Genomic DNA, 48421 nt, shown 5'->3' with positions numbered 1-48421 from the left:
TTACCCCCCTTAATCCCCCCTTATAAAGGGGGGAAACAGGAAATTTATTTTCCTCCCCTTTATAAGGGGAGGTTAGGAGGGGTAAAAATAATGTGCAGCTTCATATTAAATTGGTATAAGTAGCTTATCTTATTTAAGTAACGTTTGATAGATTGCTTACGAATTACTATCTGATTTCTTTAAATTAAATAGAACGGCTGTTTAAAAATACATTGCTTATTTAATTGAATTAACAGGAATTAGAACTTGGAATGCAAGGGTGGTACATTGATCTTCCTCAATGTTTCTATTATGATTCCCCTGTTAGTCAATGCCCGCTGTAGTATTTATCCCAAGGGTAGCGACCGAGCTTCCTGGTACGGTTCCTGCACCTTTTCTCAACGGCAAGGGTTTGTGGGTATTCAACTGGAAAATGGTCATCGTTATGAGCTAAGACCGACAGGACAACCCAATAAGTATCGCGATCAAAATGGTCGTCCGGCTCATCGGGAAACAGTTGATGACCTTCAGCAAGCTTATCGCCTCGCCAATGAATCCATCTTTGTTACTTTTGATGGGGCTTCAAATGGACAGGGTTCAGGGAATACTGTTAACAGGGTTCCGGTTCGCCAGCCTGCTGCGGGTACTTCTGTCTCTCAGCTGCGCGATCTAGTGGGTGTCAGAGCAGGACAGGCAGAAAACACAATCAGACGACGAGGCTATCGGTTTGTCAAAAGCTCTCCTTCTGATGATTCCGCAAAACCAACTACTGCGTGACTATTCGCACGAAGCAAGGGCGCTATCAGTCGATTGTTTACGCAGGCAATTCGTTTGATTGTCAAAACTAATATATGCGCGATCGCACTCCCTATAAGTTCTGCTAAATCGCAGGCTGCGATCGCAATGACTAGCCTTTGACTAACGACCTTCTCTCACGCGAATTCTCTGACTGGGACAACGCCAACGCTGAGCATTATTTCTCCCGACATCAACACATCCCTGTTCTCGCATAGCATCATCAGAAATACCATTTGGCTTATTAAACCGCCAACGTCCTCGGTCATCGGGTCCTGACACTGCTTGTATAGAGCGTCTGTTTCTACTCCATCCTCGATCGTATGTATTATATCTGTCTCTATCATTCGTATATACTTTAATTCTTTGACTGGGACAACGCCAACGTTGGGCATTATTTCTCCCGACATCAACACATCCCTGTTCTCGCATAGCATCATCAGAGATACCACTTGGTTTATTAAACCGCCAACGTCCTTGCTCGTCCGGTCCTGATACTGCTCGTATAGAGCGTCGTTCTCTTTGAGAGATTAGTAAAGGATTTGCAATAGATTGCACGTTCTGTGCTGAAACAAGCAATTCAGGTGTTCCTAAATATCCGAAAGATGCAAATATTGGTAGGATAGCAAGAATTCGTTTGTAATACATTTTCATCGAAAAACCTCTGGAAGCGTGGAAACCAAAGCCCCCTCTCTTAATAGCGGGATGCTGACAGTTAACAAAGTGACGGTTGATATTTGAAATTTTTCCGTATAATGATATTACCATACACTCCCTAAAAAAATTCTTAAAAAATTCCTTAACCAGCAAGAATATTGAATGTTTTAAACTTGATGATTCCAGTTTTTGTCAACACAATCGCGCACGAGCTACTTATAAATGTTGGTATATGCTAAAGCTAATTCACTGTAATTCGCTTAACTGATTTATCTGCATTTAAAGGTGTTTGCTTGGCTATCAAAATGCTTCCGTTTGCTTCCATTGCCAAAGCTACAGAATATACACGAGTGTTCTCGGATAATTTGATGACAAGTTAGGTTAACTGATTTATCTGCACTTGAAGTAAATAGGAAAATATGAGACATTTAAAGCTATCTAAAAATTTGGAGCTTATTTTAATTTAGAGTAATCATAAAAACTTCTCGGATAAAATTTGTAGTTGTTGCTTTTTATCAAGTAGGGGTTGTAGATTTGATGGCTCAACCTCAACTCCAGTGGAGATGTTTTAGCCATGAAATTATTAACAAATTCAGTTTTAGCGATCGCCCTCCTGATAGCTTCGCTGAGTGTTTCCATAAAAGCTAAGGCGGATACCGTTAATGCCCGTTGCAGTGTGTATCCCAAAGGAGAGGATCGGGCTTCCTGGTATGGGTCTTGTACCTTCTCTCAACGACAAGGTTTTATAGGGATTAAATTGCAAAATGGCAGACGCTACGATTTGCGCCCTGTTAGAAATCGCCCCAATCAGTATCGGGATCAAAATAGTCGTTCTGCTTATCGAGAAATGGACGGAGATCGACAGATTTATCGCCTTGCCCGTGAGTCTGTTTATGTCACGTTTGATACTTCTGCAGGTAATTCAGGTAATCCAGAGAACAGCGGTGGCGCTCAACCCAGCGCTGGTACTCCCGTCTCTAGCTTACGAGATCTAGTCGGAGCCAGGGCAGGACAAGCAGAGAACGTCGTCACGCAACGAGGTTACCGCTTTGTTAAAAGCAATACTGGTGGTAATTCGGTCTACAGCCAATGGCTCGAAGGTCGCACCAACTACTGTGTCACGATCCGCACGATAGATGGGCGTTACCAGTCGATCGTCTACGCGGGTGGTTCATTTGATTGTCAAAACTAGTGCAATAGGGCGGAAGTAGAAAGGTAAATCTCAACTGCAAATTTACTTCCGGCAAAGTGCATCAGTAAGCTCTGGAACAAGTAATCCTATTTATTTTAATAAGGTGTAAAATCATGACTAATCAACGACCGACTGGCGTCACCATTCTTGCTGTATTGCAATTTCTGGGTGGCATTTTAAGCCTGTTATTCGGTGTATCTGGACTCTTCTTTGGAGGACTGATTGTTGCGGCAGGAGGCAGTCAACCAGCAGGCGAAGCTGCCACGATGGGTCCCATTTTACTGGGTGCTAGCATTGGCGCGTTAATTAGCGGCACTATCGGCTTGATTGCAGGGTTTGGTCTGTTTACGCTGAAGGGCTGGGGCTGGATGCTGGCGAGCGTGTTTTCCATTTTGAACATCCTTAACAACCTGGTTTCCCTTTTCCAAGGAGCGAATGTAGCTGGGGCCATTGTAGGTATCGTTATTTCCGGGCTCATTCTCTACTACCTGAATCAGAGTAATGTGAAGAGAGCGTTTGGTAAGGCTTAGGTGAATCATCATGGCTTACCAAAAGGGGCAACCGCAACAGTTTGTTGTTGCTGCAACAATAATTCTGATTGCCAGCCATTCTACCATCGCAACAGCCAATCCACTGGAAACAACACCGATTCAAGTTGGACAAACTAGTTTGATTGGGCAATGTCGTCGAACTACTACTGATTACACAGGTGTGTTTAAAGCAGCCGCAGATACGATGGGCACTCGTGTCGCTGCACTGAGAGCCGGGACAGTGGTGCGGCTGGCTGATAACGGGAATGGACGGGGTTGGATCAAAATTGATGCTCCCAGGGAAGGTTATCTGGAAGCGAAGTATTTGGCAGCGATCCCTTGCCCCGCTAGTTTAAATCAGCAACCGACTGTTCCGTCAAGTCCTCACCCATCACCATGAAACGCCTATATCGGCTGCTTTTACTTTTTGGCATGGCGATCGCCCTCACGGTGCTGCCCGCTCTGCCGCTCTGGAGTCAATCCTCAAAACCTGCGACAACTTCTGCAAAACCCGTCGCCGTCGCAACCAATAGTATCTACACAAAGGTGTCCTGCGACCAAGTGAGCACAGTTCCCGGTGAGAACAAGCAGGATGCTCCGCAGACTAACAGTCTGTTTGCTCCGGGAACTCAAGAAGGCAAAGACTACGAGTGTGGTTACCTGACCGTGCCAGAAGTTCACAGTCAGCCCCAGGGCAAGCAGATTCAAGTGGCGATTGCGATCGTCAAAAGTACCAACCCCCAGCCGAGTGAACCGTTGATTCTCTTTCAGGGCGGACCGGGTGGCTCCAGTCTGGACATCTTCCCCGCCTTGTTGTCATCCCCTACTGATCCGTCAGTGCAAAAATTGCGGGCACAGCGGGATTTGATTGCCTTTGAAAAGCGGGGAAATCGTTACTCCAAACCGCCATTAAACTGCCCAGAGTACCAGGAATTGGATTCTGAAGACACGCCCGAGGACAAAGCCAAGGAACTGGCGAGTCTCAAAGCCTGCCGCGATCGCCTCACCCGTGAAGGAGTGAATCTAGCCGCCTTTAACAGCGTGGAAAGTGCCTATGATGTGGCGGCTTTGGCGAAAGCATTGGGGTACAAGCGGGTCAACCTCTATGGCGTGTCCTACGGCACAGAACTGGTGCAGAATGTGATGCGGCAACATCCTAACATTATCCGCAGTGTAATTCTGGATGGGATTGTACCGGTCGAACCCAGTCTCGAATCGCAATATGGCGTGATTCTAAATCGACTGATTACCCAAGTGGATGCCGCCTGCGCTGCCGATCCCGACTGTAAAGCCCTCTATCCCGATGTCAAAGGTACCTTTATCGCCGCCCACGATCGCCTGAAGCAAACGCCAGGGTCTGTCAAATTTGTCACCACCAAGGGACAAATCAAGACCCTCAAGGTCACTGCCGATGACTTTACGTCTGTCCTGTTTCAGATGGCATACAGTAGCGGTGCGCCCTTTGTGCTGCCGGCCCTGATTGACCAGGCCAAGGAGGGTAACTTTACCTTGTTAGCACCGGTTCTCTACCTGGCGCTGCTGACAGGCGGGGGGACTACCCAGGGAACTTACTATTCTGTGAAATGTTCTGAAGATGTTCCCTATGCGGGTACTCTGGAGGTCAAAGGGCTGCCGACCTTCGCGCAGGATTGGGGCAGCAAGCAACTGAAATCAGAAGTTGATAAATGTAAAGTGTGGGCTGTTCCCGCCCTTGACCCATCTGCCCGCAAACCCATAATTAGCGATACTCCAGCATTACTGCTGAATGGTCACTTTGACCCGGTTACACCGCCAATTTTTGGTCAATCGGTCGCGAAAGGCTTGCGGAATCATTTATTCGTTGAGTTTCCCGCGAATGGGCATGGCGCGATCGGTACTCCCTGCGCCCACTCGCTCGTGGCAGAGTTTCTGGCAAATCCTAACCAAGCTCCAAACACCGCCTGTGTCAACGAGCAAAAGGTGCAGTTTATCACTGAGAAAAATACCCTGATTGCGCCGGGAACCCGCTGGCTCGGACAATCGTTCTTCGATTTAAGCTGGCAGGCGATTCTTCGGCGGGTGGTGCTGCTGTTGGTGTTGATCCTGTTTCCTGTTGTCTGGCTGGGGATGATGCTGGTGGCATGGCTGCACCGGAGAAGGAGTGGCAAACCTTCGGCTCCGGTTCCGGTTGGCGCACGCTGGGCATCCTGGCTGGGTGTGCTGCTGTCAGTCCTCAGTCTGGGCTGGATTCTAGCTCAGGGGTTGGCAATGGGCGCAACGCTGTTATCTGGACATGGCGACTATGGCTTTGAGCAGCTTTTAATAGGCATCGAGCGCAAATATGCCTGGATCTATTTCCTTCCCATTGGTATTGCCCTGCTGTCGATCGGGATGCTGGTTTTTGCCATCCTGTCCTGGAAGCAAACCTACTGGGGCAAAGCCCGTCGCTTTTACTACTCCTTCACCGCAGGGGTGGCGATCGTCTACACCCTGCTCCTGGCAGCGGCAGGACAATTAACCGTGTTTTTGTAAGGTGCGATCGTTTCAGTTGGAGCGCAACCCATGATTACCACTCTTCCGTCCACACCGATTCAAATTCGCGACCTGAGTAAAACCTATTCCAACGGTCACAAAGCTCTGAGTGGTGTGAATCTGGACATTCCGATGGGAATGTTTGGTTTGTTGGGACCCAATGGAGCTGGAAAGTCCAGCCTGATGCGAACGATCGGCACCCTCCAGGAAGCGGACTCAGGTACAATTCAATGGGGGAACATTAATGTACTGGAAGAGAAGATTCGGGTACGCCAGGTGTTGGGCTATCTGCCGCAGAACTTTGGGGTCTATCCAGACATTTCAGCCGAGAACCTGCTGAACCATTTTGCGGCTTTGAAAGGCATCACCAATGGCAAGGAACGGAAAGCGTTAGTCAACTATCTGCTCCAACAGGTGAATCTCTATGAAGCCCGCGATCGTGCTGTCAGTGGCTTTTCCGGTGGAATGCGGCAACGGTTTGGCATCGCTCAGGCACTCTTGGGCGATCCCCATCTGGTGATTGTGGATGAACCCACCGCTGGATTAGATCCTGCCGAACGGGTGCGCTTTCTCAACCTACTGAGTGAGATTTCCCAACGGGCTGCCATTATCCTTTCCACTCATATTGTGGACGATGTGAGTGAATTGTGTCCCCACATGGCAGTGCTAACAGAAGGTAGCATTCGCGTCACCGGACAGCCAATGGAGTTAATGCAGCAACTCTCCGGTAAGGTCTGGCGGATTCGATTAAATCGGGATGAACTCCCGATTTACGAGAAGAAGTTTCAGATACTGTCCACCCGCTTTTTTATGGGTGACATCATTGCGCGAATCTATAGCGAATCTGATCCTGGTGCAGGCTTTGAATCGGTGGAACCCAACCTGGAAGACGTTTACTTCTGTGTCATGAAAAGCGTGGTCGCGTTGCAACCCCGTGCCCTGACTGAACCTCCGTTGACTGTCAATCAACCCTAGATCCGCCAATGACTACCCATCCACCCATCCACCCATCTACCACATCCTCCTGGCGTTCGATCGGGGAAATCATTCGATTTGAACTTCAAGAAAGTCTTCGCACTCGTTTTTTACTCGGTGCCTTTGGGGTGTTTTTTGCCCTACAATTGATTGGAATTCATCTAAGCGGGACAGACTGGATCGAAAAGACTTTTTCCTCAGTAGGGACACCAGAACCAGGGGAGCTAATTCCCTACGTCACTTCTCCCCTGGCAATTATGCAGGCGATCGCGGGGTTGATGGGACTGCTGATGATTGTTGTGGCGGGTATTTTTGCCGATCGCGCCAGTAAGGATTTTGCCTACAACGTCGATGGTCTGATTTTTACGACCCCCATCAAAGAATGGCAGTATGTGACGGGACGGCTAATTGCCAGTTTTTTGATTAGCCTGATCGTTTCCCTCAGTTTGGGACTGGCACTGCTGATCGGACAGGCATTGCCCTGGATGGAACCGACCAAGATCGCGCCCTTCAACCTTTTGAGCTACATCCAGCCTTACCTGTATATCGTCCTTCCCAATCTGCTGATTTTTGGGTTATTCAGTTTTGCCCTGGGATCGATCGCCCATCGCACTCTACCTGGCTACCTAGCTGTGGTGGGCTTAATGTTTGCCTCCAGCCTGCTCCAGCAGTTGTTTCGGGCGTTGAAACTAAATGATTTCCTGGTGGCGTTGTCCGAGCCCTTCGGGAATCAGTCTATCAACTACACCGTTCAGTTCTGGACAAAGGTGCAACAAAATACTTTGAGTATTCCCTTTGCACCGATTATCTGGCTCTCACGCTTACTGTTTCTGGCCCTGAGTATCGCTTTTTTTGGGTGGGTCTGGCAGCGTTTCAGCTTCTCTGGGGCGACCACCCGCCCCCATTCTCCTCTGGAGCATTGGCTGGAGTGGGGGGAACGGCGGCTAGCGTTCTGGATATCCCGACGACATCCGGAGCCGGAATCAGGTAATCCTCAGGTGGGTGAACTGACCCTCCAGCAACCGACGCTGCATCTTGCTCATGGCTATGGTGCCCAGTTACGTCATGTCTGGCGGATCGCCCTGCTGGAACTGCGTCGGCTGATCTGGAACCCCCTGGTTCTCTCTGTTTTGGTGATTAGTATTCTCCTCTCCGTTATTTTACAGTCCCTTTCCCTGAGTGAGTTTTATGGCACTCCGGTGTTGCCTGTGACGGGGCAGATGGTGCAGACAGCAACCCGCTCAATCCTGTTTCTGTCCCAGTTGCTGATTATTTTCCTGGCAGGGGATCTGGTCTGGCGAGAACGGGATGTAGCGGTGCAACCTCTGAGCGATCCACTTCCGGTTCGCAGTTGGGCGCTGATGCTGGGGAAACTGCTGGCCCTGGTGTTGATTCTGGCAGTCACACTGGTTGTATTGATGCTCGCCTGTATCGTTACGCAGACCCTGAATGGCTACACCAACTATGAGTTGGGAGTTTATGGCATTGGTCTGTTCACTATCACGCTGGTGGATTTGTTCCTCGTTTGCGCGATCGCCATGACGATTCAGGTTGTGGTGAATCAGAAGTTTCTGGGTTATTTCTTATCAGCGGCTTTCATCATTGGGTTAGGAGCGATCGAGAACTTTCCTTGGCTGAAGATCCCCCAGTTACTACTCTACGGAGAAATTCCTTCCTATAGCTACAGTCAGATCAACGGTTATGGGCGAATGCTGGAGCAGGTTCGCTGGTTCCAGGCGTACTGGTTGACGATCGCTATTCTCCTTCTCTGTGTGGCGACCCTGTTCTGGGTGCGGGGGCTAGACACTCAACCGCAAGTCCGCTGGCGCATTGCCCGTCAACGGTTCACCCGTCCGATGCAGATGGTGATTGGGCTGAGCGCGATTACGGCTCTCCTCCTGGGAGGTTGGATTTTCTACAACACCCAGATCCTCACGCCCCGGTATGCTGCTGCCCAGGTCGAAGCCCAGCAAATCGCCTACGAAAAAGCTTATCAGCCGCTTACCGAGGGACAACCGAAGATTACAGCGGTGCAGATTGCGGTCGATCTGTATCCTAAAGAACTGCGTGCGATTAGCTGGGGAAAACTCACCCTGGAAAACAGAACCCAGCGGGCGATCGATAGGATTCTGATCAATACCAGTTTCCCGATGCAGGTGAATCGGTTAACGGTGGATGGTAAGAATGCAACCTCCACGATGCCACTGGAAAAGTATCATGTGCGTGAGTTTGCCCTGACTGAGCCATTAGCACCGGGAAAAAGCTTGGAGGCAATCTTTAACCTGGCGATCGCGCCATTCGGTTTTACGGGAGAGAACCCAGGGCTACTCGACACCAGTTTGGTAGAAAATGGCACCTTTCTGAACCAACACAGCCTCCTGCCAACGATAGGATTTAATCAATCGTTCCGGTTGAGTGACAATCAGAAGCGCGAACAGGCAGGCTTACCGAAACTGGATCTGGAGGCAGAAAAGAAATCGCCCAGTCGCTTGCAATACGGTGCATTCAATCCCGATGCCGATCGCATCCAGTTTTCTGCCACCCTCAGCACAACTCCCGACCAGATTGCCCTCACTACGGGGAATTTAGTGCGGGAATGGCGAGAGGGCGACCGCCGCTACTTCCAATACCAAAGCCCAGTGCCAATCCTGTGTTTCTTTGCCGTGCTGTCGGGACGGTATGAGGTGCTGCGCGACGATTGGAATGGCATCCCGATCGAAGTTTACTATCAGAAAGGGCATGACCACAACCTAACGCGAATTGTGCGGGGTGCGAAAGCATCGCTGGATTATGCCACCCGAAACTTTAAGACACCCTATCCCCACAACCGCCTGCGCCTGATCGAAATTCCCTACGGAGCATTTGGGCAGAGCTACCCCGGCAACATCTCTTTTGGTGAGAATGCTGGCTTCCTGGCGCGGGTGAATGACAAAGATTCGACCAGTGTAGACTACGCCTTTTTGATATCTGCTCACGAAACTGCCCACCAGTGGTGGGGGCATCAGGTGACTCCTGCACAGGCGATCGGAGCAAATATCATCTCCGAATCCTTGGCAGAATATACAGCTTTCCAGGTTGTTGCTAAACAGTATGGATCAGAAACGCTGCGGTTCGCCCTGCGGCAAAACCTAAAAACGTATCTGGGAAATCGCACCAAGTCAGACGTGCCGCTGGTAGAAGCTGGGGTACAGCACCTGATTTATCAAAAAGGTTCCTTGGCAATGTATGCCCTGCAAGACTACCTAGGTGAGGCTGTGGTGAATCGTGCCCTGGCAAAATTTTTGCAGGAAAAAACGAATGTCCCACCCTATCCCTCCGCTCAGGATTTGGTTGCCTATCTGCGGCAGGTCACGCCTGAAAAATACCAGTACTTGATCGCCGATCTCTTTGAAACGGTGACACTGTATGACAACAAAGCTGAAGCCGCTACATTGAAACCGCGTCCTGATGGAAAGTATGACGTAACTCTCAAACTAAGTTCCAGGAAGGTGCGATCGGATAGAAACGGTAACGAAACACCCGTAGCCATGAACGATGACATTGATGTAGGGGTGTTTAATGCAGCAGAAAAACTGATTTATCTGCAAAAACATCGCTTCTCTAGTGGTGAGACGGAACTCACAATCGCCGTTGATGAACGTCCCATCGAAGCAGGCATCGATCCATTGAATAAATTGATTGATGTTGTTTCAGATGACAATCTGGCAGTGGTTAAGGAAGCGGTTTAAGCGAATCGTGATGCATCCAGCATCGTCAGCAACCATAAATACACATTCAGTAGAAAGGAGAAACGTAAATGCAAGTTGAATTGATGTACCAGCACGCTTATACTCTGGGGCGAGTGCGACTGGTAGGGGGCGAAAAAGTCCGTGTAGAAGCGGCTTCGATGGTCGGAATGTCCAGTGGAGTGACCTTGGAAACGACAGCGACAGGGGGCTTTTTCAAATCCTTGGGACGGGCATTTCTGGGAGGCGAAAGCTTTTTCCAAAATATCTATACAGCGCCCAGTCAAGGCGGCGAGGTGTTGGTCGCGCCTTCCCTTCCCGGTGACTTAACTACGTTAGACGTTACTGAACCTATGCTGGTGCAATCGGGTGCTTACGTTGCTTCGGATATGAGCGTTGAAGTGGATTCCAAGTGGGGTGGTTCCAAGTCATTCTTTGGTGCTGGGGGTGGGCTGTTTATGTTGCGGGCACAGGGGCAGGGGCAGATGGTAGTATCCTCCTATGGCGCAATTCACGAGATTACCCTGGAAGCGGGACAGTCTTACACGCTAGATACGGGACATCTCGTAGCGCTCCCAGAGTCGATGTCATTCAAAATTCGTTCCATCGGTGGGATCAAAACCTTCCTGTTCAGTGGTGAGGGACTTGTGGCAGATCTCACAGGACCAGGCAAGTTTTTGGTGCAAACGCGATCGCAGGATCAATTTCTGTCCTGGCTCATCCCCAAACTGCCCCAACCCAGCAGTAGCAGTAGCTCATGAGCGCGATCGATGGCTGTTGATTAACTTATAGCAGTGGAATTGTTGTAATAATGCGCTATCAGTTACTGGGTTTTAAGCCTACTACGCTATTGGGTTTCGTCTAAGGGACTTCTAGTGAATGTCATTCACACTGCCACCACATAAACAGCGATCGCTCTGGTCTGGATATGTCTGCAAATAATCTCGTATCCAGATACAACCAGAGCGCAGTATCTGGTTAATATCCAACACCCGATCGAGTTGCCAGAGAATCACCACATTATCAAGACCAGCAGATGCCAGTAGTAGACCACGAGTATCCGTAGCAGGATGAAAAGCTATGAAGCCAGGTGACAATTATAACACTGTAACATATTCTACTTACAACATTAGATATTCTCTAAAGAATTCTCGATACAGTTCACAACTAATTACCCATTCTTGTTTTTGCAATCGAATGAGACCCATACTTTCTAATTTGTAAGTAGTTGATAAATCTATATGACTATCATGCTTAGCCATTATCATCGTTTTGAAAACATCTAATAATTGGGAATTTTGTTGTAGTTTATGTAATAAACGTTGCAAATGTTGAAGATAAATATTTTTTTGTATGCTTGCTGTTTGTAAAACATTCTCTAATTTGAATTGTTGGCAACAAATGTAATAAAGAGTAAGATTAATCAGTGCTGGATGACCCCCTATCAGCTTTATCAATTCCTGAACTCGATCTTTGTCTCTCCAATCAATTCCATACCGCTTTGCTAACTCAATGATTTGCTCATAAGTAAAATCTGACAATTTTAACGGTAATCCGATATTAAAAGGAGATTGATTAACGTCAAAATGGAAATAACTTTCTGTAGAATATACAATCAAAAAACGTAGTTTTTGCCATACTTGGTCTTGTTGCGCTTCTTCGTGCCACGAACGTAAAAGAGGTAGCAATTCCTTAGCTAAATTAGGATATTCAAAAATCCGCTGAACTTCCTGTAAAACTAACACTAAAGGAGTTTCTAAATTTGCAAGCAAATATTCTTTCAGGTAAAGAGTACAGCTGAGGTTACTGCCAATTTCCTCATCCCAATGTTGCTTGGCATCAAATTCTGTACCTAGTTGACGAGAAATACTTGCAGCTAACCATTGCATGAATAATTGAGGTTTTTGCAGAATATTAATATCAACTTGATTAATATTTAGTTTTACAGTTTTAAAACCTAATACTCTAGCACGATCTATAATCCGCAACATCAGAGAAGTTTTGCCCATTTCTCTACCACCCTGAATACGAATAACACATCCCGGTTGTATGATTTCTTGATATGCTAGTTCTTCAAGTGGGAGACGAGGGATATACAATTTGGAATCTAAGGGTAAAGGACCGCTAGGATATTTTAGACACTTAGTCAATTTTGACCGATTGTCATAGTTGGGGGAGCGATCCATAAGAGCAATTTCACTAGAAACTTCCCCCATGGTGGCAAACCTAGAAATAAGTTGAGACCGTGCCGTATTCACTGCCAATGTCTGAGGTTCTACAATTAATTCACTTTCTGGCAAGAAATCTACATCACCTACATTCTTGGAGAATGCTCTATTGAGCACATCTGCATCTTCTTCCCAACTTTCATCCAAACAATTGATATGATTTGAATCAAAGAGGGTGTAGTCCTCTTCACAAAGAGATAAATCAAAAGCACTGAAGCATATTCGCAAGGTGCGCGGATCTGTCCTCGAACTTAAAGACCATAAACGACTTAGGGTAGAGGTAGACACCCCCATGCGTTCTCCTAGTTCTGCTTGGGTAAAACGCTTTCCTCCCCTTTCTCTTCTCTCTTCTTCTAAAATTGCTCTCTGTAGTTTCTTTAATCCTGCATCAGTCAAAACGACTCCGCGTTTTCGTTTGGTAGACATATTACTATTTGTCATTTGTCCAGTAAAGTTTAAGTTTGTTATAAAAATTTGAAAATATTACATATCAGATTAATCCACATTTTATACCTCCAACTGTCACATACAAACAAAAGATTCATGGAGCACAATCAAGTTTGAAGTCATGACATCATTGACTTGGTACGCTCCCGGTGTTTAGCAGCGATCGGTCTTACCCCCCTACTCATTTTATAGTAACTTGGGCTAGTTTTTATTGCTGTTTTACACATAAATTGTTTGAGCTAAGCTGTTATTTACAAATTAGCATGATTTAATTTTTTACCGTGTTTTTGCAGATATTTATTATCAAAATTAAACGTTAAAACTTACGTTTTTTCAAAAAATTCATGACTAGAAATTTCAGACTAATCATACATATAAAATGTGAGAAACTCGTGAGAATTTTGTAACTTTTTTTGAACCAAACCTTGAAAAGATTAAGGTTTGGTTAATAAAAAAAGAACTTTTTGTTTGTACAGTGGGTTAGTCTTTACCTATGTCAGAACCATTTTTTGTCCCTGATTCCAACCATAAAGATTGTTTATAAGGCAATACGGTTCAGTTAAGGCTCAAAGTCGTGTAAATTAAGATTATTCCCAACTATGGAAATAAAGTGTGGTGCATCTCAAAGAATTCTCCGTGATGTCTCCAAATATACAAAGTGCGGAGATGTTCAAAGCAATAGAGATAGCCATCCCAGCAGAGGCAATCGAACAAGCGATAGCGTCAGCGCTAACTGCTGAAGCCGTATCGCTAAAACCAAAGTCGAAGAGAAGCGATTACGCTCGTTACCAGCACAACTGGTGGTTTGTTTGATCGTAGCAATGAGCCCTTTTTTTTAGTTGGTTGAATGTAGAGATACTAGATACATTGTTACCAGAACGGGTTCATCGTACCAACCCAAGAGTTGTGAAAAAGCCTGTATCAAAGTTTCGCTCGAAAAAAGTAAAACATAGAGGTACTGGAACACGAACTAATCCTCCTGTTTTTCTAATCGTCAACACTGCATAACCTTAACTGAACCGTATTGTTATAAGGTCATGAAGGCAGCGATCGCAAAAGTATCTTGTTGAGTGAATTCTTTAATAAAGGTTAAGTGTCTAGTCAACATGTTTACAGGACATCAGAAAGGCTTTATACTTAGGTGCGTTGTAAACATATCAACAACATATTGGAAAACCAATAAAGGCAGGTAAGTGAAATTAAATATAAGCCTTGCTTATGAGCAAACACAAATTTGTGTTTGTTGTGCCGAATGACTTATTTGGCTTATCTTTGCTTGTTATCTGATTTATCTGTCATTGCAAAAAGGATTGAATGAAAGCTTACAATGAGAACTGACCGAAATTAATCAGAAACAGACTTTGCGTCAAGCTTTAGATTTGAGAGAGACATTTGCTGGGAAAACAAATCAATCCATAAGTTTTTGTTGAATATTTAATTATGGTAATAGCAACCCCACTCGAAACCAAGCCGCTAAGTCCAGAAGAACTTAGAAAGATCGACGCTTACTGGCGTGCGTGTAACTATTTGGCAGTTGGCATGATTTATCTGCGAGACAATCCACTGCTAAGAAAACCCCTAAAGCCAGAGCAAGTGAAGCACCGTCTTCTCGGACACTGGGGTACCAGTCCTGGACTGAGCTTCATCTACATACATATGAATCGGCTGATTAAAAAGTATGACCTGAACGCGATTTACGTGACAGGTCCGGGTCACGGCGCTCCCGGTATTCTCGCTCCTGTTTACTTAGAAGGAACTTATTCGGAAATTTATCCAGATAAGAGCGAGGATGAGGAGGGGATGTGCAAGTTTTTCAAGCAGTTCTCCTACCCTGGTGGAATTGGTAGTCATTGTACCCCCGAAACACCAGGCTCGATTCATGAAGGTGGCGAACTGGGTTATAGCGTTTCTCACGCTTACGGAGCCGCTTACGATAATCCAGATTTAATTGTAACTTGTGTCGTTGGTGACGGGGAAGCGGAAACTGGAGCGCTAGCGACTGCTTGGCACTCCAATAAGTTTGTCAATCCTATCCGGGATGGCGCGGTGCTACCTATTTTGCATCTCAATGGTTACAAAATTGCCAATCCAACAATTCTAGCTCGTATTAGCCATGAAGAGCTAGAAGACTTATTTAAAGGTTATGGTTATACTCCTTACTTTGTAGAAGGAAATGACCCAGAACAGATGCACCAAAAAATGGCTGCTACCCTAGAACAGTGCATCCAGGAAATCCGTAACATCCAGCAAGAAGCTCGTAGCAGTGGCGTAGCAAAACGCCCCCGTTGGCCAATGATTGTCCTACGCACGCCAAAAGGTTGGACAGGTCCTGCGGAAGTCGATGGTCATAAAGTAGAAGGCTTTTGGCGGGCGCACCAAGTGCCTATGGGTGAAATGCACTCCAACCCACAGCACCTACAGTTGCTAGAACAGTGGATGAAAAGCTACCAACCCGAAGAGTTGTTTGATGAAAACGGTCGCTTGATTCCCGAACTCAAAGAGTTGGCTCCTACAGGTAATCGTCGCATGAGCGCTAATCCCTCTGCCAACGGTGGTATCTTGCGTAAGAACTTACGTTTGCCTGACTTCCGAGATTATGCTGTTCAAGTGAATGAACCAGGGAAACTTGAAGCCGAAAACACCAAGCCCCTGGGCTACTTCCTGCGCGACATCATCCGCCAGAACCCAAATAATTTCCGCATCTTTGGTCCGGATGAAACGGCTTCTAATCGGTTAAGTGCTGTTTACGAAGCGAGCAAGAAGGTGTGGATGGCAGATATTCTTCCTGAAGATGAAGATGGTACGGAACTGACCACTGACGGTACGGTGATGGAAATGCTGAGCGAGCACACCTTGTTAGGTTGGCTCGAAGGCTATCTTCTTACAGGTCGCCACGGTTTCTTCCATACTTACGAAGCTTTCTCTCACGTCATTGACTCAATGTTCAACCAGCACGCTAAATGGTTGGATATCTGCAAGAACCATGTTCCTTGGCGGGTGCCAGTAGCTTCCGAGAACATTTTGCTTTCCTCAACTGTTTGGCGACAAGACCACAACGGTTTTTCTCACCAAGACCCAGGGTTCATCGATCTGGTCACAAATAAGAACGCCTCTGTGACTCGTATTTATCTACCACCTGATGTAAACTGTCTGCTATCTGTCGCAGACCATTGCTTGCGAAGCACAAACTACGTTAACGTGATTGTTGCAGACAAGCAAAAACATCTCCAGTATCTAAGCATAGATGAAGCCATTAAGCACTGTACGAAAGGTATTGGTATATGGGACTGGGCAAGCAATGATGACTGCGGTACAGAACCCGACCAACCAGACCTTGTCATGGCATGCTGTGGAGATGTGGCGACAATGGAATCTCTAGCGGCAACTGCAATTCTCCGACAGCATTTCCCCGAGCTAAAAGTTCGGTTTATTAACGTTGTCGATCTGTTTAAGTTGCAACCAGAGCACGAACATCCTCATGGTCTTTCAGACTGGGATTTTGATAGTCTTTTTACCAAAGACAAGCCAATCATTTTTAACTTCCACGGCTATCCATGGTTGATTCACAAACTGGCTTACCGTCGCACGAATCATCACAATCTCCACGTGCGCGGTTACAAAGAAAAAGGCAACATCAACACGCCACTCGAACTCGCAATCCAAAACCAAATCGATCGCTTCAATTTAGTGATTGATGCGATCGACCGAGTTCCCAAACTTGGTTCTGCAGGTGGTCATGTTAGGGAGCGCATGAAGAACGAGATCATTGAGAACAGGAACTACGCTTACGAGCATGGTATCGATAAGGACGAAATAACCCACTGGAAGTGGCCATACTAATCGAACTTGATTAGCCTCCTTGGAAAGTTTACCCCCCTTAATCCCCCCGATAGCCTTGGGGAAATCGGATTTCTAGTTCCCTCCCCTTTCTAAGGGGAGGGCTAGGGTGGGGTAAATTTCAATACTGCAAGGGCTGAGAATTTTAGCTTTGTTGGGTTGAGCGAAGCGCTCAACCCAACAAATGCTTCTAGAGCGTCGGTCAAGTAATAACAGTTGACAAAAATAAAATTATGTGCGTCTAGATGTTGGGTTTCGTTCCTCAACCCAACCTACGTGTTTTGGAATTTATGTCTCATCCCTTGTAGCTCTGGATGTTGGGTTTCGTTCCTCAACCCAACCTACGTGTTTTGGAATTTATGTCTCAGCCCTTGTAGTATTGGGGTAAATTTGACGTTAAAGCTTCGACTTATCAGCGACTACAGATTTGTGCGTACACCATAGTATAGTAAATCGATAGTGAGGCAATGATGAAATCATCTACAAAAAAGCCAGTAGAAAAAACCATCGTGCAAGTTGAAGACGATCGCACGGGCTTAAGTATAGAAACGCTCAAACGAGCACTTGCAGATAATCTTTTCTACTTGCAAGGTAAATTTCCTGGCATTGCTACGACCAATGATTACTACATGGCTTTAGCTTATACAGTGCGCGATCGCCTCCTCTATCGTTGGCTGAACACCGTCCAAACCTATGTGAAAAAAAACGTCAAAGTTGTTTGTTACCTGTCAGCAGAATTTCTTTTAGGACCACACCTCAGTAACAACTTAGTTAATTTAGGGCTTTACGATCGAGTCCGCCAAGCTGTTGAAGAATACGGTTTAGACTTTATAGCATTGCGCGAACAAGAAGAAGAACCAGGATTGGGAAATGGAGGATTGGGTCGTTTGGCTGCTTGCTACATGGATTCTCTTTCGACTTTAGAGATTCCAGCAATTGGCTACGGAATTCGCTACGAATTTGGGATCTTCGATCAGGAAATTCGGGATGGTTGGCAAGTTGAAATCACTGACAAATGGTTAAGCCCCGGTAATCCTTGGGAAATTCCTCGTCCAGAGGAGAATGTAGAGGTGAAGTTTGGTGGTTACACCCAAGCCTACTATGATGAACAAAATCGCTATCGAGTGCGTTGGATACCCAATCTAATTATTAAAGGTATTCCCTATGATACTCCTATCCTAGGATATCAAGTTAACACAACTAATATATTACGCCTGTGGAAAGCTGAAGCACCAGAATCCTTTGGATTTCAAGCGTTTAATGTCGGCGACTATTACGGTGCAGTTCATGAAAAAATGGTGGCGGAAAACATCACCAAAGTTCTTTATCCCAACGATGAAGCCATTCAGGGTAAGCAACTGCGCTTGCAGCAACAATACTTTTTCGTTTCTTGTTCCCTGCAAGACATGATCCGCCAGCACTTGCAAAAAGAGGAGAGCTTAGATAACTTCCACGAATCCTTTGCTGCTCAATTGAACGATACTCACCCGTCCATCGGTGTTGCTGAATTAATGCGGTTGTTGGTAGATGAGCATCAAATGGATTGGGACCAAGCTTGGCACATCACTCACAACACTTTTGCTTACACTAACCATACCTTGTTGCCTGAAGCTTTGGAAAAGTGGTCTTTAGGTTTATTTAGCAGCTTATTGCCCAGACATCTCGAAATTATTTATGAAATTAATCAACGCTTTCTTGATGAAGTTCGCCTGAAATATCCCGGTGATAACGCCCGATTAGCCCGGTTATCGCTGATTGATGAACGTGGTGAAAAGTATGTTCGTATGGCACATATAGCCAGTGTTGGTTCTCATGCAATTAATGGCGTTGCTGCTTTGCATACAGAGTTATTGAAGCAGGATGTGCTGCGTGATTTTTATGAATTATGGCCAGAAAAATTTAGCAACAAGACCAATGGTGTCACTCCCCGTCGTTGGATAGTCGTCAGCAATCCCAAACTTGCTGACCTTATTACCCGTAAAATCGGCACAAATTGGATTAAACATTTAGATGAACTTAAGCAACTAGAGGCTTTCGTTGACAATGGGGAATTCCGACAAGAATGGCAGCAAATCAAGCAAGGCATCAAGGGCGATTTGGCACAGTACATTCAGAAAAACCAGGGGGTTGAAATTCATCCCGAATCGCTTTTTGATATCCAGGTGAAGCGAATTCACGAGTACAAACGTCAGCATCTCAATGTGTTGCATATTATCACACTTTACAACCGACTCAAGCAAGATCCCAACATTGACATTACACCCCGTACATTTATATTTGGCGGTAAAGCGGCTCCTGGGTACTTTATGGCAAAGTTGATTATAAAACTAATCAACTCTGTTGCTGATGTCGTCAATCACGATCCCGATGTCAGAGATCGTCTCAAGGTAGTTTTCCTTCCAGATTACAACGTCAGATTTGGGCAGAGGGTTTATCCAGCTGCGGACTTGTCGGAGCAAATTTCCACTGCAGGCAAAGAAGCTTCTGGAACTGGTAACATGAAATTCTCCATGAATGGGGCGCTGACTATTGGGACCTTGGACGGTGCAAATATCGAAATCCGTGAGGAGGTAGGAGCGGAAAACTTCTTCTTATTTGGCTTGACAACGGAAGAAGTATATGCATTAAAATCCAGAGGTTACAATCCTTGGGATTATTACAACGGCAATCCTCAACTCAAAGCTGTCATCGATCTCATTAGCTCCGGATTTTTCTCTCATGGAGACACAAATTTATTTCGACCTTTTGTAGACTCCTTGTTGTATCATGACCCGTATCTGCTGTTTGCAGATTACCAGTCCTATGTGGATGCTCAAGAACAAGTCAGTCAGGCTTACCGCGATCGGGATAACTGGACGCGGATGTCCATTTTGAATGTAGCGCGGATGGGCAAGTTTTCTTCTGACCGTGCTATTCGAGAGTACTGTCAGGACATCTGGAATGCCAAACCAGTTCATGTGGAAATACAAGATTACGTACAACCAAAACCCAGTCTAAAAGAGAATTGACACCTGCCAAGTTTGTAGTTGCGATGTATGGGCTGTTCGCAAAGCGTGGCGTCAGCCATAGCGCAACTACAAACCAATTAATTTGTCAGTTGTTAGCCGAATATAATTCCTTCATCTTTATTTTTAACGGAGAAATCTATGAGTTTAAAACTATATCTACTGCGACATGGAGAAACAGTTTATAGCCGAACAGGTGGTTATTGTGGTGTAACAGATCCGGAGTTAACCCCAGAAGGGACTTTAATGGCTAAGTCCTTTGCCGAGGTATACTGCAACATACCTTGGAATGCCGTGTATGTCAGTCCCATGAAACGTACCATCGCCACAGCTAAGCCATTGTGCGATGCTATTGGCATGGAAATGCAACTGCGGGATGGGTTGAGAGAAATTAACTATGGCGAGTGGGAAGGTAAAACTGCGGACTATGTCAAAGAACATTTTGCAGATGACTACGTCCGTTGGTTAACAGAACCTGCTTGGAATCCCCCAACTGGTGGGGAAACATCTGTCCAAATTGCCAGTCGCGCTTCTTTGGTGATTTCAGAAATTGAAGAAAAGTATCCGACGGGCAATGTTTTGGTTGTGTCGCACAAAGCAACAATCCGAATTATTCTCTGTAGTTTGTTGGGCATCGATTTGGGACGGTATCGCGATCGCATCAATGCACTTGCTGCTTCTGTAAGTGTAGTTAAGTTTGATACTCATGGTCCTTTACTAGAAGTGTTAGGCGATCGCTACCATATGCCAGAACATTTGCGTGCTATGCCAGGGACTTGAACTCAAGCCCAATTTTTGTGAATGTATCTTGTCAGCAGAATTTCTTTAAAATTACTGGCAAAGCTAGATGATTGGTTTTCTTCTAATTGATTACAATATCGACAAAATGAAAGTTATTTTCAAGGAGGAGAAGTAATTACTTCTTTTTTTGCTTCCTAAATGATGTGGAACTAGGTATAGCGAACTCGTTGCTTTATCTAAAGTTCAAAATAATTAAAAATAGTAGTGTTGAGTGTTGATCTCAACACTATTGTAATCATGAAAACGTTCCTAGCAATCTTTTTTCTGTTGGCGTTGTGCAGATGATACACTCAAACGCAACATCTTAGATTAATCCCAATCCTAGACTGCTTAACAAGCCTAAAAGTCCTGTGGGAGGTGGGACTTCGGCTGGCTCAAGTGGTTCAGGTTGTTGAACTTCTCCGTCAATTATCACTATTGGTTGGGTAGGAGAAGGGGGAGTTAATCCTAAAAGGGTTCCCAGTAAACCACCACAGACTTGTTGTGACTCTTGGTCAGAGATTTCCAAAATTTCAGGATCGGAAATATTTTGAATAAGGATTCTGTTCGTAGATTTGTCCATTATGATACCTTGTCAATAGATTTGTTTTCAATTTCAATGCCACTAAAATGTTTGCCGATCGCAGGTTTTTCAGCAAGAGTTTTAGACATTTTAAATGGAAATTAGCCAAGTAATTTTTTCTTTTTTTGATTGCTTTATTGATATTCTTTTTTAATAAAATGGTATTTGCAAAGCAGGGAACTAAACAAATATGGAGATTTTAGCTGCGAATTCTCTCATATCAAGTTCGTATAATTGCCCATAATAAAAACTTCTCTGTGTCCCAGGGTAAGCTCATCTCAAACTCTATTGACAAGAGGCTTCTGAAGTCTCATTATGATGATGAGATAAACAACCAGCAAGAATCGTCAACTAACCCGTCAGGAGTCCCCCACGCTCATTTGGTACTCCAAATCAGTGGCGGGACGGCAGGCGCTTCAAGTCGGGGAACCCGCAGGGGCGCGCTGCCTCAGGAATGACGGGGCAAAGACGAGGTACATCCCCGACCCATGTTAACCGTTCCGGTTAACGCGGGAGAGGGGTGTCCGAGTCTTTGCCAATATGTTCTCTAGCCCAGCGCTCTACGACCTCGCTTGCGCTTATACCTTCTTTGTCACCTACCGCTTTAATGTAATCCCATGCAGTAGGGGTTAACCAAACTCCATGTATCTTTTTACGCTCCTCATAGAATAGAGGCTCGTTTCTCATTGCTTTTTTTCCAGACCTTTGACTTGACATAGTTAGCTCCATCGGTTAAGCTAATTATAGGATGTGATAATAATTTTGGAAATACAAACTTTGACAGCAATTTGTAAATTAGAGGTTGACGCGGTTAGTGCCACTGACATTGACAACTTAATGTTAATGTTTGCGGCCACCTGTAATTACGTAAATGCAAGTGTTAACCCAAAATACAAAAGTGCGACGCGGATACAGAAACTTATTTACAAGGACGCTAAAGAAAAATCAGGAATGCAAGCAAATCATGTCATCCAAGCTTGTATTCGTGTTGCGGGAAATCGTAAAGTTAACCGAGTAAAGGAATACAAGCCTGGAAGCGTACCGTTTGATGTTAGAACAATGTCCTTTAACTGGCATGACAATACTGTCAGTCTTACCTTGCTGGGTAAACGGGTAAAAGGTATTCCTCTCGCGATTAACAAATATACAAATTATTTGTTGTCTGATAGGGAGAATAAGGAGATTACTAGTGCTGTTTTGGTAAGAACTGGTAAGACATATTGTTTGCATATTCAGGTTGAGCACTCTGTATTACAGCCTGCTAAGTCTGACCAATATTTAGGCGTTGATTTGGGAAGGCGAGATATTGCTTATACCAGCGATGATGAATCTTGGTCGGGTAAGCAAATCGAAACTGTTCGAGCTAAGTATTCCAAGATTCGAGCAGAGTTGCAGCAGAAAGCCAGTAAAGGCACGCGGAGTTCTAGACGTAGATGTCGGGAACTTCAGAGACGGTTAGCTGGCAAAGAAAGAAGATACCAAAAGTGGTTAAATCATAATATCTCCAACGCTGTATTGCTAAATGCTAAACGCACTAATCGCCATGTTGTGCTTGAAGATTTGGAAGGAATCAGAGAGCGGTTAAATGAAAAACCCAACAAGCGAGAACAGCGTTTTTTAAGCAACTCTTGGTCTTTTTACCAGTTGAAACAATTCATCTGCTACAAAGCGAAGATATATGGCGTTTCAGTAATTTTGGTTGACCCTAGATATACGTCACAAACTTGTCACAACTGTTTGCACATCCATCCTGAAAAAGGAAAGTCTTACCGCAGTGGTAAAAACTTTCATTGCAAACACTGTGACTGGAAAGGTGATGCTGATGCGAATGGGGCGCGAGTCATCGCACTCCTAGGGGAGAATGTAAACCGCCCCTGTGGCTCGGAATTTATCAGCTGCCAGATACCCGTAGTTAGTGATTCCAGGGCTTCTGAAAGCCTACACATAACCGCAAGGGAAGTGTTGGTAGTTTACCATATAGCGAGTTTGAAAACACACCCTAGTGGTTTACATTGAGTAGCACGGTATCGAACAAAGCATTCATAACACTCCATTGGCTAAAGAGGATTTGCAAAACAACAGTGCAGAAAATGCCGATAACGATCGCAGGAGAATTTTGAATTGATATTGCCTGACCCCCTTTGAGTTTGGCAGCAATGGTACTCCCTAAGTTGCTGATACTCAATAAGTGTATAATTTTACTAGCCATAAGTGTTTGAATTGCTATTGTCCGCGCCAACGCAACTTCTCCTGTCGTCTGGCGTATCCATTCGTACATTCCAAAAATCAATATCCCGTTGAACACAGACACCATCAAAATCTGCCAGAACATCTGTTGGGATTGCAAGGGTTCGTTACGATGGCGTGCATCTAGAGACATCATCTGATTGGGGTTAGGTTCAAACGCCAAGGGGATAGCCATAGCGGTTGAGTTAACCAGGTTCAGCCACAGGATTTGTAGCGGTAAGAGAGGCAATTCTCGCGACACGAGGATGCTGAGTAAAACCGCTATACACTCACCACCATGAACAGGTAGGATAAAAGCGATCGCATAACGTAGATTCCGGTCAATTCTTCGTCCTTCTTGAACTGCGGCTTCCATAGAGGCAAAGTTGTCATCCATTAGGAGCATATCGGCAGTTTCTTTGGCAATATCCGTTCCCGCATCACCCATTGCAATGCCAATGTTCGCCTGTTTTAAAGATGCAACATCATTCACCTTATTCCCAGTTATTGCTACAATCTCACCCTCAGACTGCAACGCTTTTACAAGACGTAGCTTTTGAAGGGGAGTTACCCTGGCAAAGACTACTCCTGCTTGTGCTGCTTGTGCGAGTTGCCTTGCATTCATACGTGCTAGCTGTTGTCCCTCAAAGGCTAGCAATTGATTTTTGTTTTGCAGCCCCAGCTTTTTGGCAATTGCTACCGCCGTAACGATATGGTCTTTGGTAATCATCTTTACCTGGATTCCCGCAGAATGGCACGATTGAATGGTTGCAAACACTTCTTTTCGGAGTGGGTTAAATATGCCTTGCAGTCCTATAAAAATCAGATCTGATTCCAAATGTTCGCGAGCCAAGGAGTTATAGTGACCTCCCATCAACTTCTTAGCAAATGCCAGCACCTGCAACCCCTGTTTTGCGATCGTCTCGACTTCAAGTTCTACAAATGAGCGGTTGAGAGGAACGAGATTTCCGTCAGAATCCAACATATGCCGACAGCCGTTGAGAATGGCTTCCACCGAACCTTTTACATAAATCCTTTTTTCCGAAGAATCGGAAATCAAGGATGATATGTTTTTACGCTTGTCATTGATTTTTGTTCCATGTAAGGTTGCCATATATTGGAAGTCGGATTCAAAAGGAATCACATCCAGCTTGGGCATGACTTCTGTGAGGCTAGACTGACTTAAACCAGCTTTACGGGCAACAATAATTAATGCTCCTTCAGTGTTATCACCGACTACAACCCATTGATTTTGTCGGGGTTCTAGGTGGGAGTTATTGCACAGCAAACCCGCAATCAAGCATTCGCGCAAGGCAATGTTTATTTTAGGATTTTGCCGTTTGGAGTTAGCATCCCCTGACTCACTTGTTTTTCCCAAGCCAAAATTCAAAAATCGCCCGCCAAAATGAACGGGTTGACGATTGCCAACTTCCCAGATTGTCCCATTTGGACTGTAGCCCAAACCATCTACTGCGTACCTTTGCTCACCAGCCCAAATAAGTTGCACAGTCATCTGGTTTTCTGTTAGTGTTCCCGTGTCAGAACAGATGACGGTAGTACTACTCAGTGTTTCCACAGCAGGTGGTTTGTGGATAAGGACATTACGACGCGCCATTCGCGCCACCCCAATCGCTAGAGTGATGGTTAGTACCGCAGGCAATCCTTGAGGAATGGCACTCACTACCAGTGCTACTCCCACTTCAAACATCTCACTCCCAGAGAGTCCTTGTCCTAAACCCAAGACAAAGGTTAAGCTTGCTAGTAGCAACACAACATAAAGCAAAATTTGACTAAAGCATTCAAACTTCCAGATCAAAGGTGTACTCAAGCTAGTTTGTTGCTTCATGGAATGAGGTACTTTCCCCAATTCTGTTTTGTTTCCTGTGGCGACAACAATCCCCCTTCCTTGTCCGGAAATGACAAAGGTTCCTGCATAAGCCATGTTACAACACCCAGCTAAAGGAGTATTTTCGCTGAGAGAAATATTACTTTTTTTGACAAAATCTAATTCACCAGTTAGAGAAAACTCATTTATTTGTAAGTTGCCCGTACTTACAAGCCGCAAATCAGCCGGAACGCGATCGCCAGCCTTCAAGAGTACTAAGTCCCCCGGTATCAATTGCCGAGCGGGGATGCGAAATCTTTTTCCATCGCGTATTACATTTGCTTTTTTTGTTACCGCTTCTACAACAGCAGCAATTGACTTTTCTGCACTCGACTTCTGTAGATAAAAAATGACAGCATTGAGAACTGCCATACTCCAAATTGCGATCGCATATGTTCGGGAACCAAGTATAGCTTCGATAGCTCCTACTATTAGTAAAATATACAAAACAGGCTGATGAAATTGCAGTACAAACCCCAACCAAATGCTTTTACCTTGCCTGTTGGTTAGCTCATTCAGCCCAACCTCAGTTTGTCGGCGTTCAACTTCAGTAGATGTCAACCCCGTTTCTAGGTTTGTATCAAGGAAAAAAGCAACTTCTCTAAAATGAACGTGATGCCATTGAGTGCGAGAAGATTTATAAGTATTTGTAACTGATTTGTCTAGAGATATTGCCATACTCACCTCTTTAACAGTGACCAATGACCAAAATAAAAAATGATTCTTGCATTAACACAAGAATCAAGTGTGATGTTAGAGGAGTTAATTCTCTGTTGTTAGGTTATTCAAAAAAAGTTGAAAATTTAGGGAGAAATCGGGTAAAAATCGGGTAGAGTCAAAGCTGCTTGAGACGGTAACCCAGCCCGTGAACTGTCTCAATAAAGTCGTCGGGCGCACCAACTTCCCTGAGTTTTTGCCGCAAGCTTTTGATGTGGGACTTGACCGTTTCCTCACTTGGCGGATCTTCTAGCGACCAGACTCGTTCAATGATTCCCGGTCTACTTAACACTCGACGACCGCTAGAAACCAGTAGCTCCAAAATCGCATACTCCTTTGGAGTCAAATTCACAAACTGGTCTTCATAAGTGACTTCGTAGGTACTGGGACTGATACACAAGTTCCCCCAAAAAAGTTTTGCTCCGACTCTAGAACTTCCTCGCCGCAAAAGCGCTCGCACGCGAGCCATTAGTTCTCCCAGATCGAAGGGCTTAACCATGTAGTCATCCGCCCCAGCATCTAGCCCTGCAATTTTATCTGCTACGGTATCGCGAGCGGTAAGCATGAGAATGGGAATGGAACAGTTAAGCCCACCATCTGCGACAATTGCTTTAGCACCATCACGCAGTTGTTGACAGAACCCAATCCCATCTAGTTTCGGTAAAGTTATATCTAGCAGAATTAAGTCATAATTCAGGGTTTGAACATAGTTCAATGCTGTTTCGCCATCCTGTACCACGTCCACCACATACTGGCGGTTGGTTAGAGCCTCCGCCAGCATATCGGCAATTTGGACATCATCTTCAACTACCAAAATACGCATTATTTAGAATTTAAGATTTTGGATTTCGGATTTTAAATTTTAGCAGGCATATAACATTATGAAGTGGTCTTTTGAGGGAAAGTGGATTGCAGGTGGGTTTGGTCTCGCAATGGCAGTTATGGCTGTCATAAGTGGTGTTTCTTACCAAAATGCAACAAGTTTAGAGAAAAGCACAGATAAAGTTAAACAAAGCCATGAAGTTTTGGAAACTCTCATTGGGATTACTGCCACCTTAAATGATGCTGACTCAGGGCGACGCGGTTATATTTTGTTGGGAGATAAATCAGAGTTAAAGCGTTACTATCAGGCTACTCAAACAATCGAACTACAACTTAATAAATTGCAGACATTGTTAGGAAAAAACTCCAAGGAGTACGAACAGTTAGCAAAGCTAGAAGCCCTTTTGGAACAAAGAAGCGTTCTCGCTCGAAAGTCTATTGAACGATACCAAGAAGGCAATTATTTTACACCAAACCAGACCAATCTTGCCGCTCTTAGCAAACGCAATTTAACTGAAATTCAGCAAATTATTGACCAAATGCAGTTTGAGGAAAAACAAGCACTAGAAGTGTGGGTGCAAGAATTCCAGTCCACCATTCAATCCAGAATGCTGATTGAAATCTTAGGAACTTTTTTCACTTTTGCCATCCTATTTGGGGTCTATAGTCAACTCTATCGCCAAATGAAGAAGCGCCAGCAAGCAGAAAATCTTAAAAACAAGCTGGCTCAAGAAAAAGAACTAGGCGAGCTGAAGCTTCAGTTTTTCTCCATGGCTTCTCATGAATTTCGTACTCCGTTAAGCGTTATTTTAGGTTCGGCGCAACTTTTGGAAGAAAGCCTTCAGTTAATCGTTGAAAAGCAAAAACTCAAAAATCTTTATCGCATTCAATCTTCAGCTAAATTAATGACTCAACTGCTCTCAGATATTCTAACTTTAGCAAGAGCAGAAGCGGGAAAGGTCGAGTACAAACCCGAACTCGTGGAAATGCAAACTTTTTGTCTGAATTTAATTGAGGATATGCAAATTATGAGTCCTTCTCAATCTTTTATTAAATTTGACAAACAAGGAAGTTGCACTCACGCTAAAGTTGATGAAAAGTTGCTGTACTCTATTCTGAGTAATCTACTTTCCAACGCTATTAAGTATTCCCCCAAAAGTAAAGATGTTTATTTCACTTTGAAATGCGAACCAAAAGCTGTGACATTTCAAGTAAGGGATTTTGGTATTGGTATTCCAAAAGAAATTCAACAAGAATTGTACGAGCCTTTCAAGCGAGGCAATAATGTGAAGGGAATTCTTGGTACGGGATTGGGATTAGCTTTGGTGAAAAAGTGTCTGGATTTGCACCAGGGAGAAATTTTTGTTGAGAGTGAGGTGGGAGTGGGAACTCAGTTTACTGTGGTCATTCCACAAAATCAAATCAAAGTATAAGGTCTAGTTGAAATTGTGATTTATTTCAAAAGTGCCATAGCAATATGAAACCAGCTTCAACCGAAAGCAGTAACATTTGCGAATCAGTAACAATAGTTTTAAGCAACGCTTGGGTTTATGCGACAGTATACCCAGAGGAAATTGCAACTTTTGTCGGAATACTAATTTGCTTTATAGGTAAAATATGAAATTTTTTCATGAAAATTCTAAAAGCTTTGAAGATGAGTTATAGGTAATTGCACACTTACTGTAGTACCTGTTGTATCAGAGTGAATAAATAATTCTCCACCATGAGCATTAACGATGCGTTTAGTGATAGCCAGCCCTAGCCCAGTACCACTAGATTTTGTAGAGAAGAATGGCTGAGTTAGTTTTGATAAAACTTCTGGGGGAATTGGTTGACCACCATTGCAAACATTGATGCAAACTTGCTCTGGATTTGAAATGTCTACTTCCCATTTAATGGGATCTCCTGGGGAAACTGCTTCACAGGCATTACGGACAATATTAATAAAAACTTGTTTGAGTTTATCTTTGTCTCCCAAAATTTTGACAGGAACTGACACAGGCATAAATTCAATTTTTCGTGAAACGGCTTCTGGCATCTCGCTCATGTAATTTAGCAACTCACAAATGAATTGATCTACATCCAATTCACACAGTTGCAACACCTGGGGTTTGGCATAAAACAAAATTTCACTCAGCAGATTTTCTAATCGATTGGCTTCGCCGCTCGCTAATGATAATCGCTCTTGTGCGGCTTCAGTTAAAACAGTTTTTTGGAAATACTTCAATCCCATAATTATTGTAGTCAATGGGTTACGAATTTCATGCACAATCATTGCCGCAAATTCACCAATGGCTGCTAGTCGTTCCTGTTCTACAAGCTTGGCTTGTACTGCCCGTAATTCTAATGTGCGTTTTTGTACCTCAGCCTCTAGAATATAATTAAATTGACATTGTTGCTTGTACAAATGATAATTATCGATTGCTGTAGCGGCACGTTCAGCAAATAGTTCACCTAACTGAATTTCTTCCTGGCTAAACTCTCGTGGTTGCTGGTGAAAAGAGCAGATCGTACCAATTACTTCGCCTTCGGCAGTCCGCAATGGGATACCTAAATAAGCGCAATAACCTTCTGGAGCTTTGCCATACTCTGGGTGTTCGTTTGCATCTTCCACTACTAAAGAGCGACCAGTTTTTACAACAGTATTTGTTAATAAACCATGCAGTGAATAAACGTGTTCGCCCTTGCCCATATCAATGCTACTGGCTAGAACCCTTTCAAATCCTTCTTGACACAATGTTACTACTGACCAATCTACATTCAGTAACTCACTGACTCCACAAGCAACATTATGTAGATAGCTGTTTAGCTTCCCAGTTCGATAGTTCAAAGAAGATAACAGTGCGATCGCTCGTCGCTCGCGTTGCCACATTTGATTTTGTAAAGTTTTATTATCAATGGCTTGTATCATAAACAAGATTTTTTTTAAGATGAAATACTAATTGTTAATTTTTGCTGATAAATGTCTAATAATTTTGTCAACAGACTATCAGGTTTATAGATGCAATTTCTTAGATATTTATAATTTTTTAACTAATTATTCAATCAATAATTAGGTTAAAGCTTAAGTTAAAAGTGAGTTTCAGTAAGTTTGCATAATACAACCAGCTGCCGCTATCGTCACTCCCAAGCCAGTAAGATGCAATGGCTGTTGAGGGATCGCTTACCTATGAATCTGGGAGGAAACGACCATGACAGTTAATTATCAAGGAATAATCATGGATAACGAACATGAGAATACTGTCCTTCTCCATAACTTGGCAACTAAGATTTTAAACAAACGCTTAGAAGTTCAACAAGATAACAGTTTGTTAGTTGCAGTTAGTGGGATTGATGGCTCTGGTAAGGGTTATATTACAGAGAAACTTATAGCTGAGGTTAATAATCAAGGTGTTTTCGCGATCGCTATCAATATAGATCCTTGGTTGACGCTTCCTGAAATTCGATTTAATCCAGAAAATCCTGTTGAGCAAGCTAAAAATGGATTCAAATGTTTTTGACGCAGACAAAAAGTAAACCCACTAGTACTCGCTAGTGGGGTTAGAGCATCATTATTTTCTAACCTGATTATGACAGAAATTCATTGTATTGGAGTAATTTATTTTTTCTTAATTTTTTTAAAACCTGACTTGCCAGCAGATAAAATCACCATTTTCTGTATCAGAAACGAGAATTATAATATTATGACGTGAAACAATAATGGAAAAATCATGAAACGTTTCTCATGATTTTTCCATCAAGACAGTTTTGAAGAATTTTAATATAAATAAATCCCCTAAATTTTTTCTGGGGAGAGATTTAACATGATGCAGGAACATCAGTTCTCAATTGGCGGTTGTTGAGTATCATGAGCCTCATGGAGAAACGGTGAAAGTTCGCGATTTAACCAACCCGAACGCACAAATTCAGCATACGTGTTTGCTTCTACCGCTAACAGTTCCATTTTTAGTTGCTCGTTAGTGAAGCTTTGTAAATTGGGGTATTCATTGTGTAAAGAGTCAATTTCTGCTTCCAAGTGCTTAATTTCTTCTTTAACCAAAGTTTCTTGATAGCGGTAAAACTCCGGTTCAATTCCCGGTCGGTCATTAACTTGAGCTAGATACTGGAGTACGCGATTAAGAGCAGTCTGACGGGAGATTAACTCCACATAGTGCTGACGCAAAGGTAAATCTCCCAAAAGATTTAATTTTTGCAACAAAGGTTTAGTCGTTAGACCTTGGAATAGCAGAGTAAACAACACGACTCCAAAAACTGTAGCAATAATTTTTTCTCGCTCTTGCACGAGCGTGGGTACACTCAATGCCAAAGCAATGGAGACAGAACCGCGCAAGCCACCCCACCATAGAACAGTCTGCTCTGGTAAGGGAATTTTTGATGCTTGTAAAATATTGCTCAACTTGCTAAGCAACAAGATTGCAATTGCCCGCATCAACATCATTGCTCCCAATGTCACGCCAATAATAGTTATGTTCTCCTCCAGACTCGCATACCGCACCTGATCCCCAATTAAGAGGAAGACAATCGAGTTGACAAAAAACGCTATAAACTCCCAAAATTCGGAAACAATTAACCGTGTACGCGGATTCATACCAATGCGAGAGCCAAAGTTGCCCAAAATTAAGCCTGTGGTGACAACTCCAATGACCCCAGATCCACCCAAATCTTCAACAATCAGGTAAGTTCCGTAAGCAGCAACCAAGGTTAGAGATTGTTCCACTAGTGGTAAATCAAAGCGTTGAGTCACATAAGAAATACCAAAACCAATTAATCCTCCCACTGCTACACCAATGCCGACAACTGCAAACAGCTGTACCAAAATAGGTTGAAGTCCCAATTCTGCATTTCCTAAAGGGAGTCCCACCAAAAAAGTAAAAGCAACCACCGCCATACCATCATTGAACAAGCTTTCCCCTTCCATGAGTGTTGTCAGTCGGTTGGGAACACCCAATTCTCGAAATAAAGCAGTCACTGATACTGGATCGGTAGCAGAGAGACTGGCACCGATGAGTAGAGCAGTACTTAATGAGAGTCCAGCGAATTGATTTAAACCTATTGCCACCCCCACAATTGAAATGACTACTCCAAGGACTGCATACAAACAAATGGGTAGCAAATCCCGCTTTAAGTCTGACCATTTTAAATTCCATGCTGCTTCAAACAATAAAGGCGGTAGAAAAATTAACAAAATCAATTCAGGGGAAAGATTCACCAGCCGGATATCGGCAAAAGCCAATCCCAACCCTACAATCACTAGCAGTAAGGTGTAAGGTATTTGACGAAACCAGCTAAAGATTTGCGGTAACGTTGCCACGCTCAAAGAAACCGCAAGTACTAAAAGAAACTGCGTTAAATTTGTTCTTAACACTTCTTCGCCCATTGTAGAGTCAGTTATCATAGGGAGATTTGAGGAAAAACTACTGTTTGCGATACGGCTTGTAGCCGTTAAGCTTCGCTTATCGTTCTTTTTCAGTTCAGATAATATTAACTACAGGTGAGGCTGTCATCATCCAAATTATATGTTGTAGAGGTTAATCATCTAAATTTATCTATAAGAGTGACCTGACAGCAAATTCTGCATTTGGAGAAAAACATCTTGGCAAATAACATTCGAGACCGTTTCAGAGATTGGAAACAGAAAGAAGTTGAGCCTGTCCAACTTGAACAGCTACAACGGTCATTGTTAGAGGAATCAACTTTAGATTTGTCTTACCTAACTTTGATAGTGAGTTCCTGTGCCATTGCCACCTTTGGTTTACTAGCCAACAGTGTTGCCGTCATCATTGGGGCGATGATTATTGCTCCTCTGATGCTACCAATCCGGGGGCTAGCCTTTGGTGCTTTGCAAGGTAACGTTATACTATTCCGCAAAGGAGCGATCGCCGTTGTAGTGGGAACACTGATAGCAATGGTTCTTGCCTGTTGTTTGGGTTGGATTGTCCGGATGCCCAGTTATGGTAGCGAGATACTAGCACGTTCTGAACCAACACTGTTAGATTTAGGTATAGCTGTGGCAGCTGGCAGTATTAGTGGCTACGCGAAGGTTCAACCAAAAATTTCTGGTAGTTTGGCGGGAACAGCCATTGCCGTTGCCCTGATGCCACCAGTTTGCGTAATTGGGTTGGGAATAGCGCAGGCTAACTGGTCTCTCAGTTTGGGAGCTACGTTGCTCTATCTTACCAACCTCTTGGGCATAGCTTTATCTTGTATGGTAACCTTTCTAGTAGCAGGTTACACTTCGTTCGTACAGGCAAGAAAACCCCTGATGTGGGCTTTAGCTTTGACTGCAGTTCTGGTGGTTCCCCTGGGTGTGAGCTTTGCCCGTCTTGTGCGACAAGCACAATTAGAAAGTAGCGTTCGACGAGCGCTATTGAATAAAACTGTTACATTTCAGCGATTGCAGTTGCTTGGCAGTAATACTAACTGGCTAACCAATCCCCCCCAGGTACGTCTGAGCGTGCGAGCTAAAAACCCAGTCACTCCTCGACAAGTACAGTTGTTAGAAGAATTTATTGAGCGTGAGATGGGACAACCCTTTACCTTAATCTTTGAAGTTGGTCAAGTGGAAGAAGTGCGACGTTCTACTAGATAGCGGAAACTTGGAGTATCTCGGAGTCAATCGCAGTCAATCGTTCTCATCAAAGTTTCCAAGTATTTACTCCGATACAAAACTTTATCTAGCTATGAGTTGTTGGTTAGAAAAGATGTATTACAAAACACATACAAGCTTTGAGTCAAGCTTTTAGGTTATGCCTCCAGTATGAGGTGAAGCCAGTGATATCATGTCCGCTTATATACCCTAAATAAAACTCACGCAAAGACGAGGCAGCGCGTTGCTCTGGTTACCACCAGTTGAAGCGCCTGCCGTCGCAAGGGCGCTAAGAAATGAAGAAATTTTTATTATGGTTATGCTAACGGACATGATATGACTCCAACAGGAGTGGAGTTGTTGAAGAAAAAAGTGTTACCACTGCTTGGAACTTTTTAGCCTCAGTACTCAAACATTACGTTCGCATAAACAGATCTAAAGATACTTGCAGACACTGAGTAAGCACGATCGCAACCACTCTAATGCTGGGTTAGCGTGATGTCGCTCGTGCCACATCATTTTGAGAATGGATGGTGCAATTTCAATGGAATGGGAACCAACTTTATGGCAATTCGAGCCTTAGACAGTTTTTATGTACGATTACTCAATCTTGTCTATAATTCAAGCACGCACGATCGCAATTTTTTCCCACCTAATAGCATAGCTGCCCTCTGCCTTCGTACTTCTGCTTTAATCGCCATTTGTGAAAAAGTTTGCGCGTTTTTAGTCGTTGCATGGCATTTCGTAGCCAACTCTCTACTTTCAACTCTTTTAGCGCTAGAGTCTGTAATCAGACATAGAGCGTTGCCTGACTTGATAGTCTCTTAAGGCTCCCGTAGAAATTACAGTTCTCCTATTTCTTCTAAAAGAAGAAATTTGTCCTTTTTGCACAGCCACATATAAAGTACTCTGACTCACGCCTAAACGCCTTGCTGCCTCTGCCAGTGAAACACCTTGCTTCTGCATATACTGTTGCTTTCTCGGTCATTTAAATTAGACAACTATCTAATTTAATTAGAATGATTTCTTAAGAAAATTAAAAAAATGTAACGAATTTACGCCAAGATACGCCGTTGTTACTTGCTGCTTTATTGGAAGAACGGCGATTTCATCCTAGAAATCTTAAGTTGTCTTTTCCTCTAACTTATGAAGCATGAAAATTATCAAGCTGGTCTATCTATTGAAAGAATTTGTGTAAAGTTGAGATGTAAAATAAAATACAAGTGTAAATTAAGCATTTTCCAATCCCTTCAACAGAGGTAGATGATTGTCAAAAACCCCCTTGCGCTAGAGATGATGAACTGACTATCTCCCTAAGCTAAGGTAGCATCATTGGGAGATAAATACTATGACCCAAACTCAACTGCACCAAGTAAATCCACAGATGCAACTGTGTATCCAAGCTTGCCTGGATTGTCATAGCACCTGCTTAAATACCATCACCTACTGCCTTCAGGAAGGAGGACAACACGCAGCGGCAGCTCACATTGCCCTGATGCTAGATTGTGCCGAAATCTGTCAGACTAGTGCCAACTTTATGCTGCGAGGCTCGGCATTACATATGCGGACGTGTGGTGTCTGTGCAGAAGTATGCGATATATGTGCAATGGACTGCCAGCGTTTTGCAGATGATGCTCAGATGCAAGCCTGTGTTGAAATGTGCCGTCGTTGTGCAGAGTCTTGTCGGCAAATGGCGATGGTGAAGGCATAATATAAGCTTGTAAAGTCAAGGAAAAACTGAATTATGGCAACCACTGTGCCGATGTTCTAATTGACACACTTGTTGGCTGGAGCTATTCTCGCGCCTAGCGCCCTCTGTTTCTGGCACTCGCTAATGCATTTTTAATAACCTAGGCACCTTTCAATAAACACGTTAATCAGGTGAGAAAACAATATGAGACTGAATCTCGTTTTATTATGGGTAACATTATCGTTCGTGGTTGTGGGGGCGATCGTGCTATTTCTCCAACCCTCAATTGATTTTCATTAAATTTACATCAAAACTTCATTGTGACTCTAGGTTTTTCATCATGAATAACAAAAAACTTGCGAATGAAATTGCTATCGTTACAGGCTCAGATTCAGGAATTGGTCAAGCAACTGCCATCGCCTTTGCACGAGAGGGTGCAGACGTTGCTGTGACTTATCTTGAAGATCGCCAAGGTGCCGAACATACTCAGCAACTCGTTGAAGAAGCAGGTCAGAAGGCGCTAGTTGTTCAACTTGACCAAAGCAAACTGGAGAATGTAGAGCATTTGTTCAAAGAAGTTCAAGACAAGCTAGGAACACCTACGATTCTCGTAAATAACGCAAGTATTGACTCGGCTGGTGTACCTGTTAAGGATATATCTTACGAGCGTTGGGATCGAGCAATCAAGACTAACGTTTATGGACCCTTTTTCTGTTGCCAGCAGTTCATCCGGGGATTAGAAGGTTCTGATAAGCGCGGCGTAATTATTAACATCACTAGCGTTCATCAAGAGATTCCTCGTGCAGGAGCAGCAGATTACGATGTTGCCAAAGGAGGGCTTCGCAATTTGACGAGAACTCTTGCCTTGGAACTTGCAGAGAAACAGATCAATGTGAATAATATTGCTCCAGGAATGGTTTTAACACCTTTTAATCAATCAGCAAAGGACGACCCGGAAGTTTGGAAAAAGCAAGTGCAGTCCATCCCGATGAAACGAGCTGCCGAACCACAAGAAATTGCTCACACTGCTGTGTTTCTAGCATCCAAGGATGGGCGCTATATTCATGGTACGACTCTATTTGTTGATGGGGGACTCATGCAAAACCTGGGTCAGGGGGCCTGAGTTTTGTAAATATAGTCGCGAAGGCTCTTGTAGAGGAACGATATTCTTTAACTGACTAATGGAAGTCCCTTACAAAGAAAGGCACGAGGCATACTGCGGAGTGCAGCTATGCTTTGTGTCTCCTGTCCTCTGAAATACTAACTTGTAAGCTGCAAATACCCTATCTGTTGAAGGAATTATTTTCAGAGGGAATTCTTAACCGAGAACTTTCTGTTAAGAGTTCCCTTTTTTTTGTAAAGTTGGGATGTGTTATTAAATACGAACGGTATCCAGACTTTTTCCAACTCTTGGGGTATATCTGTAGAAAATGGCTAATTGCCTAACTGCTTGTGAAAACAACAAACAAAAAATTAGAAAAACGAGAATACAAATTTCCTAACCACCTCACTCCAAGTTTTTTGTATTTGTTATTACAGGCAGCTTTAACATAAGCTTGTTCCAAAAGCAGAGGAACCAGAGCAAATCATTATGTAAGATCGATGACATAAGGATGAGGTTTTAAACAATAGATTTCATAACCTCCGTAATGAAAAAACCTTTATTGTAGTGCTAACCCCTTAGCAGCCAGTCATTGCAGGCTTTTTAAAGTTATCAAGCAATTCTCAAAGAGCTATCGGCGGACTGCGCTATTGCAGCCCAGAAAATTCACGTTTGCGAGTCTTGAATGGGCAGGAAAAGTGTTTTCAGATGGTCGTTATTCTACACAAGAAATGAGGTAAATCAGAAGGTTGCTGCTGTTATGAGTGAAAATGCTTACATCAAAGGAGTTAAAAACCGGATTCTGGCTGCTCTGCCTCAGCAGGAGTACGAACGTCTGTTGCCCAAAATGGAAAAAGTCGTCCTGGAGTACAACCAGCCCCTCTTTGAACCAGATCAATGCATCAAGCACGTTTATTTTCCTTATAGTGGCGTAGTTTCTTTGCTCAACGTTATGGAAAACGGTGACACAGCTGAAGTGGGAATGGTGGGCTATGAAGGAATCGTCGGTCTCCCCGTCTTTTTGGATGCCGATAGCGTATCCAGTCTGGCAATAGTGCAAATCGAAGGCGAGGCCATGAAAATGAAGACGGAAGACTTTAGAGCGGAGGCGAATCGCCAGGGTCCGCTGCACCGTCTGCTCCAGCGCTACACGCAAGCACTGCTGATGCAAATCTCGCAATCGGCTGCCTGTAACCGCTTCCACTCAATGGAAGAGCGCTTCTGCCGTTGGATTCTGATGTCTCACGATCGGGTACGGTCAGACAAGTTTCCAATGACTCACGAGTTTATCTCTAAAATGCTAGGCGTGCGCCGCCCCTCGATCTCAGTGATTGCTGCTATGTTACAGAAAGCGGAACTGATTTCCTACAATCGTGGCAAGATGACAATCCTCGATCGAAAAGGGCTGGAAGCTGGTTCCTGTGAGTGTTATGGAATCCTTAAAAAGGATTTCGACCGCTTGATTGGCGGCAATATCGAGGCAAAGGCAAAGCAAGATCGGACAGGGCAAGGAGGGTTATAGTCGAGCGCTTTAAAAACACAAAAAGCGCCTAGCAATTATGTAAACTAACGTACATAATAAGATAACATATATATGTAAGCTACCTTACATAATAATATAAATCCTTATTTCCAGAGGCACGTTAGTATGCCACGGTTCGCCTTAGCGAGCTAAGGCGAACCGTGGCATATGAAAGCAAACATGACTAACAAACAAGAACACAGCGCTCTATTTCATTTGCCCAAAACAACCTACGATATAGTGGCATTGGCAGCGTCTTTAGGTGGGCTGAAGACCATAAGCCAGATCCTGTCTGCCTTACCATCGGACTTTCCGGCAGCCATCACCGTAGTGCAGCATCTGCACCGCTGGTCTCCCAGCCTAATGACCGAAATCCTGGGTCGTCGCACGTCCCTAGCTGTCAAGCAGGCTTCGTCGGGAGACCAGTTGCGCTCGGGAACAGTCTACATTGCTCCCCCTAACCAGCACTTGCTAGTTAATCCAGACGGTACCCTCTCACTCTCCATAGCGGAACAGGTAAACTTTGTGCGTCCCTCAGCCGATTTACTGTTCTCTTCAGTTGCGGTCAGTTTTAAAGAGCGAGCAATTGCCGTAGTCCTCACCGGCAGGGGTTGTGATGGTGCTAGGGGGGTGCAGGAAATTAGAAAAATGGGCGGCGTAGTACTTGCTCAAAATGAGTCTACTTGCGAGTGCTCCAGTATGCCCGGTTTCGCCATCGACACTGGGTGCGTAGATCTTGTCCTCCCGCCGAACAAGATTGCCTTTGCTTTAGAAACTCTAGTTATGATACCAGAAACTGATACTAGCTATGACAACAAAACTCCTTTGGTGGTATAAGTGAACTATGGCCACCGAGTTTGAATGTTGGGAAGTTGCTTAGGTTCTACTGTATAATTCTACGATAAAAAAGCCTCTCAATAGAGAGGCTAGATTTTCAAACGGAAATGGCAAAATCTTTAACCAACAAATAAGTTAAGACCATTAACTGCTAAAGCACCAGCTATTGCTGAAGCAACTAGAGAAACACTAGCCGTGTTAAATAGCCACCAAGCAGCGCCTGCAACAGCTTTTTTAGTTTCTATTGCTTGCTTTTTAGTTTGCTCTTTGATGTCAGCAAGGCGTTTGTTAACTTCCTGCTGGATGCGTTCGGCTTGGTGCAACACGTTATCTCTTGCCGCTTCAATGCGGTTGATAATCCGATCGGCATCCTCCTGGGAAATATCTTCACGAGAACTGAGGATGGCGACTAGAGTATCACGATCGAACTGACTGAGGCGATCGCGCAACGCTTCAAATCCTGCTTGCGGTTCGTCAAACAATTTAGCAAAGTCTTGTTGGATACCTTCATAGTTGAGTTCGGGTCGATTGAGAGAGTTAAGATAGGTGCGAATTCTTGCAAAATTCCTGTCGATCGCTGCTTGTACCCTTTGCTGAAGCCTCTGATATTGTTCGGCAATTGAGTGACGTACAGATTCGATTTGATCTACAATCTGATTGGCTTCTTCTTCTGAAATATCCTCACGCTGAGACAGCAACGACACAATTGTAGAACGGTCGAATTTGGTGAGGCGATCGCCTAAAGTGCCAATTCCGGCGCGTGGATCTTGCAGCAAGAGTTGCAAATCCCGTTTGATACCTTCTGGGTTAAGTTCTTCTTTGTGAGTGTTCCGCAGGTAGTTTTCCAGATTGGCTTCAAAGTCCCGAGCTTGTGTAATAGCACGGCTTACCAAGCGTCGCGGTGCTCTCACAATACTACCAATCGCTTGTTGTACCTGGTCGATAATGCGATTGACTTCTTCTTCGCTTAAGTCTCCTCGTTGAGTCAGCAGTTTCACCAAAGTTTCTCGATCTACCTGTGAGAGGCGATCTCTCAGTGCCAAAGTACCCTCTTTCGGATTTTCCAGTAATTTTTCTAAATCTTGCTGGATACTTTCTGGGTTGAGTTCCTCAAGATGAGTACTGCGAAGATACTCTGCAATAGCTTTGGAAGTTTGCTCGTATTGTTCTTTTGCTCTATCAGCTAGTTCTTGCGGTGTTTGCAGGATGTTATCTCGTACTGCTGTGATAGAGTCAAGAACTTGGTTAATTTGCTCCTCACTCAAATCTTGACGCTGACTCAATAATTTGACTAACGTATCGCGATCGAACTGAGAGAGCCTTGCTCGTAAAGCATAGATTCCTGCTTGAGGGTCATCTAACAGCATTCTCAAATCGCGCTTAATACCTTCAGGATTTAGTTCGTCCTTACGAGTATTCCGTAGATAGTCTTCGACTCTTTGCCGCAGTTCATCAGCTTTGGCTCTTGCTTGTTCTTGCAATTCTCCGGCACGATTCAAGATATTATCGCGGATATGTTCGAGTTGACTAACAATATTATTAGCCTCCTCTTCACTGATATCTTGGCGTTGCTGAAGCAACTGCACCAAGGTATCGCGGTCAAATTGAGAAAAGCGCTGACTTAATTCATCAAAACCCGCTTCTGGATCTTCTAATAACTTTGTCAACTCCCGTTCAAGACCTTCAGGATTCAGTTCTTCTTTACCAGTAGAACGCAAATAAGTTTCAATGCGCGTGCGGAAGTCTTGCGATTTTTCACGTGTTTCCGCCTGCTGCACAATTTCTAAAACTTCCTGGCGAATACTTTCGAGTTGTTCGGCAATTTCCTTGACTCTCGCTTCACTGATATCATTCCGCCTTGTCAGTAAGTTAGCAAAAGACTCTTGGTTAAGTTGTTCTAACTCACGTCTGACTGTTCTGGGATCTGCATTTGGATCGTAGATGACTTCTTTGAATTCATCTTTAATAGTAATGCGGTTGAAATGCCAAGGAAAAGAATTCAGTATATAGTGTTCTACATCTGACTGAATTGTGTTATGGGGTAATCCTGGCAATCTTTCAGCTATTTGTTCAGTAGCCTTATCTCGAAGATGTTTCAATTGTGAAGTAATTTTCTCAACATCTACATCCTGAACTTTATCTTTCAACCCTTGCAGTTGATGGCTGATTTTGTCCACATCAATTTCAGAGAGGTCTACCCTGTTTAGGACTGCTGGCATAGCAGCAGTTAAACCATATTGAAGGACTTGCTTTATCACACCGTTACTTTGCGTGCCATTACCTCCTCCGACTGCAACCAATTCCTGAAGCCGTTCACCTAAATTTTCTGATTTAAGTTCTTCGGGAGTGGCTTTTTGAAGCAAATTAATGACTTGCTCTGTTGGATTTTTGCGATTCACAACTTGATTCCAAGCTGCTTCAAGTTGGTCGGCAATTTGATTGATATCTGCTTGAGAAAAATCTGTACGACTGCTGACTAAATCGACAAAAGTCTGACGATTAATATTTTGCAGCAAGTCGCTATCAGCGATAGATCGCAAATCAGTTTCGCGTAGAAGATTGTCAAATTGAGAACGAATTTCTTGGAGATCGAGCTTGGGTAATTGTAAAGAATTTAAAGAACTTTGGAGTGTATTTCGGATACTGTCAGGGTCAAAACCTGATGTTAATTCCCGACGGACTGCGGCTGTAATGTCTTCAGCAGTAGAAACCATCTGTCTTTTTGCAGCGTTAGGACCAATAGCGGTACCTGTTGCACTCATCAATCCTTGGAAACCAGAAGTAGCAATGCCGACAACAGAACCAAGCAAGGAACCGACTGCATTTGAACCCAGCCACATTAATATCGAGAAGTAAGTAGACCAGATAACTACACCAATAATTGCCCCAAGAAGCCCACTTTCGATGAAGCTAAGTTTCACTGCTAGAAAACAAGCACTAAACAATGCAATAGTTGCAGTTACTACCGCCCAGAGACCAACTTTGGTTTCTACTTTACGAATAGTACTCCCCAAATTTTCTGATTCATCACCAAAATCTAAATCAGTTCCTAAAGATGAAATTCCTACAGCTACAGAAAAGTTTGTTAATAGTAATTGGAAGGCAAATGCCATAAACACGCCTGCTAGGAATGCCACCAAAAACTTTGGTCCCGAAAAAGCCAGAGATGCTTCTTCTGGAATGACAACTGCTTGAGCCACATTCATAGGTGCTAATCCAAATAGAAAGGAACACCAGTTGCAACCCAAGTCTGCAATGGAAAACATAGTATTGCCCTCATTCTAGGTCAATTTCACATTTACATTTATTTTGTAAATGGCTGACTGATTTCACCCTAACTAATAGATATTGAACCGATTACTACCTTAGGTATAAAATACTTCTACCATAAGTCAGATATTAGGAAAATTCTTAACAAGAAGGCAACGGGGAACAGGGAACTCTTAACAGTGAGGAACGAACTGTTCCCTGGTTCCCTTCTAAGTAAAATCCGGGGGTCTAAGTCCCCCCACTATATTGAAATAATACATTTCAATGAGTGGTGCGCGTTGGTGGGGGTTTAAAGCCCCCACCATACTCATCCGGTGTTCCCCGTTCCCCGTTCCCTGTTCCCTTTTACTTTTTTTAATAATTTTGTATGTGCTTATACTAAAAACATACTCTTTCATTAGCGAGCGTTTTGCAGACAAAGCTGCAAACAAAGCCGAGCCTCAGTTCAGGAAGACTGTGCCTGATACTGCATCCCCTGCTGAGGATTTGAATCAAGCAATTAAGCACACGATTCTTAAAGACGTTGGCGAGACGCTTGAACGTAAATAGTGCTCAGTTATTACCGATCTATCCTCTTATACCAAAAACAGTTTAGAATCTAACTTTCCAAAAGTTGTCAAAAACTCTTAGGGGCGCAAGGCAAGAGCTCCCCTACAAATGCACCAAACCATTTCGAGAAAGAACAGTTGTTAGCCGTTTACAGTATAATAGCCGCGAAAGTATAGCTCTTTTTGCAAAATGATTTTAGAGGTTTAGAAATGAAGAATACCTGGTCGCTAATTAAACAGGCGTTGAGTTTGCAATGAGTGACAGGTTTGCCAGTTCTTCCCCGTATTACGCAAAATTGAGATCTTCACCGAGTTTGAATGTTGGGAAGTTGTTCGGGCTCGACTGTTAATGCCACGATTTGCCCATTTCGCCGAATGTCCATTTGCAAATTACCACCGACACCAACTTTATCTAAGAGCCGCTGAACGATGTTTGCTTTTGTCACTGGTTGGTTATTGATTGCTGAAATCACATCACCCGGTCTCAGTCCTGCTTTTGCTGCAGGGGAGCCTCTTCCAACTTCGACAACCAAAATTCCTCGGTCGTCTTCAACCTGAATCTTGCTGTTGGGAGCGTTGTTAATTTGCTGCTTGACTTGCGGGTTGAGAGTGACCATTTGGATGCCAATATAAGGATGTTCAACTTTCCCCGTAGTAATTAGCTGCTGGGCGATTGCTGTTGCTGTATTGATAGGAATAGCAAAGCCAAGCCCCTGTGCTCCCCTCAGGATAGCGGTATTGATGCCAATGACTTCACCTAAAGCATTTAACAGTGGTCCACCTGAATTGCCTGGATTGATTGCGGCATCAGTTTGAATAAAGCCAACACGCTTATCTGGTATACCAATATCTACGCTAGAGCGCTCAGTTCCACTAATCACACCAACCGTAACGGTTTCTTGTAAACCGAGGGGGTTGCCAATAGCAATTGTCCATTGTCCCTGTCGGACTCGATCCGAATCACCTATGACAACAGTCGGTAAATTATTCTCTGCTTGTACCTGAATGACAGCCACATCAGTCACTGGGTCTTTTCCTAAAACTTTACCTGCCAAGATGCGACCATCTTGAAAGGAAACGGTTACCGTATCTGCTTCATCCACAACATGTGCATTCGTCAAAATCAGACCTGTAGGGTCAATCACAAAACCGGAGCCAATTCCCCGCAAAATTTGTGCAGAAGGCGGAACTGCCCTCGCACCACCTAGAAACGGTTTGAGGACATCAGGCACATCCCCTCCCAAAGTTCGGGAGACATTCACCTGAACGACAGCAGACTCTACTTTTTCTACAGCTTCTGTCACAAAATTAGATTCTGGGTCAACCTGGGCAACAAGAGTGCTGCCAACACTAGCCAAACCCTCATAGGCATAAGCAGGGCTTAACCAACCACTGAACAATACGATACCAATGCTCAATAACAGAATGAGTATACAACTCAGTAACTTCTGCAACAAGCGCTTAAGATCTGTCAGTTGAATCTCCTTTGTTTTCTGCAAATAGGGGTGAGTGAAGTAAAAGTTTGTCCAATCGCGAACTGACTCCTCAGCGCCTGCGCTATTGTCGTACATAGTCTTTATTCCTTTATTGTTTGACCGCACTCTTAATATTTCAAGCCAATGTTTCTCAACTCATCTTAAAAAAGTAAAAGCTCTCACTCCTCTAGCCAACGGGACGTGATTTCTTATAAACAGATGTCCCTAATGGATGAATTTGTATTACATTTAATTGTAAACGTGGATACAGATGATACCAGCGATCGCCGATTCTGAAAAATGAAAACTATATGAGGCTTTGAGGAATCATCGCAGACGCCTCTACAAAAATTCATGCAATATTCTCAGGGGGAACTGTTCCTTACATTGCAGGACGATTGGCAGTCGCAGCAGAATTGATGCCCCATTTACAAGAGAAAGCACCGCAGGGAGCCATTACTTACCTGAAGCGATTGTATTACGACACGGCGATTTCAACTGCTCCCTATGCGTTGCGATGCCCTCTTAAGTGGGTATCGCTGACAACACTGGTTGAGCCATCCCAAATCCTGTTTGGAACAGATTATCCTTATCTACCTGAAAACTTAATTGCCAACGAAGTGAATGATTTAGTGACAAATTGCGATCTGAGTGCTGAAGCGCTCGCGGCGATCGAGCATCACAATGCACGTCGTCTATTTCCTCGATTCGTTTAAATCAACTGTAACTTTCTTGCCGATTGCTCAATTGCGTTCCAACAGTTTCACGGTCTACCATGCGAGTGAGATCGTCTCCCAATTGGCTCTCGCTGCATCACCGTTCCATCGGCATAATGCCAATAGTCTCGTTGCGGAGAGAAATTGTTTAATATCATATTGCCCTAATTAATAATAGCTGTCCCTACCGCTTTTGTGTCAAACACTCCTCAATCGGCCATCCAAACTGCTCCCACATAACAGTAATATAGCAATCCTATTTGAGATCCAAACAAGGGAGACAAGGAAGACAAGGAGGACAAGGAAGACAAGGAAGAGGTGTTTGTAAATCATTTAAGACTGCTATAGTTGCTATTATTTGTAACGTCTGTCTAAAGAAAGGCTGGAAAATTAAATTAGCTTGTGATTATGATTACAAACTTTCGCATCAGATCGCCGATTCTCTGAAAAAAGGTTTATCCTGCAACTACTCTCTTCCCTATGTAAGTCTTGTTGCTGGTTTTTTATTTGATTTACGCTAGCGCTGTATTGGTGCTTACACAAAAACTTAATAAAATATCTATCTAATTGTCGTATGACATTTACTGTCACTAAGTGAAACTAAAAAAATGGGACAATAACATATGATTTATTAGACCAACCCTGCTTTATAACTTATAAATATCATTGCAGGGAATTTTTCTTTGTCAGATTCTCCAAGTTTAATGCTTCGATCTAAAAATCTTAAGTTTGCTAGTGACGCTTAATACACAATTCCTTAATCTTGCATACCCTTGATGACAAATTTAGAAAAAACTACAAAAATGTTTTGATAATAAGTCTTCTGAAACTCATTCAGAGAATGATGACCGGGTGCTATATTTTCATCGTGACGACATCAGAGGTACCATTTTATGAAATTCCTTGTTGATGCAAAACAGGTAGAAGCAAATGTACTAGCTTTAGAAGCTTACATTCTTATCAAGAATGGCAGATTTAAAGATTTTTTTGGTTGCCTAAAGTTTTTTAGAAACGGCATTCAAAAAATTTCAGAAGATATTGAACAAGACAACAAAGATAGCGGCAAAGAATATGTGGACAATCCTCTATCTCTTGCATTAGAAGATCAAACAAGAAACTTGTTTACTAATTGCTTCTACCTTTTGCAAGATTTCCCTGAGAGTGGTACATGGTTCCTAAACGGCAAAAAAGATGAAGAAAACGGAAAGACTTTAGAGCGATTGAAGTACCTTTTATTTAAGCTTGTGGAAACAGATAACTCCCAAATCAATAAAATCATTTTTGATGGACTAACAAAAGCTTGTGGTTTGCGGTTAAAGCAATTAAACATCAGTTCAAGCTATTTGTTCAGGAATTCCCCCGTCCTCTTGCACCACAAGCGCTGAAGTTTCAGATCGATAAATTTCATACTCGGTGATTTTGGCTCGCTTAATTTCTGATAATTCTTCCGGCGTAAAATAGTGATGAAAGAGCGATAATGAGTCAAAAATGTGGCATAGTGGAGGCTCCGCCTCCAAAGACAGCATTCTCAGGCGGAGCCACCGGAGCGAGGTGGGGGTCAAACCCACCATTCGCTAACAGCATCCGCAGAACTTGTCGGGGATCTTGCAGATCCTCACGATTAATGCGATGAACTATTCTTCGCCATTGCTTATGGAAGACTCAAGAATTTTTCCACACAACGGACAAAAATTTCCACTCCCATCAATAATGCAGTTTCATCAAAATCAAACCGGGGATGGTGATGGGGATATGCCAAACCCTTTTCAGGATTTGCAGAACCCAAGAAGAAATAGCACCCAGGAACTTCTCTCAAGAAGAAAGACATATCTTCGCCGCCCATAGTTTGGCATTCTGGGACAATACCTGCAGGGGTTTCTATAACTTGTTCCGCAACCGATCGCACAAATTCCGCCATCCCAGCATCATTAATAGTTGGGGGATAATGTGGGTAGTATTCAAAGTCATAACTTGCCCCATGACTTTGACAAATACCCGCAATAATTTGCTCAATACGTTGTTTAAAGAAACCCTCAAATGCCGGATTAAAATACCTAACAGTGCCACTCATTTTCGCTGTATCAGCTATCACGTTCCACTTGGTTCCAGCATGAAGCTCACCCACTGTCACCACTGCGGAATCAATAGGATTGACATTGCGAGCAACTATAGTTTGTAAGGCATTGACAATTTGGGCAGCAACGACAACTGAATCTACGGTTTGATGGGGCATAGCACCATGTCCGCCCTTACCCAAAATAGTACATTGAAAGATTTCTGTTGCTGCCATCAATGCACCAGCCCGAACCCCCACAGTTCCCAAAGGCAAGTTATTCCACAAGTGTAAACCGATAATCGCATCCACATTAGGGTTTTTCAGAACCCCTGCGTCTATCATCGGTTTTGCACCTCCTGGTGATTCTTCAGCAGGCTGGAATATCATTTTAACAGTACCAGCAAAAGATTCTCTATGCTTGTGGAGATAATAAGCTGTACCCAAGGCAATGGTTGTATGCCCATCATGCCCGCAGGCATGCATAATTCCATCATGCTGGGAACGGTATGGCACTTCATTGAGTTCTTGAATGGGTAAGGCATCCATATCCGCTCGAATTGCCAGAACTTTGGGGATTGGCGATTGGGAAGATTTATCCCCGATCCCCAGTCCCTTGTCCCCAGTCCCTTGTCCCTCAATAATCGCAACAATGCCAGTTTGAGCAATACCAGTTTGATGCTCGATCCCCCATTCCTGCAACTTTTGGACGATGAACTCATTCGTCAGTTTTTCTTGAAAACCCAGTTCTGGCTTTTGGTGTAAATGTCGCCGCCACTCAACCAGTTGGGGTTGCAGGGAACGAATCGACAAGCGAACGCGAGATAAATCAACAGAGGTGGAGTTTGGGAGTGTAGAAATCATTGTTCAGATTTTTTGAGTTGAAAATTCATCATTATCTCTAAATCTAAATCTGATGCTAGCTGTGCCAGCTTATCCAGATCCGCCAACTTATCTACATTATCTACATATGGCAAACAACCTAAAACAGGTGTGTTTGTCAGCGATTGAATCAAGTCTACAGGTGTCAAGTCAGCAATTTCTGCTTCCGTTTGGGGTTGAACGCAGTTGAGAACAATTCCTTTGAGATTGATGTGTGAAAGTTTTGCCAATGCCACGTTTGCAACTGCTTGCGCGATCGCACCCAATCTCACGGGCACTACCAATATTGTAGGTATTCGCCAATCACCAGCTAAATCAGCTACCGTCAGTTCATCAGTAACAGGTGTACCCAATCCTCCAACACCTTCAACCAAAAGGAACTCTCGACGCTGTTGCAAAGCTGTAAAAGCTTGCCACACAGTTGCTAAATCCACTGTTCGATGTTCTTTAGCTGCAGCAATGGGGGGAGCAAGAGGTGCTTTAAAGTACAAAGGTGTAATCACCTCAGGAGATTGCTCCAAAGAAAACACTTTTTGATACCACTCGCGATCGCCCTCTCCCGACTGCATAAGTTTCATAATTCCCAAACTGCGGTGAGAGCAATATTTTTGCCAATAAGCCGCTAAAGCCGTTGTCAAAACAGTTTTACCAGCATTTGTGTCAGTTCCTGCAATCAGTAGTGCGTTTAATAGCTGTGTCATTGGTCATTTGTCATTGGTCATTTGTCATTTTGTCATTTGTCATTTGTCATTTGTCATTTTGTCATTGGTGATTCTTCCTTATCCCCCTTGTCTCCCTTGTCCCCCTTGTCTACCTTGTCTACCTTGTCACACTTGACACCAAAAC

General features: G+C 43.8%; 36 protein-coding genes. 22 read left to right on the top strand and 14 right to left on the bottom strand.

Going from position 1 to position 48421, the window contains the following annotated elements:
* The first annotated feature begins 291 nt into the window (after nucleotides 1-291).
* The gene (locus F7734_RS62330) at nucleotides 292-756 is read left to right on the top strand and encodes a hypothetical protein (RefSeq protein ID WP_207714277.1); all 465 of its coding nucleotides are present in this window, start codon (nucleotides 292-294) and stop codon (nucleotides 754-756) included.
* A gap of 141 nt (nucleotides 757-897) precedes the next feature.
* Here the strand turns inward: F7734_RS62330 and F7734_RS33165 are convergent, their stop codons facing one another.
* Nucleotides 898-1428 carry a hypothetical protein gene (locus tag F7734_RS33165; protein ID WP_137986191.1) on the bottom strand — a complete coding sequence of 177 codons (531 nt, stop codon included), beginning with the start codon at nucleotides 1426-1428 and terminating at the stop codon, nucleotides 898-900.
* Between the two features lie 577 nt (nucleotides 1429-2005).
* Here F7734_RS33165 and F7734_RS33160 point away from each other — a divergent pair.
* From F7734_RS33160 to F7734_RS33130, 7 genes are all read left to right on the top strand, one after another.
* A complete protein-coding gene (locus tag F7734_RS33160; protein WP_155748799.1) occupies nucleotides 2006-2623 on the top strand; it encodes a hypothetical protein in 618 nt (205 codons plus the stop codon).
* Nucleotides 2624-2736: 113 nt separating this feature from the next.
* Nucleotides 2737-3153: a hypothetical protein gene (locus tag F7734_RS33155; RefSeq protein WP_155748798.1), complete on the top strand. Its 417-nt coding sequence runs from the start codon at nucleotides 2737-2739 to the stop codon at nucleotides 3151-3153.
* A gap of 10 nt (nucleotides 3154-3163) precedes the next feature.
* The gene (locus tag F7734_RS33150; RefSeq protein ID WP_155748797.1) at nucleotides 3164-3553 is read left to right on the top strand and encodes a hypothetical protein; all 390 of its coding nucleotides are present in this window, start codon (nucleotides 3164-3166) and stop codon (nucleotides 3551-3553) included.
* Entirely contained in the window at nucleotides 3550-5664 is a 2115-nt protein-coding gene (locus tag F7734_RS33145) for an alpha/beta hydrolase (RefSeq protein WP_155748796.1), read from the top strand. Before F7734_RS33150 ends, F7734_RS33145 begins: the two co-directional genes overlap by 4 nt.
* Before the next feature lie 30 nt (nucleotides 5665-5694).
* Nucleotides 5695-6639 carry an ABC transporter ATP-binding protein gene (locus F7734_RS33140; RefSeq protein WP_155748795.1) on the top strand — a complete coding sequence of 315 codons (945 nt, stop codon included), beginning with the start codon at nucleotides 5695-5697 and terminating at the stop codon, nucleotides 6637-6639.
* Nucleotides 6640-6647: 8 nt separating this feature from the next.
* Nucleotides 6648-10367 carry a M1 family aminopeptidase gene (locus tag F7734_RS33135; RefSeq protein WP_155748794.1) on the top strand — a complete coding sequence of 1240 codons (3720 nt, stop codon included), beginning with the start codon at nucleotides 6648-6650 and terminating at the stop codon, nucleotides 10365-10367.
* A 68-nt stretch (nucleotides 10368-10435) separates the two neighbouring features.
* Nucleotides 10436-11125, top strand: coding sequence for a TIGR00266 family protein (locus F7734_RS33130; protein ID WP_155748793.1), 690 nt, complete (start codon nucleotides 10436-10438; stop codon nucleotides 11123-11125).
* 111 nt (nucleotides 11126-11236) lie between these two features.
* Here the strand turns inward: F7734_RS33130 and F7734_RS33125 are convergent, their stop codons facing one another.
* Nucleotides 11237-11461 carry a hypothetical protein gene (locus F7734_RS33125; RefSeq protein WP_155748792.1) on the bottom strand — a complete coding sequence of 75 codons (225 nt, stop codon included), beginning with the start codon at nucleotides 11459-11461 and terminating at the stop codon, nucleotides 11237-11239.
* Nucleotides 11462-11485: 24 nt separating this feature from the next.
* On the bottom strand, nucleotides 11486-13033 hold the full coding sequence (locus F7734_RS33120; RefSeq protein ID WP_155748791.1) for an AAA-like domain-containing protein: 1548 nt from the start codon (nucleotides 13031-13033) through the stop codon (nucleotides 11486-11488).
* 645 nt (nucleotides 13034-13678) lie between these two features.
* Between F7734_RS33120 and F7734_RS64090 the strand changes: the two genes are divergently transcribed.
* From F7734_RS64090 to F7734_RS33100, 4 genes are all read left to right on the top strand, one after another.
* A complete protein-coding gene (locus tag F7734_RS64090) occupies nucleotides 13679-13852 on the top strand; it encodes a hypothetical protein (RefSeq protein WP_243147217.1) in 174 nt (57 codons plus the stop codon).
* 627 nt (nucleotides 13853-14479) lie between these two features.
* Nucleotides 14480-16879, top strand: coding sequence for a phosphoketolase family protein (locus F7734_RS33110; protein ID WP_155748790.1), 2400 nt, complete (start codon nucleotides 14480-14482; stop codon nucleotides 16877-16879).
* Nucleotides 16880-17343: 464 nt separating this feature from the next.
* Nucleotides 17344-19884: a glycogen/starch/alpha-glucan phosphorylase gene (locus F7734_RS33105; protein WP_243147216.1), complete on the top strand. Its 2541-nt coding sequence runs from the start codon at nucleotides 17344-17346 to the stop codon at nucleotides 19882-19884.
* 138 nt (nucleotides 19885-20022) lie between these two features.
* A complete protein-coding gene (locus tag F7734_RS33100) occupies nucleotides 20023-20661 on the top strand; it encodes a histidine phosphatase family protein (protein ID WP_155748789.1) in 639 nt (212 codons plus the stop codon).
* A gap of 325 nt (nucleotides 20662-20986) precedes the next feature.
* On the opposite strand, the gene F7734_RS33095 is transcribed toward F7734_RS33100, so the two are convergent.
* Nucleotides 20987-21244 carry a hypothetical protein gene (locus F7734_RS33095; protein WP_155748788.1) on the bottom strand — a complete coding sequence of 86 codons (258 nt, stop codon included), beginning with the start codon at nucleotides 21242-21244 and terminating at the stop codon, nucleotides 20987-20989.
* Nucleotides 21245-21748: 504 nt separating this feature from the next.
* A complete protein-coding gene (locus F7734_RS33090; protein WP_243147215.1) occupies nucleotides 21749-21961 on the bottom strand; it encodes a hypothetical protein in 213 nt (70 codons plus the stop codon).
* Nucleotides 21962-22195: 234 nt separating this feature from the next.
* Between F7734_RS33090 and F7734_RS33085 the strand changes: the two genes are divergently transcribed.
* Nucleotides 22196-23260 (top strand): RNA-guided endonuclease TnpB family protein, encoded by a 1065-nt coding sequence (locus F7734_RS33085; RefSeq protein ID WP_207714276.1) that lies wholly within the window; start codon nucleotides 22196-22198, stop codon nucleotides 23258-23260.
* On the opposite strand, the gene F7734_RS33080 is transcribed toward F7734_RS33085, so the two are convergent.
* Together F7734_RS33080 and F7734_RS33075 are read right to left on the bottom strand one after the other, a co-directional pair.
* Entirely contained in the window at nucleotides 23244-26033 is a 2790-nt protein-coding gene (locus F7734_RS33080) for an HAD-IC family P-type ATPase (protein WP_155748785.1), read from the bottom strand. The two genes, F7734_RS33085 and F7734_RS33080, sit on opposite strands and share 17 nt — an antisense overlap.
* A gap of 157 nt (nucleotides 26034-26190) precedes the next feature.
* Nucleotides 26191-26895 carry a response regulator transcription factor gene (locus F7734_RS33075; RefSeq protein WP_155748784.1) on the bottom strand — a complete coding sequence of 235 codons (705 nt, stop codon included), beginning with the start codon at nucleotides 26893-26895 and terminating at the stop codon, nucleotides 26191-26193.
* 58 nt (nucleotides 26896-26953) lie between these two features.
* On the opposite strand from F7734_RS33075, the gene F7734_RS33070 reads away from it, so the two are divergent.
* Nucleotides 26954-28327 (top strand): ATP-binding protein, encoded by a 1374-nt coding sequence (locus tag F7734_RS33070; RefSeq protein WP_155748783.1) that lies wholly within the window; start codon nucleotides 26954-26956, stop codon nucleotides 28325-28327.
* Nucleotides 28328-28533: 206 nt separating this feature from the next.
* Here the strand turns inward: F7734_RS33070 and F7734_RS33065 are convergent, their stop codons facing one another.
* A complete protein-coding gene (locus F7734_RS33065) occupies nucleotides 28534-29805 on the bottom strand; it encodes a GAF domain-containing sensor histidine kinase (RefSeq protein WP_155748782.1) in 1272 nt (423 codons plus the stop codon).
* A 280-nt stretch (nucleotides 29806-30085) separates the two neighbouring features.
* Here F7734_RS33065 and F7734_RS33060 point away from each other — a divergent pair, with 280 nt between their 5' ends.
* On the top strand, nucleotides 30086-30394 hold the full coding sequence (locus F7734_RS33060; RefSeq protein WP_155748781.1) for a hypothetical protein: 309 nt from the start codon (nucleotides 30086-30088) through the stop codon (nucleotides 30392-30394).
* 317 nt (nucleotides 30395-30711) lie between these two features.
* Here the strand turns inward: F7734_RS33060 and F7734_RS33055 are convergent, their stop codons facing one another.
* Nucleotides 30712-32289 carry a sodium:proton antiporter gene (locus F7734_RS33055; RefSeq protein ID WP_155748780.1) on the bottom strand — a complete coding sequence of 526 codons (1578 nt, stop codon included), beginning with the start codon at nucleotides 32287-32289 and terminating at the stop codon, nucleotides 30712-30714.
* Nucleotides 32290-32487: 198 nt separating this feature from the next.
* Here F7734_RS33055 and F7734_RS33050 point away from each other — a divergent pair, with 198 nt between their 5' ends.
* Complete coding sequence (locus F7734_RS33050) at nucleotides 32488-33483, top strand: DUF389 domain-containing protein (protein WP_155748779.1); 996 nt, start codon at nucleotides 32488-32490, stop codon at nucleotides 33481-33483.
* A gap of 774 nt (nucleotides 33484-34257) precedes the next feature.
* On the opposite strand, the gene F7734_RS33045 is transcribed toward F7734_RS33050, so the two are convergent.
* Nucleotides 34258-34446: a helix-turn-helix domain-containing protein gene (locus tag F7734_RS33045; protein ID WP_155748778.1), complete on the bottom strand. Its 189-nt coding sequence runs from the start codon at nucleotides 34444-34446 to the stop codon at nucleotides 34258-34260.
* A gap of 382 nt (nucleotides 34447-34828) precedes the next feature.
* Here F7734_RS33045 and F7734_RS33040 point away from each other — a divergent pair, with 382 nt between their 5' ends.
* The 4 genes from F7734_RS33040 to F7734_RS33025 all read left to right on the top strand — a co-directional run bounded on the left by F7734_RS33040 (nucleotide 34829) and on the right by F7734_RS33025 (nucleotide 38631).
* Nucleotides 34829-35191: a four-helix bundle copper-binding protein gene (locus tag F7734_RS33040; protein ID WP_155748777.1), complete on the top strand. Its 363-nt coding sequence runs from the start codon at nucleotides 34829-34831 to the stop codon at nucleotides 35189-35191.
* A gap of 319 nt (nucleotides 35192-35510) precedes the next feature.
* A complete protein-coding gene (locus tag F7734_RS33035; protein ID WP_155748776.1) occupies nucleotides 35511-36293 on the top strand; it encodes an SDR family oxidoreductase in 783 nt (260 codons plus the stop codon).
* A gap of 739 nt (nucleotides 36294-37032) precedes the next feature.
* Nucleotides 37033-37794, top strand: a complete 762-nt coding sequence (locus F7734_RS33030) for a Crp/Fnr family transcriptional regulator (RefSeq protein ID WP_155748775.1) — start codon at nucleotides 37033-37035, stop codon at nucleotides 37792-37794.
* A gap of 180 nt (nucleotides 37795-37974) precedes the next feature.
* On the top strand, nucleotides 37975-38631 hold the full coding sequence (locus F7734_RS33025; protein ID WP_155748774.1) for a chemotaxis protein CheB: 657 nt from the start codon (nucleotides 37975-37977) through the stop codon (nucleotides 38629-38631).
* Between the two features lie 119 nt (nucleotides 38632-38750).
* Here the strand turns inward: F7734_RS33025 and F7734_RS33020 are convergent, their stop codons facing one another.
* Both F7734_RS33020 and F7734_RS33015 read right to left on the bottom strand, forming a co-directional pair.
* Nucleotides 38751-41897, bottom strand: a complete 3147-nt coding sequence (locus F7734_RS33020) for an MFS transporter (RefSeq protein ID WP_155748773.1) — start codon at nucleotides 41895-41897, stop codon at nucleotides 38751-38753.
* 857 nt (nucleotides 41898-42754) lie between these two features.
* Nucleotides 42755-44020 (bottom strand): HhoA/HhoB/HtrA family serine endopeptidase, encoded by a 1266-nt coding sequence (locus F7734_RS33015; protein WP_155748772.1) that lies wholly within the window; start codon nucleotides 44018-44020, stop codon nucleotides 42755-42757.
* Between the two features lie 302 nt (nucleotides 44021-44322).
* Here F7734_RS33015 and F7734_RS33010 point away from each other — a divergent pair, with 302 nt between their 5' ends.
* Together F7734_RS33010 and F7734_RS33000 are read left to right on the top strand one after the other, a co-directional pair.
* Complete coding sequence (locus F7734_RS33010; protein WP_155748771.1) at nucleotides 44323-44640, top strand: amidohydrolase family protein; 318 nt, start codon at nucleotides 44323-44325, stop codon at nucleotides 44638-44640.
* An 893-nt stretch (nucleotides 44641-45533) separates the two neighbouring features.
* Nucleotides 45534-46025: a hypothetical protein gene (locus F7734_RS33000; RefSeq protein WP_155748769.1), complete on the top strand. Its 492-nt coding sequence runs from the start codon at nucleotides 45534-45536 to the stop codon at nucleotides 46023-46025.
* A 266-nt stretch (nucleotides 46026-46291) separates the two neighbouring features.
* Here F7734_RS33000 and F7734_RS32995 read toward each other — a convergent pair whose 3' ends face one another.
* Entirely contained in the window at nucleotides 46292-47557 is a 1266-nt protein-coding gene (locus F7734_RS32995) for a M20 family metallopeptidase (RefSeq protein ID WP_155748768.1), read from the bottom strand.
* Nucleotides 47554-48276, bottom strand: a complete 723-nt coding sequence (gene bioD / locus F7734_RS32990; protein ID WP_155748767.1) for a dethiobiotin synthase — start codon at nucleotides 48274-48276, stop codon at nucleotides 47554-47556. Before bioD ends, F7734_RS32995 begins: the two co-directional genes overlap by 4 nt.
* Nucleotides 48277-48421 lie beyond the last annotated feature (145 nt).

The sequence above is a fragment of the Scytonema sp. UIC 10036 genome (genome assembly GCF_009725235.1).
This window is presented reverse-complemented; position numbering and strand designations above follow the sequence as displayed.

Bases quoted from the DNA above. Each gene is read 5' to 3' on its own strand.
- F7734_RS62330 (WP_207714277.1), top strand. From the start codon at position 292: ATGATTCCCCTGTTAGTCAATGCCCGCTGTAGTATTTATCCCAAGGGT.
- F7734_RS33165 (WP_137986191.1), bottom strand. From the start codon at position 1,428: ATGAAAATGTATTACAAACGAATTCTTGCTATCCTACCAATATTTGCA.
- F7734_RS33160 (WP_155748799.1), top strand. From the start codon at position 2,006: ATGAAATTATTAACAAATTCAGTTTTAGCGATCGCCCTCCTGATAGCT.
- F7734_RS33155 (WP_155748798.1), top strand. From the start codon at position 2,737: ATGACTAATCAACGACCGACTGGCGTCACCATTCTTGCTGTATTGCAA.
- F7734_RS33150 (WP_155748797.1), top strand. From the start codon at position 3,164: ATGGCTTACCAAAAGGGGCAACCGCAACAGTTTGTTGTTGCTGCAACA.
- F7734_RS33145 (WP_155748796.1), top strand. From the start codon at position 3,550: ATGAAACGCCTATATCGGCTGCTTTTACTTTTTGGCATGGCGATCGCC.
- F7734_RS33140 (WP_155748795.1), top strand. From the start codon at position 5,695: ATGATTACCACTCTTCCGTCCACACCGATTCAAATTCGCGACCTGAGT.
- F7734_RS33135 (WP_155748794.1), top strand. From the start codon at position 6,648: ATGACTACCCATCCACCCATCCACCCATCTACCACATCCTCCTGGCGT.
- F7734_RS33130 (WP_155748793.1), top strand. From the start codon at position 10,436: ATGCAAGTTGAATTGATGTACCAGCACGCTTATACTCTGGGGCGAGTG.
- F7734_RS33120 (WP_155748791.1), bottom strand. From the start codon at position 13,033: ATGACAAATAGTAATATGTCTACCAAACGAAAACGCGGAGTCGTTTTG.
- F7734_RS64090 (WP_243147217.1), top strand. From the start codon at position 13,679: ATGTCTCCAAATATACAAAGTGCGGAGATGTTCAAAGCAATAGAGATA.
- F7734_RS33110 (WP_155748790.1), top strand. From the start codon at position 14,480: ATGGTAATAGCAACCCCACTCGAAACCAAGCCGCTAAGTCCAGAAGAA.
- F7734_RS33105 (WP_243147216.1), top strand. From the start codon at position 17,344: ATGATGAAATCATCTACAAAAAAGCCAGTAGAAAAAACCATCGTGCAA.
- F7734_RS33100 (WP_155748789.1), top strand. From the start codon at position 20,023: ATGAGTTTAAAACTATATCTACTGCGACATGGAGAAACAGTTTATAGC.
- F7734_RS33095 (WP_155748788.1), bottom strand. From the start codon at position 21,244: ATGGACAAATCTACGAACAGAATCCTTATTCAAAATATTTCCGATCCT.
- F7734_RS33090 (WP_243147215.1), bottom strand. From the start codon at position 21,961: ATGTCAAGTCAAAGGTCTGGAAAAAAAGCAATGAGAAACGAGCCTCTA.
- F7734_RS33085 (WP_207714276.1), top strand. From the start codon at position 22,196: ATGCAAGCAAATCATGTCATCCAAGCTTGTATTCGTGTTGCGGGAAAT.
- F7734_RS33080 (WP_155748785.1), bottom strand. From the start codon at position 26,033: ATGGCAATATCTCTAGACAAATCAGTTACAAATACTTATAAATCTTCT.
- F7734_RS33075 (WP_155748784.1), bottom strand. From the start codon at position 26,895: ATGCGTATTTTGGTAGTTGAAGATGATGTCCAAATTGCCGATATGCTG.
- F7734_RS33070 (WP_155748783.1), top strand. From the start codon at position 26,954: ATGAAGTGGTCTTTTGAGGGAAAGTGGATTGCAGGTGGGTTTGGTCTC.
- F7734_RS33065 (WP_155748782.1), bottom strand. From the start codon at position 29,805: ATGATACAAGCCATTGATAATAAAACTTTACAAAATCAAATGTGGCAA.
- F7734_RS33060 (WP_155748781.1), top strand. From the start codon at position 30,086: ATGACAGTTAATTATCAAGGAATAATCATGGATAACGAACATGAGAAT.
- F7734_RS33055 (WP_155748780.1), bottom strand. From the start codon at position 32,289: ATGATAACTGACTCTACAATGGGCGAAGAAGTGTTAAGAACAAATTTA.
- F7734_RS33045 (WP_155748778.1), bottom strand. From the start codon at position 34,446: ATGCAGAAGCAAGGTGTTTCACTGGCAGAGGCAGCAAGGCGTTTAGGC.
- F7734_RS33040 (WP_155748777.1), top strand. From the start codon at position 34,829: ATGACCCAAACTCAACTGCACCAAGTAAATCCACAGATGCAACTGTGT.
- F7734_RS33035 (WP_155748776.1), top strand. From the start codon at position 35,511: ATGAATAACAAAAAACTTGCGAATGAAATTGCTATCGTTACAGGCTCA.
- F7734_RS33030 (WP_155748775.1), top strand. From the start codon at position 37,033: ATGAGTGAAAATGCTTACATCAAAGGAGTTAAAAACCGGATTCTGGCT.
- F7734_RS33025 (WP_155748774.1), top strand. From the start codon at position 37,975: ATGACTAACAAACAAGAACACAGCGCTCTATTTCATTTGCCCAAAACA.
- F7734_RS33020 (WP_155748773.1), bottom strand. From the start codon at position 41,897: ATGTTTTCCATTGCAGACTTGGGTTGCAACTGGTGTTCCTTTCTATTT.
- F7734_RS33015 (WP_155748772.1), bottom strand. From the start codon at position 44,020: ATGTACGACAATAGCGCAGGCGCTGAGGAGTCAGTTCGCGATTGGACA.
- F7734_RS33000 (WP_155748769.1), top strand. From the start codon at position 45,534: ATGAAATTCCTTGTTGATGCAAAACAGGTAGAAGCAAATGTACTAGCT.
- F7734_RS32995 (WP_155748768.1), bottom strand. From the start codon at position 47,557: ATGATTTCTACACTCCCAAACTCCACCTCTGTTGATTTATCTCGCGTT.
- bioD (WP_155748767.1), bottom strand. From the start codon at position 48,276: ATGACACAGCTATTAAACGCACTACTGATTGCAGGAACTGACACAAAT.